The organism is Sinorhizobium sojae CCBAU 05684 (assembly GCF_002288525.1).
In the GTDB taxonomy this organism is placed as follows: domain Bacteria; phylum Pseudomonadota; class Alphaproteobacteria; order Rhizobiales; family Rhizobiaceae; genus Sinorhizobium; species Sinorhizobium sojae.
Genome location: NZ_CP023067.1, coordinates 3,290,101 through 3,347,771, shown reverse-complemented (window position 1 = coordinate 3,347,771; position 57,671 = coordinate 3,290,101). Strand labels below are relative to the sequence as shown.

47 protein-coding genes (2 of these 47 only partly in view) are annotated in these 57,671 nt (G+C 62.9%); 22 read left to right on the top strand and 25 right to left on the bottom strand.

Annotated features, from left to right (window positions below):
- Positions 1–260: the final stretch of a GntR family transcriptional regulator gene (locus SJ05684_RS16210; protein ID WP_034852612.1), read on the top strand. It extends 619 nt beyond the left edge of the window; the window shows 260 of its 879 coding nt (coding positions 620–879); its start codon lies off the left edge, out of view; the stop codon is at positions 258–260.
- Positions 261–274: 14 nt separating this feature from the next.
- On the opposite strand, the gene hpaI is transcribed toward SJ05684_RS16210, so the two are convergent.
- Entirely contained in the window at positions 275–1,075 is an 801-nt protein-coding gene (hpaI, locus tag SJ05684_RS16205; RefSeq protein WP_034852613.1) for a 4-hydroxy-2-oxoheptanedioate aldolase, read from the bottom strand.
- Between the two features lie 236 nt (positions 1,076–1,311).
- Complete coding sequence (gene gabD / locus SJ05684_RS16200) at positions 1,312–2,766, bottom strand: NADP-dependent succinate-semialdehyde dehydrogenase (protein ID WP_034852614.1); 1,455 nt, start codon at positions 2,764–2,766, stop codon at positions 1,312–1,314.
- A gap of 295 nt (positions 2,767–3,061) precedes the next feature.
- On the opposite strand from gabD, the gene SJ05684_RS16195 reads away from it, so the two are divergent.
- On the top strand, positions 3,062–3,658 hold the full coding sequence (locus SJ05684_RS16195) for a nitroreductase family protein (protein ID WP_034852619.1): 597 nt from the start codon (positions 3,062–3,064) through the stop codon (positions 3,656–3,658).
- Between the two features lie 176 nt (positions 3,659–3,834).
- Here SJ05684_RS16195 and gyrB read toward each other — a convergent pair whose 3' ends face one another.
- From gyrB to SJ05684_RS16170, 5 genes are all read right to left on the bottom strand, one after another.
- Positions 3,835–6,270 carry a DNA topoisomerase (ATP-hydrolyzing) subunit B gene (gyrB, locus tag SJ05684_RS16190; RefSeq protein ID WP_034852620.1) on the bottom strand — a complete coding sequence of 812 codons (2,436 nt, stop codon included), beginning with the start codon at positions 6,268–6,270 and terminating at the stop codon, positions 3,835–3,837.
- Positions 6,271–6,406: 136 nt separating this feature from the next.
- Positions 6,407–6,784, bottom strand: coding sequence for a helix-turn-helix domain-containing protein (locus SJ05684_RS16185; RefSeq protein ID WP_034852621.1), 378 nt, complete (start codon positions 6,782–6,784; stop codon positions 6,407–6,409).
- Entirely contained in the window at positions 6,781–7,344 is a 564-nt protein-coding gene (locus SJ05684_RS16180) for a Smr/MutS family protein (protein ID WP_034852622.1), read from the bottom strand. The genes SJ05684_RS16185 and SJ05684_RS16180 overlap by 4 nt, the downstream gene beginning before the upstream one ends.
- Entirely contained in the window at positions 7,337–8,455 is a 1,119-nt protein-coding gene (gene mltA, locus SJ05684_RS16175) for a murein transglycosylase A (protein WP_034852623.1), read from the bottom strand. Before mltA ends, SJ05684_RS16180 begins: the two co-directional genes overlap by 8 nt.
- A gap of 15 nt (positions 8,456–8,470) precedes the next feature.
- Positions 8,471–9,175 carry a Tim44/TimA family putative adaptor protein gene (locus tag SJ05684_RS16170; protein ID WP_034852624.1) on the bottom strand — a complete coding sequence of 235 codons (705 nt, stop codon included), beginning with the start codon at positions 9,173–9,175 and terminating at the stop codon, positions 8,471–8,473.
- Between the two features lie 128 nt (positions 9,176–9,303).
- Between SJ05684_RS16170 and SJ05684_RS16165 the strand changes: the two genes are divergently transcribed.
- A complete protein-coding gene (locus SJ05684_RS16165) occupies positions 9,304–9,810 on the top strand; it encodes an FxsA family protein (protein WP_034852625.1) in 507 nt (168 codons plus the stop codon).
- 168 nt (positions 9,811–9,978) lie between these two features.
- On the top strand, positions 9,979–10,479 hold the full coding sequence (gene secB, locus SJ05684_RS16160) for a protein-export chaperone SecB (protein WP_034852667.1): 501 nt from the start codon (positions 9,979–9,981) through the stop codon (positions 10,477–10,479).
- An 81-nt stretch (positions 10,480–10,560) separates the two neighbouring features.
- Here secB and dnaQ read toward each other — a convergent pair whose 3' ends face one another.
- The 5 genes from dnaQ to SJ05684_RS16135 form a co-directional block, all read right to left on the bottom strand.
- Positions 10,561–11,259, bottom strand: a complete 699-nt coding sequence (gene dnaQ, locus SJ05684_RS16155; protein WP_034852626.1) for a DNA polymerase III subunit epsilon — start codon at positions 11,257–11,259, stop codon at positions 10,561–10,563.
- A gap of 200 nt (positions 11,260–11,459) precedes the next feature.
- Positions 11,460–12,047, bottom strand: coding sequence for a dephospho-CoA kinase (gene coaE / locus SJ05684_RS16150; protein ID WP_034852628.1), 588 nt, complete (start codon positions 12,045–12,047; stop codon positions 11,460–11,462).
- Positions 12,044–12,904: a shikimate dehydrogenase gene (locus SJ05684_RS16145; RefSeq protein WP_034852630.1), complete on the bottom strand. Its 861-nt coding sequence runs from the start codon at positions 12,902–12,904 to the stop codon at positions 12,044–12,046. Before SJ05684_RS16145 ends, coaE begins: the two co-directional genes overlap by 4 nt.
- On the bottom strand, positions 12,897–13,496 hold the full coding sequence (locus SJ05684_RS16140) for a Maf-like protein (RefSeq protein ID WP_034852631.1): 600 nt from the start codon (positions 13,494–13,496) through the stop codon (positions 12,897–12,899). Before SJ05684_RS16140 ends, SJ05684_RS16145 begins: the two co-directional genes overlap by 8 nt.
- Positions 13,497–13,613: 117 nt before the next feature.
- On the bottom strand, positions 13,614–14,435 hold the full coding sequence (locus SJ05684_RS16135) for a pyruvate, water dikinase regulatory protein (RefSeq protein WP_034852632.1): 822 nt from the start codon (positions 14,433–14,435) through the stop codon (positions 13,614–13,616).
- Between the two features lie 406 nt (positions 14,436–14,841).
- Here SJ05684_RS16135 and hemE point away from each other — a divergent pair, with 406 nt between their 5' ends.
- The 8 genes from hemE to SJ05684_RS16095 all read left to right on the top strand — a co-directional run bounded on the left by hemE (position 14,842) and on the right by SJ05684_RS16095 (position 24,134).
- Positions 14,842–15,873 carry a uroporphyrinogen decarboxylase gene (hemE, locus tag SJ05684_RS16130; RefSeq protein ID WP_034852633.1) on the top strand — a complete coding sequence of 344 codons (1,032 nt, stop codon included), beginning with the start codon at positions 14,842–14,844 and terminating at the stop codon, positions 15,871–15,873.
- Complete coding sequence (gene hemJ, locus SJ05684_RS16125) at positions 15,870–16,412, top strand: protoporphyrinogen oxidase HemJ (RefSeq protein ID WP_034852634.1); 543 nt, start codon at positions 15,870–15,872, stop codon at positions 16,410–16,412. The genes hemE and hemJ overlap by 4 nt, the downstream gene beginning before the upstream one ends.
- A 191-nt stretch (positions 16,413–16,603) precedes the next feature.
- Positions 16,604–17,869, top strand: a complete 1,266-nt coding sequence (rho, locus tag SJ05684_RS16120; RefSeq protein WP_085939006.1) for a transcription termination factor Rho — start codon at positions 16,604–16,606, stop codon at positions 17,867–17,869.
- A gap of 425 nt (positions 17,870–18,294) precedes the next feature.
- Positions 18,295–19,614, top strand: coding sequence for a tRNA uridine-5-carboxymethylaminomethyl(34) synthesis GTPase MnmE (gene mnmE / locus SJ05684_RS16115; RefSeq protein WP_034852636.1), 1,320 nt, complete (start codon positions 18,295–18,297; stop codon positions 19,612–19,614).
- A 263-nt stretch (positions 19,615–19,877) separates the two neighbouring features.
- Positions 19,878–21,761 carry a tRNA uridine-5-carboxymethylaminomethyl(34) synthesis enzyme MnmG gene (mnmG, locus tag SJ05684_RS16110; protein WP_083846075.1) on the top strand — a complete coding sequence of 628 codons (1,884 nt, stop codon included), beginning with the start codon at positions 19,878–19,880 and terminating at the stop codon, positions 21,759–21,761.
- Positions 21,758–22,399 (top strand): 16S rRNA (guanine(527)-N(7))-methyltransferase RsmG, encoded by a 642-nt coding sequence (gene rsmG / locus SJ05684_RS16105; RefSeq protein WP_034852640.1) that lies wholly within the window; start codon positions 21,758–21,760, stop codon positions 22,397–22,399. The genes mnmG and rsmG overlap by 4 nt, the downstream gene beginning before the upstream one ends.
- A 16-nt stretch (positions 22,400–22,415) precedes the next feature.
- The gene (locus SJ05684_RS16100) at positions 22,416–23,210 is read left to right on the top strand and encodes a ParA family protein (protein WP_034852642.1); all 795 of its coding nucleotides are present in this window, start codon (positions 22,416–22,418) and stop codon (positions 23,208–23,210) included.
- Positions 23,211–23,243: 33 nt separating this feature from the next.
- Positions 23,244–24,134: a ParB/RepB/Spo0J family partition protein gene (locus SJ05684_RS16095; RefSeq protein ID WP_034852644.1), complete on the top strand. Its 891-nt coding sequence runs from the start codon at positions 23,244–23,246 to the stop codon at positions 24,132–24,134.
- 154 nt (positions 24,135–24,288) lie between these two features.
- Here the strand turns inward: SJ05684_RS16095 and holA are convergent, their stop codons facing one another.
- From holA to leuS, 3 genes are read right to left on the bottom strand one after another with little or no spacing between them, the layout of a single operon-like run.
- Complete coding sequence (gene holA / locus SJ05684_RS16090; protein WP_034852645.1) at positions 24,289–25,323, bottom strand: DNA polymerase III subunit delta; 1,035 nt, start codon at positions 25,321–25,323, stop codon at positions 24,289–24,291.
- Positions 25,324–25,335: 12 nt separating this feature from the next.
- Entirely contained in the window at positions 25,336–25,866 is a 531-nt protein-coding gene (locus SJ05684_RS16085; protein ID WP_034852648.1) for an LPS assembly lipoprotein LptE, read from the bottom strand.
- Positions 25,853–28,483, bottom strand: a complete 2,631-nt coding sequence (leuS, locus tag SJ05684_RS16080; protein ID WP_034852650.1) for a leucine--tRNA ligase — start codon at positions 28,481–28,483, stop codon at positions 25,853–25,855. The genes SJ05684_RS16085 and leuS overlap by 14 nt, the downstream gene beginning before the upstream one ends.
- A 204-nt stretch (positions 28,484–28,687) precedes the next feature.
- On the opposite strand from leuS, the gene SJ05684_RS16075 reads away from it, so the two are divergent.
- Both SJ05684_RS16075 and SJ05684_RS16070 read left to right on the top strand, forming a co-directional pair.
- Positions 28,688–29,347, top strand: a complete 660-nt coding sequence (locus SJ05684_RS16075; protein WP_034852651.1) for a YggS family pyridoxal phosphate-dependent enzyme — start codon at positions 28,688–28,690, stop codon at positions 29,345–29,347.
- Positions 29,348–29,513: 166 nt separating this feature from the next.
- Positions 29,514–31,421, top strand: a complete 1,908-nt coding sequence (locus SJ05684_RS16070; RefSeq protein WP_034852653.1) for an AMP-binding protein — start codon at positions 29,514–29,516, stop codon at positions 31,419–31,421.
- Positions 31,422–31,525: 104 nt separating this feature from the next.
- Here SJ05684_RS16070 and SJ05684_RS16065 read toward each other — a convergent pair whose 3' ends face one another.
- Complete coding sequence (locus SJ05684_RS16065; RefSeq protein WP_034852655.1) at positions 31,526–32,224, bottom strand: DUF1013 domain-containing protein; 699 nt, start codon at positions 32,222–32,224, stop codon at positions 31,526–31,528.
- A gap of 266 nt (positions 32,225–32,490) precedes the next feature.
- Between SJ05684_RS16065 and acs the strand changes: the two genes are divergently transcribed.
- Complete coding sequence (acs, locus tag SJ05684_RS16060) at positions 32,491–34,440, top strand: acetate--CoA ligase (protein ID WP_034852657.1); 1,950 nt, start codon at positions 32,491–32,493, stop codon at positions 34,438–34,440.
- Between the two features lie 112 nt (positions 34,441–34,552).
- On the opposite strand, the gene SJ05684_RS16055 is transcribed toward acs, so the two are convergent.
- Positions 34,553–34,753 (bottom strand): DUF1674 domain-containing protein, encoded by a 201-nt coding sequence (locus SJ05684_RS16055; RefSeq protein ID WP_034852659.1) that lies wholly within the window; start codon positions 34,751–34,753, stop codon positions 34,553–34,555.
- A gap of 180 nt (positions 34,754–34,933) precedes the next feature.
- On the opposite strand from SJ05684_RS16055, the gene htpX reads away from it, so the two are divergent.
- The 4 genes from htpX (at position 34,934) to purH (ending at position 41,035) form a co-directional block, all read left to right on the top strand.
- Positions 34,934–35,893, top strand: a complete 960-nt coding sequence (htpX, locus tag SJ05684_RS16050; RefSeq protein WP_034852661.1) for a zinc metalloprotease HtpX — start codon at positions 34,934–34,936, stop codon at positions 35,891–35,893.
- A complete protein-coding gene (locus SJ05684_RS16045) occupies positions 35,893–37,305 on the top strand; it encodes an RsmB/NOP family class I SAM-dependent RNA methyltransferase (protein WP_095694289.1) in 1,413 nt (470 codons plus the stop codon). Before htpX ends, SJ05684_RS16045 begins: the two co-directional genes overlap by 1 nt.
- Before the next feature lie 296 nt (positions 37,306–37,601).
- Positions 37,602–39,287, top strand: coding sequence for a heparinase II/III family protein (locus tag SJ05684_RS16040; protein WP_034852694.1), 1,686 nt, complete (start codon positions 37,602–37,604; stop codon positions 39,285–39,287).
- A 137-nt stretch (positions 39,288–39,424) separates the two neighbouring features.
- A complete protein-coding gene (purH, locus tag SJ05684_RS16035; protein ID WP_034852696.1) occupies positions 39,425–41,035 on the top strand; it encodes a bifunctional phosphoribosylaminoimidazolecarboxamide formyltransferase/IMP cyclohydrolase in 1,611 nt (536 codons plus the stop codon).
- A gap of 225 nt (positions 41,036–41,260) precedes the next feature.
- On the opposite strand, the gene SJ05684_RS16030 is transcribed toward purH, so the two are convergent.
- Positions 41,261–42,652 carry an MFS transporter gene (locus SJ05684_RS16030; protein ID WP_034852697.1) on the bottom strand — a complete coding sequence of 464 codons (1,392 nt, stop codon included), beginning with the start codon at positions 42,650–42,652 and terminating at the stop codon, positions 41,261–41,263.
- Between the two features lie 198 nt (positions 42,653–42,850).
- Positions 42,851–47,638, bottom strand: a complete 4,788-nt coding sequence (locus tag SJ05684_RS16025) for an NAD-glutamate dehydrogenase (protein ID WP_034852698.1) — start codon at positions 47,636–47,638, stop codon at positions 42,851–42,853.
- A 377-nt stretch (positions 47,639–48,015) separates the two neighbouring features.
- On the opposite strand from SJ05684_RS16025, the gene pdxY reads away from it, so the two are divergent.
- Together pdxY and SJ05684_RS16015 are read left to right on the top strand one after the other, a co-directional pair.
- A complete protein-coding gene (gene pdxY / locus SJ05684_RS16020) occupies positions 48,016–48,897 on the top strand; it encodes a pyridoxal kinase PdxY (RefSeq protein WP_095694288.1) in 882 nt (293 codons plus the stop codon).
- 142 nt (positions 48,898–49,039) lie between these two features.
- Complete coding sequence (locus tag SJ05684_RS16015; protein ID WP_034852703.1) at positions 49,040–49,687, top strand: carbonic anhydrase; 648 nt, start codon at positions 49,040–49,042, stop codon at positions 49,685–49,687.
- A gap of 220 nt (positions 49,688–49,907) precedes the next feature.
- On the opposite strand, the gene SJ05684_RS16010 is transcribed toward SJ05684_RS16015, so the two are convergent.
- From SJ05684_RS16010 to leuB, 5 genes are all read right to left on the bottom strand, one after another.
- The gene (locus SJ05684_RS16010; RefSeq protein ID WP_034852852.1) at positions 49,908–50,729 is read right to left on the bottom strand and encodes a lytic murein transglycosylase; all 822 of its coding nucleotides are present in this window, start codon (positions 50,727–50,729) and stop codon (positions 49,908–49,910) included.
- A gap of 325 nt (positions 50,730–51,054) precedes the next feature.
- The gene (locus SJ05684_RS16005; protein ID WP_034852704.1) at positions 51,055–52,089 is read right to left on the bottom strand and encodes an aspartate-semialdehyde dehydrogenase; all 1,035 of its coding nucleotides are present in this window, start codon (positions 52,087–52,089) and stop codon (positions 51,055–51,057) included.
- A 112-nt stretch (positions 52,090–52,201) separates the two neighbouring features.
- Entirely contained in the window at positions 52,202–52,393 is a 192-nt protein-coding gene (locus tag SJ05684_RS16000; RefSeq protein ID WP_034852705.1) for a hypothetical protein, read from the bottom strand.
- Between the two features lie 208 nt (positions 52,394–52,601).
- Entirely contained in the window at positions 52,602–53,306 is a 705-nt protein-coding gene (locus tag SJ05684_RS15995; RefSeq protein ID WP_034852706.1) for a phosphatase PAP2 family protein, read from the bottom strand.
- A gap of 125 nt (positions 53,307–53,431) precedes the next feature.
- Complete coding sequence (gene leuB, locus SJ05684_RS15990; RefSeq protein ID WP_034852707.1) at positions 53,432–54,544, bottom strand: 3-isopropylmalate dehydrogenase; 1,113 nt, start codon at positions 54,542–54,544, stop codon at positions 53,432–53,434.
- Between the two features lie 482 nt (positions 54,545–55,026).
- Here leuB and SJ05684_RS15985 point away from each other — a divergent pair, with 482 nt between their 5' ends.
- Positions 55,027–57,099, top strand: a complete 2,073-nt coding sequence (locus SJ05684_RS15985; RefSeq protein ID WP_034852708.1) for a M3 family metallopeptidase — start codon at positions 55,027–55,029, stop codon at positions 57,097–57,099.
- 88 nt (positions 57,100–57,187) lie between these two features.
- On the opposite strand, the gene SJ05684_RS15980 is transcribed toward SJ05684_RS15985, so the two are convergent.
- A protein-coding gene (locus tag SJ05684_RS15980) for a dihydrodipicolinate synthase family protein (RefSeq protein WP_034852709.1) crosses the window boundary here: on the bottom strand, positions 57,188–57,671 show its final stretch. Its footprint extends 704 nt past the window's final position; 484 of the gene's 1,188 nt are visible here — the last part of the coding sequence; the start codon falls outside the window, past its right edge — the gene reads right to left on this strand; the stop codon is at positions 57,188–57,190.

The window sequence follows — 57,671 nt, the reverse complement described above, 5'->3', positions numbered from 1 at the left end:
TCGACGAGCGCTTCCACCTGCTGGTTCACAAATCGTCCAGCAACCGCTTCATCGTCGATTTCTACGACATCATCGCGATCATCTTCCACTACCATTACCAGTGGAACAAGGCGAATGCGCGCGGACGCAATGCCCGCGCGCTCGAAGAGCATCTCGCCTATATCGCGGCGCTTCAGTCGCGCGACCCGAAACAGGTGGAACAGGCTTGCCGCAGGCATCTGAAGTCCGCGCGGGAAACGCTACTCCAGTCAATACCGTAGTCCTGTTTCAATGATCAGTAGCCGGATTCAACGCCGTCCGGCGCGGTCTGGCCAAGAAATTCCCGGCGCAGACGCTCGCTGGCGCTGACGAGCAGCGTCACATCGGTGCCGATCGCCATGTAGTCGGCACCGAGTTCGCGATAATCGCGCGCCTGGGCAGGATCAAGGGTCAGGATGCCGCGCGCCCTGCCGGCACTCCTGATTCGGCTGAAGCCGTCGATGATCGCCGCGCGCACCTCGGGATGGCCTGGATTTCCAAGATGACCCATATCGGCCGCCAGGTCCGCCGGGCCGATGAACAGGCCGTCGACGCCGTCGAGCGCCGCGATCTCGTCGATCGCTGCGAGGCCTGCCCGGCTCTCTATTTGCAGCAGCAGGCAGATCTCCTCGTTCGCGTTCTCGAGATAGTCGGTGATCCGGCTGAAATTTGTGGCTCGACCCAAAGCCGCACCGACACCGCGGACGCCCTGCGGCGGATAGCGCACGGCGCGTACGAGCTGCCGTGCCTGCTCGACGCTGTCGACCATGGGGATGAGCAGCGTTTGGACGCCGGTGTCGAGGACCTGCTTGATGAGCGCCGTGTCGCCGACGGGAAGGCGAACGATCGGATGGCTGCCCCGCCCCGCGATCGCGCGATATTGCGCGGCAAGCAGCGGCAGGTCGTTCGGCGCATGCTCGCCGTCGATCAGCAGCCAGTCGTAACCGCTGCCGGCGACCACTTCGGCGGCATAGGGGCTGGCAAGCGCTACCCAGAGACCGAGCTGGAAGCGCCTTTCGCGTAGTGCCGCTTTAAAGGGGTTCTTCGGGGCCGGCATAGGCACACTCCTTTAACATCCGTCCATGCGGACACCTCAGATCGCCAGTCGAACGTCCCTCATCCGCCTGCCGGCATCTCCACGCTTGCGGGGGAGAAGGGCAAGCGGCGCCGCTTGTTTAAAAACCCGCTCTGCCTGCAAACGGAGAGGGGATGTGTCGAGGAATACCGGCATTCACCAAGCTTCTTACCGGCAAAAGAAAAAACCGGCCAGAGCTTTCCGGCCGGTCCAGGACATCAGGCGATGCCGCCGAGGCAGACATATTTGACCTCGGTGAATTCCTCGATCCCGTATTTCGAACCCTCACGGCCGAGACCGGAGAGCTTGACGCCGCCGAAAGGCGCTTCGGCGGTGGAAATCAGCCCCGTATTGACACCGACCATGCCGTATTCCAGCGCTTCGGCCACGCGGAACACGCGCGCGAGATCCTTCGCATAGAAATAGGAAGCAAGGCCGAATTCCGTGTCGTTGGCCTGCCTGATGACATCCGCCTCGTCCTTGAAGCGAAAGAGAGGCGCCACCGGGCCGAAGGTTTCCTCCCGCGCGACAGCCATCGCCTGTGTGACCTCGGCGAGCACTGTCGCCTCGTAGAAGGTGCCGCCGAGTGCATGGCGCCTGCCGCCCTGGACGACGCGGGCGCCCTTCGAAAGGGCGTCGGCAACATGTTCCTCGACCTTCTCCAGCGCCGACTTATCGATCAGCGGCCCGAGGATGACCCCGTCTTCCATGCCGTTACCGGTCTTGAGCTTGGCGACGGCGGCGGCGAGCTTCTCCGAAAAGGCCTCGTAGACGCCGTCCTGGACATAGAGCCGATTGGCGCAGACGCAGGTCTGGCCATTGTTGCGGAACTTGGCGATCAGCGCGCCTTCGACCGCCGCGTCGAGATCGGCGTCGTCGAAGACGATGAAGGGCGCGTTGCCGCCGAGTTCGAGGCCGAGCTTCTTGATCGTCGCGGCACTCTGCCGGTAGAGCTCGGCGCCGACCTCCGTCGAACCGGTAAAGGTCAGCTTGCGCACGGTCGGGTTCGAAGTCATCTCGGCGCCGATCTCTCGGGCCGAACCGGTGATCACCGAAAAGAGGCCCTGCGGCATGCCGGCGCGCTCGGCGAGCACGGCAATGGCGATCGCCGAAAACGGCGTCTGCGCGGCCGGCTTCAGCACCATTGCGCAGCCGGCGGCAAAGGCGGGACCCGCCTTTCGGGTGATCATTGCGTTCGGGAAGTTCCAGGGCGTGATCGCGGCGACGACACCGATCGGCTGCTTCATCACCAGGATGCGCTTGTCCTTCTGGTGACCGGGCACGATGTCACCGTAGACGCGCCGCGCTTCTTCCGCGAACCACTCGATGAAGCTTGCGCCGTAGACGATCTCGCCGGTCGCCTCGGCGAGCGGCTTGCCCTGCTCAGTCGTCAGGATTCGCCCGAGATCGTCCTTGTTTTCGATCATCAGCTCGAACCAGCGGCGCAGCACCGCAGAGCGCTCCTTGGCGGTCCTTGCCGCCCACTCCTTCTGCACCCGCGCCGCGGTTTCGATGGCGGACCTGGTCTCGGCGGCACCGAGCTTCGGAACGCGGCCGATCACCTTGCCCGTCGCCGGGTTCGTCACCTCGATCGAATTGTTCTGGTCGGCTTCGATCCAGTTCTCGCCCACGAGTGCGGCCTGGCGAAACAGCGATGGGTCATTCAGATTCATGGCGCGTCCTTCCTCCGGTAACTTTACAGAACTTATACAAGTTTTTTCCGGCCAGACAATCACTCCGGCCGCAAGTCGCGAAATTTCCTAACCGGACCTTTGCCAAGGGACCAATCGGTATGCCGAGCGCAGCGTCCCTCCAAAGAGTGGTTCGCCCGCGCGCCGCGGGTCATCACTTTCGAGCGAGCACATTTCAAAGCCGCACCATCTTCTGTAGCGTCGCTCCGCGAATCCGCCCACTCCTTTGTAAATAGGGCCTCCCAAGGGATTCGGAAGCAAAACAAGGACGTTTTTCGTGACAGAAATCAACCACAGAAAAGCCGACCACCCGATCCACTCGATCTTTCTGGAACGCTGGTCGCCGCGTGCCTTCACCGGAGAGGACATCGGCAAAGAGGAACTGCTAGCGCTCTTCGAAGCCGCACGCTGGGCGCCTTCGGCGAGCAATCTCCAACCCTGGCGCTTCATCTATGCCCGGCGCGGCACCGACTCCTTCGCCCGCCTGCTGAGCACGCTCGACGAGGGCAACCAGCGCTGGGCGAAGAACGCCTCGGCGCTCGTCGTCATCCTTTCGAAGACCCACCGGGTGACCTCGAGCGGTGAGGTCCGCCCCGCCTCGACGCATGCCTTCGACACCGGCGCCGCCTGGTTCGCGCTGGCGCTGCAGACGCAGTTGGCCGGTTGGCATGCGCATGCGATGGCGGGGATCGATCGCGACAAGGCAATAAAGGCGCTCGAAGTGCCGGAACACCATCGGGTCGAGGCCGCCGTGGCGATCGGAAAGCTCGCCGAACCCTCTACCCTGCCGGACGATCTGCGTGAACGCGAAAAGCCGAGTCAGCGCAAACCGATCGGCGAATTCGTCTTCGAAGGCCGCTTCAGGGCCGATTGAAAAGTTCAAATCAAAAGTGCGCGGAGCGCGCCGCTGCTCCGCGCTGTCCTTGCAGCAAGCCAGTCCGGCCGAGAACTTAGCGCCCCGCGTCTTTTCAGAAGCGCAAAGGTCGCTGTAACTCTTTAAATCTGGGCATCGTGCTTTCCGAAATCGGGCACGATTTTCAGTCCGATGCGTCAGATGTCGAGATTGGCGACGCTCAGGGCATTTTCCTGGATGAAGTCGCGGCGCGGCTCCACCTCGTCGCCCATCAAGCGTGAGAACAGACCGTCCGCGTCGGTCGCGTCGGCGATCTTGACCTGCAGCAAGGAGCGAACGTTCGGATCGAGCGTCGTTTCCCACAATTGCTCGGCATTCATCTCGCCAAGACCTTTGTAGCGCTGCATCGTCAGTCCCTTGCGGCCGGCGGCGAAGATCGCATCCAAAAGCGCGCGCGGGCCGCTGATCTCCTGGGCGCCGTCGCGGCGGCGCAATGCAGGCGGCGCCGAATAGATTTCCTTCAACTTTCCTGTCAGCTGGTCGATGTGGCGGGCATCGGACGAGCCGATCAGCGCCATGTCGAGAACGGCCACTTCCTTGACGCCGCGCACCATGCGCTCGAGCTTCAACCCGCCTTCCGCCGTCACCGTTCCGATCCAACCGCGCTCGGTCTCCTCGGCAACGACGTCCAGCCGCCGCGCGACCTCTGCCGCGACCTTCTCGAATTCGTCGCGATTGGCGTTGAGTTCGATGTTGAGTGCGCCGGCGATCGCCGCCTGTTCAACAATCGACCGGCTATAGCGGGAGTGCAGCCCGTCCATCAGCGAACGAAGGCGCAATGCGTCATTGATGACCTCGCGGAGATCCTGTCCGGCACGCACCTCTCCAGAGGCAAGTTCCAGCGAGGCCTCCTCCAGCCCCATGCTGATCAGGTAATCTTCAAGCGCCTTCTCGTCCTTCAGATATTGCACCGACTTGCCGCGCGTAACCTTATAAAGCGGCGGCTGGGCGATATAGAGGTGGCCCCGCTCGATCAACTCCGGCATCTGCCGGAAGAAGAAGGTTAGCAGCAACGTACGGATATGGGCGCCGTCGACGTCGGCATCCGTCATGATGATGATCTTGTGGTAGCGCAGCTTGTCGGCGTTGAACTCGTCCTTGCCGATCGAGGTGCCGAGCGCGGTGATCAGCGTGCCGATTTCCTGGCTCGACAGCATCTTGTCGAAGCGGGCGCGCTCGACGTTCAGGATCTTGCCCCGGAGCGGCAGGATCGCCTGGTTCTCGCGCGAGCGCCCCTGCTTGGCCGAGCCGCCCGCCGAATCGCCCTCCACCAGGAAGAGTTCGGATTTTGCCGGATCGCGTTCGGAGCAGTCGGCGAGCTTGCCTGGCAGTGACGAGATGTCGAGCGCACCCTTGCGCCGCGTCAATTCGCGTGCCTTGCGGGCCGCCTCGCGGGCGGCGGCCGCCTCGACCACCTTGCCGACGAGAACCTTGGCCTCCGCCGGGTTTTCCTCAAGCCAGACGCTCAAAGCCTCGTTGACGAGGCTCTCCACCACGGGGCGCACCTCGGACGAGACGAGCTTGTCCTTGGTCTGTGAAGAGAATTTCGGATCCGGGACCTTGACCGACAGCACCGCGGTCAGCCCCTCGCGGCAATCGTCACCGGTCAGTGACACCTTCTCCTTCTTGGTAATGCCGGACGTGTCGGCATAGGAGGTGATCTGGCGGGTCAGCGCGCCGCGGAAACCTGCCATATGCGTGCCGCCGTCGCGTTGCGGAATGTTGTTGGTGAAGCAGAGCACGTTCTCGTGGTAGCTGTCGTTCCACCACATCGCCACTTCGACGGTGATGCCGTCCTTCTCGCCTCGGATGGAGACCGGCTTGTGCACGAGCGGCTTCTTGGCGCGATCGAGATAGGCGACGAAGGCCTCGAGGCCGCCGTCATACATCATCTCCTCGCTGCGAATGTCGGAATGGCGCTTGTCGGTCAGCACGATGCGGACGCCGGAATTCAGGAAGGCGAGCTCGCGCAGGCGATGCTCAAGCGTCGCATAGTCGAATTCGACGTTCGAGAAGGTGTTCTCGCTCGGCAGGAAGGTGACCTCGGTGCCGGTCTCGCCGCCGGCGTCGCCGGTCACGGTCAGCGGCCTGTCGGCCACGCCATGGGTGAAGCTCATCTCATGGATCTTGCCGCCGCGGCGGATCTTGAGCTTGAGCGAGGTGGAAAGCGCATTGACGACCGAGACGCCGACGCCGTGCAGACCGCCGGAAACCTTGTAGGAATTCTGGTCGAATTTGCCGCCGGCATGCAGTTGGGTCATGATGACTTCCGCCGCCGAGACGCCCTCTTCCCGATGGATGTCGGTTGGAATGCCGCGGCCGTTATCCGTCACCGTGACCGAGCCGTCGGGATTGAGCGTGACCGTGACAATATCCGCATGGCCGGCGAGCGCCTCGTCGATCGCGTTGTCGACGACCTCATAGACCATGTGATGCAGACCGGAGCCGTCATCGGTGTCGCCGATATACATGCCCGGGCGCTTGCGGACGGCATCGAGGCCCTTCAGCACCTTGATGGAATCGGCACCATATTCGGCGGTCGCGCCGGCTTCGGTCTGAGAGATATCGGTCATTCGGCTTCAGGTCTTTCCAGGTTTTCGAACGTTCTGATTCGGTGCGAATCACAACGCGGGATGCCTCGCGGACTATAGAAAATTTGTCCAAGGGTTCCAAATCCCGACCCGTAGGATCACGGGGTCGGGGCGGGCTTCATCCCCTGTCATTATCAGGAAACGTGGCTTTTTCCAAAATATCTTCCATGGCCTCGATGGCCTCAGCCGACAGGTTGCGAATTCGCTCGCTCAAGCGGTTGGCAAAGGCCGTGTGGCCGGGCGGCAGGCCGGAGGTGTCGAGCACCACCCGAGGATCGGAAATCCGGGCAATCTGGAAGAGCTCTTCCGCCTCGTCCCAGATCACGTTGAAGTAACCGGCGACGCGCTGCAGGAAGTCGAAGCTCGGCGAGCCCCTCTTGCCATGTTCGAGCGCCGAAAGATAGGCCGGGGAAACCCCTATGGCCGCCGCCATCTCCTTTTGCGAGACGCCCTTGCGGCGGCGCAGTTCACGCATCGCCTCGCCGAAGGGCGTCATGACGCATGACTTTTGAAACGGGCGAGGCGCACATAAAGGGCGCCCTCGCCGCCATGATTCCTCGCAGCCGGCTCGTAGGACGAAATCAGCGGCCGGAATTCCGGCAGCGAAAACCAGAGCGGCACCGCCCGTTTCAAGGCGCCGTCGCTGCCGAGCGAGGTGCCCTTGCCGGTGATGACAAGCACATGCCTGAGCCCCCGCTCATGCGCCTTGATGAGAAACTGCAAGAGCAGCCCATGCGCCTCGCTCTGGATCATTCCATGCAGGTCGATCCGTGCTTCAAGCGTCAGCCTTCCCGTGGAGAGCTTACGCTTGACCGGCCGTTCGAGCGGGTGGTGGCGGTGTTCGGGCCTGCCGCTCGGCCTGAAGCCAGGCTCGGCCTTTGCCGACGCGGACGGTGACAGGCTCGTCTGCTTGGGCGCCGGAGCGGCTGGCGGCTGCTCTTCCTCTTTGAGCAAGTCCGTGAGTTCCTCCAGCCGGCCGGGCATCGGCCGCGTCGAGCGCGCGACCTTGCCCCACAGGATGCGGTCCTCCGGCGAGAGCTTCCTGTCCCTAGCCATGGCGATACCCGCGGCGATACCTGGCCGCCGCCGCGCGCGGTATGAAGATGAAGAAGTCCGCATCGTTGCGCACCGAGCCGGCAAGAGCGCCGGCGGCCTCGCCGGAACCGGTGAAGATGTCGCCGCGTGCCGGGCCGACAATGGCCGAGCCTGTGTCGAGCGCCAGCATCAGCCGGGCGAAAGGTCGTCCCGCGCCGAGATGGGTCAGGCTCTCGCTTGCGATATAGAACGGCACGCCGAAAGTGTGGATGAGGCGGTCGACCGCGAGAGAACGCCCCGGCTCGAGCGGGACCTTGGCGGCGGCAATCGGGCCGAGATCTTCATTTTCTACGGGTGCCTCGCGGAAGAAGATGAACGAGCGGTTATGCCACAGGACCTCGTCGACCCGGTCCGGGTTGGCGGCAAGCCAGCCCCGTATGCTCGCCATCGACACCGTCGCCGCTGCGATCTCGCCGCGCTCGATGAGCAGCTTGCCGATCGCGGAAAAACGATGCCCCGTCTTCGCCGCATAGGTGATGCGACGGCGCGTGCCGTCCGGATAGATGAGCCGGGCAGCCCCCTGCACATGGGCGAAGAACACATCGACCTTCGAGCGGGCATAGGCGATTTCGAGCCCGCCGCCGGCAAGGAACCCCTCCTCGATCGCTTGGCGGTCCGGATATTCTTCGATCGAGCCATCGGACAGCCGGCCGAAGGCGAAACAGGGGTCCATGCCGTCAGGCCGGTTATCGGCGTCGATGTCGACAAGGTCAGCCGGACGGCGGTAGAAAGGAAAGCGGAAATCATCGACCGCAGTCGCGCGCACCTCGATCTCCGGCTCGTAGAAAGCCGTCACGAAGCCCGCTTGTCTCCCGTCGGGCCGAATTCGGAAGGGCGCGAAATGCTCTTCAAAGAAGGCGCGCGCCCGCTTCGCGTCCGAACTATCCGCACCGGCCGCCTCGAGGGCAGGCAGGAGATCGTCGACTGAAATGCCGAGAGAGCCGGTTCTGTACGGCTTAACCATCGTCACGTGATGGTGGCAGCGGCGAAGCGCGGCGATCACCGGTGCGGGATCGTCCTCCTGCCAACCGGGCAGGTCGGAAAATGCGACCGGCTCGAGATCAAAGGCCATCGTCGCCCCGTGCGGTCAGTTTTCGGACTCGGTGGCGATCAGCTTCCAGTTCGGATCACGCGAGCGCACGTCGCGCGCGAAGGTCCAAAGATCATTGACCTCGGCCACGGAGTCGGCATCGCCGTCGATGAGCTTTCCCTGCTTGTCATAGGTGGCAGAGATGAGCTGGCTGATGATCCGCACCGTGATATTGGCCTCACTGCCTTTCTGTTCCGCATGGACGATGTCGGCCTTCTCGATACCGACGAAGGTCGATTTGACCACTTCCCCCTTCGCCTCGCGCTCGGCGATGGCGGCTTCGAAGCCCTCGTAGACCTCGCGGGAGAGAAGGCCTTTCAGCGTCTTGCGGTCGCCATCGGCGAACGCCATGACGATCATCTCGTAAGCCATCTTCGCGCCATTGAGGAATTCACCGGGTTCGAATTCTGGGTCGGCTTCGTTCATCGCTCTCAGCTGGCCGTTCAAAGGCGTGCCGGGTTTGGCATAGGAATCGATGGCCGCATAGCGGTTTTCGTCTTCCTCGCTCATCTCACGGCGGGGCAGTTGAACCACCTTGCCGCCGTCCTTGGCATCGGGGCCCTGGGCCATATCGCGCGGCGAATAGGGATCGAACGGCGGGCGCTCGCTTCCTGTCCTGCGACCGAGAACGCTCCGCAATTGAAGGAAGATGATCACAGCCGCGATCAGGAAAAAAAACGTGATGAAGTCAAAAGAGCCCATTTCCACCCGGAACCGCTGTTAGAATTGGCATTACTGTTCCATATAGTCCCCAAGGATAAACCATTCAAATGGCGATGTCGCACCCATAAACCGTCGCTTGGCCAATTCCATTCTCGTGAGCACCCCCGATGCGTTCCCTGATCATTCCTCTCACAATTCTCGGACTTCCGCTTGCGGAGATCGCCGGCTTCGTCGTGGTCGGACGCGCGGTCGGCGTCGCGGCAACGCTACTGCTCGTGCTGCTCAGTGCCGTCGCCGGCGTCGCGCTCCTGCGCATTCAAGGCTTCGGCGTGCTCCGCCGCGTGCAGGAATCGGCACGGAAGGGCATCGATCCGGGTCTTGACGTCGTTGGCGGTGCGCTGGTTTTCATCGCCGCGATCCTGCTCATCATTCCCGGCTTCATCAGCGATGCGGTGGGAATATTCCTGTTCCTGCCCCCGATAAGGCGCGCCCTCGCCCGTTTCCTTCAGTCGCGGATGACGATTCTGACCACCGGGACGGGCTTTTATAATGCGCGCGGCGCAAGGAGCGAGCGGTCGCAGGGCCAGGTTATCGATCTCGATGCGGACGAATTCTCGAGGGACGATGACGACGATAACGGGTCCGCGCCACCATCAAACCGCCTTTCCCGATGAGGCATGTCGTCAGAGTGGCTCAACCGGCCGCCCCGGCGCTGCCGATGCCGATCGCCGTGCGCGAGCGCGCCTGAAAATCTCCAAGGAACCAGTCCCGGCGCCGAGGGTTGTAAGCCCAGGTCCGAAATGCTAGATGGCCTCAGCAATTCGAAGTCCGAGGAAATTCTCATGACGACTGACACCGCATCCACCGGCAATGGCGGCGCCCAGCAGACCCCGTCGCTCAACATCCTGGCCCAGTACGTCAAGGACCTCTCCTTCGAGAACCCCGGCGCACCGCGTTCCCTGCAGGCGCGCGAACGGGCTCCGTCGATCAACATCAATGTCAACGTCAATGCCAATCCACTCGCAGAGAACGATTACGACGTCGTTCTGTCGCTGAATGCCGAGGCAAAGGACGGCGACAAGGTACTCTTCAACGTCGAACTGGCCTATGGCGGCGTGTTCCGCGTCAGCGGCTTCCCGCAAGAGCACATGCTGCCGCTGCTCTTCATCGAGTGCCCGCGCCTTCTCTTCCCGTTCGCCCGCCAGATCGTCTCCGACGCGACCCGCAATGGCGGCTTCCCGCCGCTGATGATCGACCCGATCGATTTCGCGCAGATGTTCGCGCAGCGCATGGCCGAGGAAAAGGTCCGCTCGCAGGTCGCGAATACCAACAGCACCAATTAAAAGTCTTTCAGGCTTTAATCCCGAACCCGGCTCGGTGAGCCGGGTTTTTGCTTGGCCGGATGCGCAGGCAGCCTTCCAACCTCAGCCGCCATATTTCGCCCAGATGGCCTTTGCGCCGATTTTGGAAATGAGGGCTGCATGAGCGGCAAGATCGGCTTCGGTCAAGCGGACCTGCAGGCGCCGCTCCCGCTGGATCACGAGGATCGGCGCATCATCGGCATCGGCCGCCACGCCGCCGACCTGGCTCGTCACGAGGCCAAGCGCCGCCTGCCGGCCGCCGATCATCTCGATGTAGACTTCGGCAAGCAGCTCGGAATCGAGGAGCGCGCCGTGCCTCGTGCGGTGGGAATTGTCGATGCCGTAGCGTCGGCAAAGCGCATCGAGCGAATTGGGGCCCATCGGGTGTTTGCGGCGGGCTAGCGCCAGCGTGTCGGTCACCCGGTCGCCGGCAACCGGGGGCAATCCGAGCCGTTCGAACTCGGCATTGACGAAGCCCATGTCGAAGGTGGCATTGTGCGCGACCCAGCGGGCATCGCCAAAGAATTCGAGGATCTCCTCGGCGACATCGGCAAAGGATGGCTTGTCCTTCAGGAACTCGTCGGTGATGCCATGCACCGCCAGCGCGTCGGGATGGACCTTTCGGTCTCCGGGATTGATATAGATATGGATGCTCCGCCCCGTCGGAAACTGATTTTCAAGCTCGACGCCGCCAATCTCGATCACCCGGTCCTCGCGGTTGTCGAGACCGGTCGTTTCCGTATCGAAGATGATTTCACGCATGCGGACTTCCCCGAGGCACTGGATAACGCGAATCGCTCGCGAACCGGTCTTCGTTTCTAATGTGCTTCGCTTCTCATTTGAAGCGGGAAGGCCAAGGCTGAGAGGCAATTCACCGCAGCGCCGCGTGTCCTGTAGCTTTCAACCTACACATCGTGCTTTCGGGGGATCGGGTCCGATTTTGGCCGATGCGCTGGCGAGCTTCATCCATCCGCCCGCAACTGGTCGACGACCGAGCGAACCTGCTTCCGGGTCATCTCGAAGCTATCGCTCGTGTCGATGACGTAGTCGGCACGGGCGCGCTTTTCGCTGTCGGGAACCTGGCGAGCGAGAATCATCGCAAACTTTTCTGCCGTCATCCCCGGTCGCTTCATGACACGCTCGCGCTGCGTCTCGAGGTCGCAGCTGACGACGACGACCCGATCGACGCGCGTTTCCGCCTTGGTCTCGTAAAGCAGCGGGATGTCGAGAATCACGAAGGGGGTACCGGCCGCCCGATGCCGCGCGATGAACTCCTGCTCGCGCGCGCGCACGAGCGGGTGCACGATCCGCTCCAGCTCGCTGAGCCGGTCGGGCCGGGCGACCAGTTGTCTCGAGAGTTCGGCCCGATCGATGACGCCGTCCCTGGCAACGCCCGGGAAGGCCGCTTCGACCGGCGCCACCGCTTCTCCGCGGTAGAGGTCGTGCACGACCTCGTCCGCATCGTTCACCGGCACGCCGAGCTCGCGAAACATCTGGGCCGTGGTCGATTTTCCCATCCCGATGGAGCCCGTGAGGCCGACAATGATCATGCGTGAGCGTCCATATCGTCTATGATGATCCGTCGGAGCCTCTCATCCACAGCGGGCCGCCGTCCGAACCACTTTTCGAAACCGGGCACCGCCTGGTGCAACAGCATGCCAAGTCCGTCGACGATACGGAAGCCCTGTGCTTCCGCCTGCCTCAGGAGCGGCGTCTTCAGCGGCACATAGACAATGTCGGTGATGACGGCATCCGTGGCCATCGGCGAGAAGTCGATTTCCGGCGCCGGCTCGCCATCCATGCCGAGTGAAGTCGTATTCACGAACAATCCGGCACCAGCCATGACTTCGGAAAGCGCCGCCATCGGCTGCGCACGGACGGCGGCGCCGAAGCGGTGGGCAAGCTCTCGCGCCCGGGCCTCGGTGCGGTTCACGACGTGGATCGTTGCAACGCCGCGGTCGCGCACCGCCTGGATGACGGCCCGGCTGGCGCCACCGGCGCCCAGAATGACGGCGCTGGCGATCCGGTCCCAGCCGCCCGCGCGCTCGTCGAGATTGGCGACGAAACCGAGGCCATCAGTATTGGTGGCGCAGATCGCCCCATCCTCCAGCCAGAGCGTATTGGCTGCACCGAGCTCGGCGGCACGTTCGTCCGGGCGGTCGGCAAGCCGAAACGCCGCCTCCTTGTGCGGGATGGTGACATTGCCGCCGCAGAAGCCGGCGGTTCCGTCCTTCAAGGCCTTCATGAAGCGAGGGAAATCGTTCGGCGTCACTTCGTGCGCCACATAGCTCCCCGGAATTCCAAACGTCTTCAGCCAATAGCCGTGGATCAGCGGCGAGCGCGAATGCTTGACGGGGTAGCCGGTGACGAAGGCATGGTTAACAAATGTTTCACGTGAATCACGCATCGATCGAACCCAGTTCACGAAGTTTGGAAAGAAGCGGCAGCATCGGCAGGCCGAGTATCGTGAAATAGTCGCCCTCGATCTTTTCGAAGAGCTGGATGCCCTCGCCCTCGAGCTGATAGGCACCGACGCTCGCCAGGGCCTTCGCGCCGACGCGATTCAGGTGCCGCCCGACAAAATCCCGGCTCAAGGGCCGGACGGTCATATGGGCGGTCGAGACGTGGCGCCAGAGCACCTCGCCGGCGTGGACGAGGACGATCGCGCTGTTCAGGCTATGCGTCTTGCCGGACAGGGACAGCAGATGGTCGGCTGCTTCGGCCATGTCCCTAGGCTTATGATAGACCCGCGGCCCTAGCGACATCGTCTGGTCGCTGCCGATCACGATCGCTCCCGGGAAGTGGCGAGCCACATCCCGCGCCTTCGCCTCCGCCAGCGCCAGCGCCACATCGGCGGGCGAAGCACCCGATTGCTCGAGCGGCCGCTCCAGGGCCCGCTCGTCGACCTCGGCGGCACGGGCATCGAATGTCAGCCCGGCATTTTCGAGAAGGGCCCGACGAAATGGACTGGCCGATGCCAGCACGAGCGAAGATGTCATTCTTCCAGTCCCGCATAGGTTCACGGCGATCGAGCGGATCGGACCATCGTGACGGCTTACGCTTACGCTTTGACGGGCGGCTCACCTGCGTGCTACCCGTCCCGCCTTTCGTTTCGCTTATCTGAGCCGCGGACGAAGGGCAACGATTGCGGCAGCGGTTTCTTCGATCGAGCGGCGGGTGACGTCGATCACTGGCCAATTGTTGCGAGCGCAAAGCATGCGCGCATACTTCAGCTCTTCGGCGATCGCCGCCCTGTCCGTATAATCCTCGCCATGAAAACCGTGCGTCGTGCCGAGCAGGCGGTGCTGCCGGACCTGCGACAGCCGGTCGGCGCTGGCAATGAGCCCGACGATCAGCGGGTTCGTCGCCTGCAGCAGGGAGTCGGGCAGGGGCACACCCGGGACGATCGGAATATTGGCCGTCTTGATGCCGCGATTGGCGAGATAGATACTCGTCGGGGTTTTCGACGTACGGCTGACGCCGACAAGCACGACATCGGCCGCGTTGAAATCGGCGGGCATCTGGCCGTCATCATGGTCCATCGTGAAATTCAGCGCTTCGATGCGGGCGAAGTATTCGGCGTCCATCACGTGTTGCGCACCCGAGCGGCGGCGCGACGGCGAGCCGAGATAGGACTGGAACAATTCGATGATCGGGTCCAGCACGGAGACGCAGGGGACGCCCATCTCGCGGCAGCGGTGGTCGATGATGCCGGCGAGTTCCCGGTCGACAATGGTATAGAGCACGATCCCCGGCGCGCCGTCGATCGCATCCAGAACCTGCATCAGCTGCTTCTTGTTGCGGATCAGCGGGTAGACATGTTCGAGCGCATGCGACGTCTGAAACTGCGCCGCAGCCGCACGGCCGGCGGCGATCAGCGTCTCGCCGGTCGAATCGGAGACAAGGTGAAGGTGGAAATAGTTTTTTCGATTCTCCACGCAATTCTCCGGGGGCTGTTGATAGGTCGGGACGAAGGACAGCTAAAATCGCGAGCGGCGATCAGGCAAGTGGAAAAGCGCCCGGTTGTTCACATCTCATGCTCGGGCGGATGGCTTCGATATACCGCTGTGGACAAGACTCATTCCGAAGACAAATTGTCACGCGGATCGACTCCTTATCCACAGGAAGCGCCATTCCGAGGTGCCTCCCAAGGAACTGATCGAACTCAGCTTTTTGGCCTTTCCGTATTTCACGGTTCGATCTGGCGATCTTCCTCCCGCGCAAGGCGCCTCTGCCTCGCCCAGTTGGACGAAGTGAGGATTGATTTTAATCCTTGATAGTCACCGACTCTAAGAAATAGAAACCTATTCAATTAGATTTGTTTTTAGATTGGGGAATGAGGGCGTGGCCGAAAAACATCGAAAAGTGATGGAGGTGTTGAACGGGAAATGCGTCACCCCGCCTCCCCTCTGGCTGATGCGCCAGGCCGGTCGATATCTTCCCGAGTATCGTCAGACGCGGGTGAAAGCCGGGAGCTTTCTCGATCTCTGCTATTCGCCCGATCTCGCCGTCGAAGTGACGCTGCAGCCGATCCGGCGCTACGGCTTTGATGCGGCGATCCTCTTCTCCGACATTCTCGTCATCCCCGATGCGCTTCATCGAAACGTCCGCTTCGAGGAAGGGCATGGGCCGCGCATGGAGCCGATCGATGCCGACGGGATTGCCCGGCTCACCACCGATGGTGTCTCCAGCCATCTCGCGCCGGTTATCGAGACGGTGTCGCGACTACGACGCGAATTGCCGGCAGAGACGACGCTCCTCGGCTTCTGCGGCGCTCCCTGGACGGTCGCGACCTACATGATTGCCGGGCATGGGACGCCCGACCAGGCGCCCGCCCGGCTCTTCGCCTATCGCCATCCCGAGGCTTTCGAACGGCTGCTGGCCTTGCTGGCCGATGTGTCGGCCGACTATCTCGTGGCGCAGATCGATGCCGGTGCGGATGCCGTGCAGATCTTCGACTCCTGGGCCGGCGTGCTCGGTGAAGAGGAATTTGCGCGGTTTGCCGTCGAGCCCGTCCGGCGGATGATCGCATCCGTTCGCGCCCGGCGGCCGTCTGCCAAGGTGATCGCCTTTGCCAAGGGTGCCGGGCTGCAGCTGAGGAACTACCGGCAAGCGACGGGAGCCGATGCCATCGGCCTCGACTGGACGGTACCCCTCTCCTTTGCGGCGGAGCTGCAGAAGGAGGGGCCGGTTCAGGGCAATCTGGACCCGATGCGCGTGGTCGCCGGCGGAGCGGCAATGGAGAGCGGTATCGACCGGATCCTCGACGTGCTCGGCAACGGACCGCTGATCTTCAATCTCGGCCACGGCATCACCCCCGATGCGAAGCCGGACCATGTCTCGGCCCTCGTGGCCCGCGTGCGCGGGAAGCGATGATGGGCGAAAGGCAGACCGACAGCGCTCCAGGCAATCGGGCGCGGCTTCGGGCAATGATCGCCCTTGCAGCCTTTGCGGCCCTGTTGGGCGTACTCTTTGCCTCAAGGCCCGATAATCTCTATTTGTGGATCAAGGCGGTCCATATCATCGCGGTGATATCCTGGATGGCAGCCCTTCTCTACATGCCGCGGCTCTTCATCTATCACACGGACGCACCACTCGGATCTCCGCAATCCGAGACCTTCAAGGTCATGGAACTGCGGCTTTTGAGGGTCATCATGAATCCGGCGATGATGATCTCCTGGGGGCTCGGCCTCTATCTTGCCTGGGACATATACGGGTTTCGCGGTGGCTGGCTTCACGCGAAGTTGTTTTTCGTGCTGCTCCTGACCGTCGTACACGTCCATTTCAGCCGGGCGGTCGCGGCCTTCGGGCGAGACGAGAATCGCCGGAATGCACGCTACTGGAGGCTGATGAACGAGGCCCCGACGCTGCTGATGATCCTCATCGTCATCATGGTCGTCGTGAAACCGTTTTGAACTCAATCGATTCGCAGTTGCGATAGTTGTCGCTAATTTGCGACGACCCCTTGCGGCGTTTCACGTGAATCGCTATTTTCGGCCATCTCCTGCATGGCCCGTGACCAAGTTTAGAGCCTGCCTCTCCCCCCTCGCAGCTCCCTTACGAAGATCACGCCGACCTCCATTCCCCTACCAAACATGGACTCTTCATGGCTGAAATGAAGCTACAAGAACTCAAGAACAAAACGCCGACCGATCTCCTTGCCTTTGCCGAAGAACTCGAGGTTGAAAATGCCAGCACCATGCGCAAGCAGGAGCTGATGTTTGCGATCCTCAAGGCGCTGGCGACGCAGGACATCGAGATCATCGGAGAAGGCGTCGTGGAAGTCCTTCAGGACGGCTTCGGCTTCCTGCGGTCTGCGAACGCAAATTATTTGCCGGGTCCGGACGACATCTACATCTCGCCCTCGCAGATCCGCCGCTTTTCGCTGAAGACCGGCGATACGGTGGAAGGGCCCATCCGCGGTCCGAAGGAAGGTGAGCGCTACTTCGCGCTTCTCAAGGTCAACACGATCAATTTCGACGATCCGGAGAAGATCCGCCACAAGGTTCACTTCGACAACCTGACGCCGCTTTACCCGAACGAGCGGTTCAAGATGGAACTCGAAGTCCCGACCTCGAAGGATCTTTCGGCTCGCGTCATCGATCTGGTGGCGCCGCTCGGCAAGGGACAGCGCGGGCTGATCGTGGCGCCGCCGCGCACCGGTAAGACGGTGCTCTTGCAGAACATCGCTCATTCGATCACCGCCAATCATCCGGAATGCTATCTGATCGTGTTGCTGATCGACGAGCGACCGGAGGAAGTTACGGACATGCAGCGCTCGGTCAAGGGCGAGGTGGTGTCTTCGACTTTCGATGAGCCGGCAACGCGCCACGTGCAGGTCGCGGAAATGGTCATCGAGAAGGCCAAACGCCTTGTCGAGCATGGTCGAGACGTCGTCATCCTTCTCGACTCAATTACCCGCCTCGGCCGGGCGTACAACACGGTCGTGCCCTCTTCGGGAAAGGTTCTGACCGGCGGTGTCGACGCCAATGCATTGCAGCGCCCGAAGCGATTCTTCGGCGCCGCTCGCAATATTGAGGAGGGCGGTTCTCTCACCATCATCGCCACCGCGCTGATCGATACCGGCAGCCGCATGGACGAAGTCATCTTCGAAGAGTTCAAGGGTACCGGTAACTCCGAAATCGTGCTCGACCGAAAGGTCGCCGACAAGCGCATCTTCCCGGCAATGGATATTCTCAAGTCGGGAACCCGCAAGGAAGACCTGCTGGTGCCGCGACACGAACTGCAGAAGATCTTCGTGCTGCGCCGGATCCTTGCTCCCATGGGCACGACGGATGCGATCGAGTTCCTCATCGACAAGCTCAAGCAGACGAAGAACAATGGGGATTTCTTCGACTCGATGAATGCCTAATCGACAGGCATTTTGAGATACTTGGTCGGGGTCTCGCGACCCCGGCCGTGACTGTTGCGGGCCGATGACTGTTTAGCCAAGTGGTTCCGTAGCCTCGCGTTGCCGCTACGGCGCCGCGTGTCTTTTCAGACGCGCAGATTGCAACGCTTCGAGCTCTGCGGATCGAACTCTCCGAAAATCGGGTACGATTTTCGGGCCGATGCGTCAGGCCGGTGTCGATGATTCACGTGAAACGCGTTGCCCTGAGACATGCAGAGGCGCTCTCCATGCCGCTTGATTTCTAACAGAGACATGTGCATAAGGCTCGCGCCGTCTAAGTATACGGATGCAAGGGGCGCTCGGCGCCCCTCAATGGTCGCAGCAGGCGACCCACACTCAGAATCTCGCGCGGACCTGCCGTCGCGCGCGGCGCGCCCAACAGATCGATGCAGTTTACCGACACGATATATGCGCTTTCCAGCGGCGCCCTGCCCGCCGGCGTTGCGGTCATCCGCGTCAGCGGTCCTGGAGCGGCCGATGCGCTGGTGCGGCTTTGCGGGGCACTGCCTAAAGCCCGCACCGCCACACTCAGAACGATTCGGACTCGAAACGGTGAAGCATTGGACAGCGGTCTTGTGCTTTATTTTCCGGGCCCGTCGTCTTTCACCGGGGAGGATTGTTGCGAGTTGCAGGTTCATGGCGGGCGCGCGGTGGTGCACGCGATTCTTGATGAGCTGTCGCAGATCGACGGGTTTCGACATGCGGAAGCCGGGGAGTTTTCCCGGCGCGCCTTTCAGCACGGCAGAATGGACCTCGTCGAGGTCGAAGGCCTCGCCGATCTGATTGCTGCCGAGACCGAGATGCAGCGCCGACTGGCGCTCGAACAGGCGGGCGGCGGCAACTCGGCTCTTTACCACGCATGGGCACGGCGCCTGACCCATGCCAGGGCGTTGATCGAGGCCGAACTCGACTTCGCCGATGAGGACGACATTCCCGGTTCGGTCAGCGCGTCAATCTGGACCGACATCGCGGCCCTATGGAACGAGATTGACGCGCATGTCGATGAGGCAAGTCTTGCCGAGATTATCCGCGATGGCTTGAAGATCGTTATTGCTGGAGAACCGAATGCCGGCAAATCGAGCCTGCTCAATGCACTCGCAAAAAGAGACATTGCGATCGTTACCGAGATTGCCGGAACGACCCGCGACGTGCTCTCTGTTGACCTTTCTTTAGCCGGATTCTCAGTCAAGCTGTACGATACGGCAGGACTGCGGGAGACGGCGGAAGTGGTCGAGCGCGAAGGGATCCGCCGGGCACGCGAGATTATCGGCCATGCCGATTTGATCCTCTTGTTGTCGGAAAAGCCCGGCGTCTTTCATCTGGATGAGCCGGTCGCTGGCAATGTGCCGGTCATCCGGGTGGCCACGAAAACCGACCGGCCGGATACGGCCTGGGCGCCGGCGGACGCCGATGTTTTCCTGTCAACCAAGACGGGTGCAGGCGTTCCGGATCTGTTGCAGAAGTTGACGGCCCATCTGCCGGATTTAGCCGGGCGGACGTCCTTTGCCATGCCGTCGCGGAAACGACACGTTGATTGCTTGCGGCAAGCCAGTGCTGCGCTGGAGCGCAGCTTGGCCACGGAAGGACTCGATCTCCAGGCGGAGCAGTTGCGGCTGGCGAGCGACGCGCTCGGCCGGATCACCGGCCGGGTGGATGTCGAGAATCTGCTCGATGTGATATTTTCCGAATTCTGCATCGGGAAATGACGATTGCGCCGGCCAAGGCCGGTGATATGCGCGTCCGGTACAACGAGAACGAGTCAGGCAACACGTTTCACGTGAAACGTCCTTGACAGAGAGTGGCAAATTGAGAATCAACAGCAGAGCCGCGGCGCGCTCTTGAACGGACCCGATTTTGCGCATCGGAGCGAATGTCGTAAACGAGTTTCGCTCGACGCGCAGATCCAGAAGAGTTACAGCGACCTTGCGCAGCCAATACGCGGCATGGTGCTGTAGGCAGGAGCATGTGTATGGCAAGCTTTGATGTCATTGTGGTCGGTGGCGGCCATGCGGGCTGTGAGGCCGCTGCGGCGTCGGCGCGGCTTGGCGCCCGTACCGCTCTCATCACTCATAAGAAAGAAACGATCGGCGTCATGTCCTGCAACCCGGCGATCGGCGGTCTGGGCAAGGGACATTTGGTGCGCGAGATCGACGCCTTGGACGGGCTGATGGGGCGCGTTGCCGACGCGGCTGGCATCCAGTTCCGTCTGCTTAACCGTCGCAAGGGTCCGGCCGTACGCGGCCCGCGAACCCAGGCGGATCGAAAGCTCTATCGTGAAGCGATGCAGCGCCAGATCGATGCCGTTGAAAATCTTTCGGTGATCGAAGGCGATGCGTACGACCTCCTCACCGAGAACGGGATGGTCCGCGGCGTGGTCACCAAAGACGGGCGAAGCTTTCATGCGAAGGCCGTGGTGCTGACCACCGGAACCTTCCTGAAGGGCCTGATCCACATCGGCGATCGCAAGATCCCGGCTGGCCGGGTCGGAGAGGAGCCGTCCCTCGGTCTCTCCGCCACCCTGGCGAGCTTCGGTCTGGTGCTTGGCCGGTTGAAGACCGGGACGCCGGCGCGCCTCAATGGGCGGACGATCGATTGGGATCGCGTCGGCCGTCAGGGCCCGGACGAGGACCCGGTTCCCTTCTCCTTCATGACCGATGGCATCACCAACCGGCAGATCGAGTGCGGCGTCACCCGCACGACGGAAGCGACGCACAAGATTATTGCGGAGAATATTCACCGATCGGCGATATATTCCGGCCAAATCGAAAGCGTCGGCCCCCGCTATTGTCCGTCGATCGAGGACAAGATCGTCCGCTTCGGCGAACGGGATGGCCACCAGATCTTCCTGGAGCCGGAGGGATTGGACGACGATACCGTCTACCCGAACGGGATCTCTACCTCCCTCCCGGAGGAGGTGCAGTCGTCTTTCATTCGCACCATTCCCGGTCTGGAAGAGGTGGAGATTCTCCAGCCGGGCTATGCAATCGAGTATGACCACGTCGATCCGCGAGAGCTTCAACTCACATTGGCGGTTCGGAAGATTCCTGGCCTGTACTTGGCGGGGCAGATCAACGGCACGACGGGTTATGAGGAGGCCGGCGCCCAGGGCCTGGTCGCGGGACTGAATGCGGCGCTGGCGGCCGCAGAGCGCGAGGCCTTCGTCTTCAGCCGAACGGATTCCTATATCGGGGTGATGATCGACGATCTGACCTCGCGCGGTATTTCGGAGCCCTACCGGATGTTTACCTCCCGGGCGGAATATAGATTGTCGCTGCGGGCGGACAATGCCGATATGCGCCTGACACCGGTGGGCGTCGCACTGGGCTGCGTCGGTCCACCGCGCCGCACCCGTTTTGACTCCTGGCGAAGCGCCTATGACGCCGGCCGGGTGCTGCTGCAGTCGCTGTCGATCACGCCCTCGGAAGGCAGGCGGCACGGCCTGAAACTCAATCAGGACGGTCAGCGCCGTTCGGCCTTTGACATTCTCTCCTACCCGGATCAAACAATCGCCGGTCTGAAATCGCTCTGGCCCGAACTCGCAAGCATCGATGGCAGAGTTGTGGAAGCGCTGGAGATCGATGCGGGCTATGCGGTATACCTGGATCGCCAGGCGGCGGACATCGCCGGAGTCCGCCGGGAGGAGAGCGCCACAATTCCGAATGACTTCGATTACAGCGAACTGCCCGGTCTGTCCAACGAACTGAAGCAGAAGCTCACGCAGCATCGACCGCGCAACCTGGCACAGGCGATGAAGGTTGATGGGATGACGCCGGCGGCGGTGTCGCTGATCCTTTCCTGGCTCCGGCGCCAAGAGAGCGGCACGAAGCGTGTGGCGGGGCGGGGCCTACAATGAAAACGAGTCCCGGCGACAGCCTGAACGGTCCGCGTGTTTCACGTGAAACGTGGGCAAAGTTGGAGCACTTTTGCCGTCTTTTCCAGAAATGGGCCAAGTCGATCAACCTCGTCGCGCCTTCGACTCTCGATGACCTCTGGCAGCGCCATCTGTTGGACAGCTTGCAGATCTTTCACCTTTCCCCATCCCCCAAGACCTGGGTGGATCTTGGCAGCGGTGGCGGCTTCCCGGGTGTCATTACCGCGATCTGCCTCTCCGAACTGTCGGATGGTTGGGTGCATCTGGTCGAGAGCAACAACAAGAAGGCCGCGTTTCTGCGTGTGGCTCTGCAGGAGACCGGGGCGCGCGGGTCGGTGCACCCGATTCGCATTGAGTCGGCCCCGCAGATGATTCCCCGCTGCGACGCCATTTCCGCCCGGGCCCTGGCGGACCTCACTCAACTCCTTGACTATTCCGCGCCCTGGATGTTGCAGGAGAACTCGAAAACCGTCGCTTTCCTTCACAAAGGACGGGATTATCAGCGGGAAGTCGACAAAGCCGTTAGCCGCTTTCAATTCGATCTGTTAAAACATGCGGGTATTGTCGAGCCGGATTCGGTTGTGCTCGAGATTTCAAATCTCTCACGTCGGATGAAGTGATAGGCGAGCGGAAAACATGTTTGGCCCTAAGAATCGGATTATCACCATTGCCAATCAGAAGGGCGGCGTCGGGAAGACGACGACGGCCATCAATCTTGCAACCGCTCTTGCGGCCATCGGCGAAAAGGTGCTGATCGTCGATCTCGACCCGCAAGGCAATGCCAGCACCGGCCTAGGCATCCAGCGCCGCGATCGGAACCTATCCTCCTATGAGTTGATCATGGGCACGCACTCGACTGGCGAGATCGCTCGGGACACCGCGGTTCCGAACCTTGCGATCGTCCCCTCGACAATGGATCTGCTCGGAATCGAATTGGAGATTGCGCAACATTCGGATAGGGTCTTTCGTCTTCGCAACGCACTGGCCTCCGCGGATGCGCATGCCTATTCCTACATTCTCGTGGATTGCCCGCCATCCTTCAATCTCCTGACGATGAACGCGATGACGGCGGCGCATTCTGTGCTCGTGCCACTGCAATGCGAGTTCTTCGCACTTGAGGGGCTGAGCCAGCTTCTCGAGACGGTCGACCAGGTGCGGCGCACGGTCAATCCCGGCCTGGACATACAGGGCATCGTCCTCACCATGTTCGATTCGCGCAACAATCTGGCGCAACAGGTGGTCAGTGACGTTCGTACCCATCTGGGCGACAAGGTCTATCACACCTTGATCCCCCGAAACGTACGGGTTTCCGAAGCGCCTTCCTACGGTAAACCGGCCATCCTCTATGACCTGAAGTGCGCCGGAAGCCAGGCCTATCTGCAGCTGGCCTCGGAAGTAATTCAGCGCGAGCGGCAGCGTCCGGCTGCCTGATCGTTTCGGTATCGAAATCTAATTGGGTGACGTATGAACGACGACAGCTCTAAAAGGCGGCTTGGCCGCGGTCTGGCCGCCTTGATCGGCGAAATGGATCAGCCCTTGCAGAGCAGCGCCGCACCGGCTAGCCCCGTCAGTGCCGATCGTCGCGTGCCGATCGAGTTCGTCTCGCGCAATCCCCGCAACCCGCGCCGTCAGTTCGACGAAGCCGAATTGCAGGATCTGGCGAGTTCGGTGCGCCAACACGGCATCGTCCAGCCGGTCGTGGTTCGTACCCTCGGCGAGGATCGCTACGAGATCATCGCCGGCGAACGGCGCTGGCGCGCCGCCCAACTGGCTGGCTTCACTGAAATCCCCGTGATCGTGCGTGATGTCGACGACCGTACGGCGCTGGAAATCGCCATCGTCGAAAACGTCCAGCGCTCCGACCTCAATCCGCTCGAAGAGGCGCTCGGATACGAGCAGCTAATCGCGGAACATGGCTACACGCAAAACGATCTCGGCGACATTATCGGCAAGAGCCGCAGTCACGTGGCCAATAGCCTGCGGCTGCTGAAGCTGCCGGAGCCGGTGCGGGACATGCTCGCCGATGGCAGCCTGTCGGCGGGTCACGCCCGCGCACTGATCCCCACCTCCGATCCGTTGGGGCTGGCACGCGCCGTCGTCGGCAAGGGATTGTCCGTGCGTGAAGCGGAGCGCCTTGCCCAGAACGACATCAAGGCGCAGAACGATCCCAGTTTCGCCAAGGGCCGGCGCCGGGAGGAAAAGGACGCCGACACGTTGGCGCTGGAGCGTACGCTTTCGGACAGTCTCGGCCTCGAAGTCACCGTCAATCACAAGGCATCCGGCGGCCATCTCCGGATCGCCTATAAGACGCTCGACCAGCTCGAAGAAATCTGCCGCCTGCTCGAACGGCGCTGACAAGGGCAGGAGTCGAACGAGACACCCGTTCCCCCTCGCCTTACGCGCTTGGAAGGGCTGGACTGACAGCGATGGCGGAGGAACGCATTGTCTGTCGACCGCCTTGCGCTTCCTTGAAGCGAAGCCGCGGAGCAAAACGCAGCCGTTGCCGTCATCAGCGCTTTGCCGACTGAATCGCAATTGCCAGCAGGTTTTGCAGCACGAGGCTCTCTTCGAGACTTTGGCGGCTGCGGCTCTGGTAGATTGTTGCCTGAAGTCGGTTCAATTCGCGTCGGATAGCCGGAGCGGTCCAGTGCCGGAGCGCCGCCTCGACGATCGGCTTGCGCCGGAAATGCAGACCGCGGCCGAGGCTGGCAATCACCTGGCTCGCCGACTGGCGGTTTGCGTCCATTTCGGCCCGCATGACGTCCAACTGCTGAAACTGTCTGAGGCAGCCCTGGAGCACGAGGAAGGCCGGCGTCTTCGATGTCGTGATCTTCTTCATCGCATGCATCAGAGCATCGACGTCGCCCTGCAGCACCGCGTCGACGGCATCGTCGACAGAGATGGCGCTGGCGTCGCCGACGATGGCCAGCACGTCCTCTTCATTGATGATGTCCCTGCCGAGGCAATAGAGTGCGAGCTTTCTCACCTCGTTGCGCGAGGCGATGCGATCGCCGCCAAGAGCCTCGAGGAGGCGCTCGCGGGCGGCCGGGCTGATACGCAAGCCGGCTTCCGATAGCTCCTTGTCGACAAGTGCATGCAGGGCGCGGGCATCGTCACTGTAGCAGGCGATGGAGGCGACGGCGCGGGATGGCTCCGCCGCTTTCCTGAGTGCGGCGCCCTTCTTGAGGTCACCAGCCTCGATGATCAGATAGCTGTTTGGCGGCGGCTCGGCGGCAAGAACCTGCAAGGCTTCGCTGAGGCCCTTTTCCGCCGCAGCGCCCCGTACCCAGACCACCTTCTCGCCCCCGAAGAGGCCGATGGCGTTGACCTCGTCGAGAAGGCGGCCGGCCCCCTGCTGCAACTCCACTGCATCAAGCTTGACGACGGCGAATGGGTCGTCGAGGGGAATGCCGAAGGAACCGGCAAGTTGGGCCGCCCTTTCGGAAACGAGGCCGCGATCGGGACCATAGACGAGGAAAAGCCGATAATGCGCCGCAGATTTCTGCAGGAAACTATCGAATTCGTGCGTCTTGACCTCGCTCATCCAACTACCGGATCAGCGCCCGAGGGCGGCAGCGATGTCGGCGCTGATGAGTTCCGCCAGTTCCCTGGCAGCGCGGTTCTCGCCGTCGCGCACCGCGCGGATCTTGGCGAATTCCTGATCGGGGAAGTCGACCAGCGCGACGGCCGATCGGTTGCCTGATTTCACGGTCTCGCCCGTCGCGGTCCTGGTCAGGTTGTAATCCGCCTTGACGACGATGCGTCCGGCACCTGCCCGGTCGCGGGCCTGGTCGTAGAGTACGCCCATCGTCCGGTGCGAAACGTTGAGGGCGAGGTGATATTGCGGGTTGACCGGCTCGCCCTTGCCGCCGGAGGTCAGAAAGATCAGGGCGTTGCGCACCTCCTGCTCGACCCGGTCGCCGGCTTCGGAAATCTCGATCGACTGAAGCGAGGTCGCCGTCGCACCCGCCGGACCGTCCGAATAGAGCGGGCGCACCTGGCAGCCGGCGAGCGCCGTCATCAGCAGCGCTCCGGTCAGCAAACCAAAGGACCGAAAACGGTAGCCAGATTCATCAGACAACGACATTGACGATCCTTTGCGGCACGACGATGATCTTTTTCGGACTGCCGCCGTTCAACGCCGACTTGACGGCGTCGAGGGCGAGTACGGCGCTTTCGATCGCACTCTGATCTGCGTCGCGCGCGATTGTCAAATCGGCCCGCTTCTTGCCGTTGATCTGCACAGGCAGGGTGATTTCGTTCTCGACGACCAAGGCCGGATCGAAGCTTGGCCAGGATTTCTCGGCAATCAGCCCCTCGCCGCCGATCTCCCGCCAGCATTCTTCCGCAAGATGCGGCATCATCGGTGCGATCAGGTCGACCAGGATCGCGGTGGCGTCTTTGGCCGCTGCAATCACCGCGGTCTCGGCCTTGCCGCCGGCGACTTGGGTCAGCGGGGCGGCGAGCACGTTCACGAGCTCGTAGATCCGTGCGACGGCCTTGTTGAAGGCGAGCTTGTCGTAGTCCGCCTCGACGGCCTTGAGCGTGCGGTGTGCGGCCTGCGAGATGGCGAGCCCCTCACCTTCCTTCGCCGGCGAAGCATCGACGCCGCGCAGCTTGTCCCCTGCCTCGCTCACCAGCCTCCAGACGCGCTGGACAAAACGGTGGGCGCCTTCGACGCCCGCCTCTGACCAGATGACGTCACGGTCCGGCGGCGAATCGGACAGCACGAAGAAGCGCGCCGTATCGGCACCATAGGATCCGATGATATCGTCCGGGTCGACGACGTTCTTCTTTGACTTCGACATCTTCTCGATCGAGCCGATGGCGATCTCCTCGCCGGTCTCGATCAGCACCGCACGCCGCCGCCCGTCGATCTCTTCGATGCGGATCTCGGCCGGGGTGATCCATTCGCGTTGCGCGCCCTCGCCGCGGCTATAGGTCTCGTGCACCACCATGCCCTGCGTGAACAGGCCCTTGAAGGGTTCGTCCAGCGCCACATGGCCGGTTGCCTTCATCGCGCGGGTGAAGAAGCGTGAATAGAGCAGGTGCAGGATCGCATGCTCGATACCGCCGATATATTGGTCGACCGGCAGCCAATGATTGGCGGCCTTGGGATCGGTCGGCTTGTCCTCCCAGGGGGCGGTGAAACGGGCGAAATACCAGGAGGAGTCGACGAAGGTGTCCATCGTGTCGGTTTCCCGGCGCGCGTCCTTGCCGCATTGCGGGCAGGCGACGTGGCGCCAGGTCGGATGGCGGTCCAGCGGGTTGCCGGGCTTGTCGAAAGTGACGTCCGGCGGCAGCGTAACCGGCAGGTCCGCCTTCGGCACCGGCACGACGCCGCAATCCTCGCAGTGGATGACCGGGATCGGGCAACCCCAATAGCGCTGGCGGGAGATGCCCCAGTCGCGCAGGCGGAAATTGACCTTGCGCTCGGCCCGCGGTTCACCTTTGAGCATCTCCTTCTCGAGCCTCGAGGCAATCGCGTCGAAAGCCGCGTCCGTCGAGAGCCCGTCGAGAAAGCGGGAATTGATCATTACGCCGTCGCCGACATAGGCTTCGTCGCCGATCGTGAAGGTCGCGGCATCGGCATCCCCCGGCATCACCACAGGCACGACCGGCAGCCCGTATTTGCGGGCGAAGTCGAGGTCGCGCTGGTCGCCTGAGGGGCAGCCGAATATCGCGCCCGTGCCGTAGTCCATCAGAACGAAATTGGCGACATAGACCGGCAACTCCCAGTTCGGATCCAGCGGATGCTTGGCGCGGATGCCGGTGTCGATGCCTTTCTTCTCGGCCGTCTCGAGGGCGGCAAGCGAGGTCCCGGCGCGGCGGCACTCCTCGCAGAAGGCGTCGATGTCGGCATTCTTGGCCGCCGCTTCCCTGGCGAGCGGATGGTCGGCGGAGATGGCGAGGAATGAGGCGCCGAAAAGCGTGTCGGGGCGCGTCGTATAGACAGTCAGCTCCGTCGTGTCGCCGGGAACGGTCGCGGGGTCGAGCTCCCATCTGAGCGACAGGCCCTCGGAGCGGCCGATCCAGTTTTTCTGCATCAGGCGCACCTTCTCCGGCCACTGGTCGAGCGTGTCAAGCGCGTCGAGCAGTTCCTGGCTGAAGTCGGTGATGCGGAAGAACCATTGCGTCAGCTCGCGTTGTTCGACCAGCGCACCCGAGCGCCAGCCGCGGCCGTCGATCACCTGCTCATTGGCGAGCACCGTGTTGTCGACCGGGTCCCAATTGACCTTCGACTGCTTGCGATAGACGAGGCCCTTATCCAGGAAATCAAGGAAAAGGTGCTGCTGGCGTTGGTAATAGGCGGGATCGCAGGTCGCGAATTCGCGGCTCCAGTCGAGCGACAGGCCCATGACCTTCAGCTGCGCCTTCATCGAGGCGATGTTCTGGTAGGTCCAGCCGGCCGGGTGCACGCCGCGCTCCATGGCGGCGTTTTCCGCCGGCATGCCGAAGGCGTCCCAGCCCATGGGATGCAGTACGTTGAATCCGCGGGCGCGCTTGTAGCGGGCGACGACGTCGCCCATGGTGTAGTTGCGCACATGCCCCATGTGGATCCGCCCGGACGGATAGGGGAACATCTCCAGCACGTAGTACTTCTCGCGCGGATCGTCGTTCGCGGTCTCGAAGACCTTGCCTGCTTCCCATTCCTGCTGCCAGCGTGGCTCGGCATCACGCGGATTGTATCGTTCGGTCGCCATGTTTCGTCGATGTTCCGGAAGTCTGTGGGGGCTCAAAGCGCCCTCATGAAAGCTGGCGTGACCTTCATCACGAAACAGCTCTACCGTCAAGTTTCGAAGGGGTTTTCGGGGACGGTTTCCCGGTCGGCGGGCTTGGCAAGCGCGGTAAGTTTCACTAATCCGCTCAGTTGGTAAGCGACACCTCTTTAGCGGAAGGAGCCAGGGATGGAAGTGCAGGAACGGTTGGATGATGTCCTGAGCCGGATTCGCGCGGGCGAAGAGGCGGCGAACCGGCCCGCCCACTCCGTGAGCCTGGTGGCGGTCTCCAAGACCTTCGATGCGGAGGCGATCCGGCCCGTTATCGAAGCCGGACAGCGGGTGTTCGGGGAAAACCGCGTGCAGGAAGCGCAGGGCAAATGGCCCGCGTTGCGTGCGGAAAACCCGGGCATCGAACTGCATCTGATCGGTCCGCTGCAGTCCAACAAGGCCGCTGAGGCCGTTGCGCTCTTCGACGTCATCGAAACGATCGACCGGGAGAAAATCGCGCGTGCCGTCGCCGCCGAAATGGAGCGCCAGGGCCGAAAGCCTCGGCTCTATGTGCAGGTCAACACCGGTCTGGAGCCGCAGAAAACGGGGATTGCGCCGGAGGAGACCGTGGCCTTCGTCGATTTCTGCCGCACCGGGCTCGATCTTGAGGTCGAGGGGCTGATGTGCATTCCGCCGGTCGATGAAAATCCCGGTCCGCACTTCGCTCTGCTTGCGAAGATCGCCGGCCGATGCGGGCTCGAAAGGCTCTCCATGGGGATGTCCGGGGATTTCGAAGCGGCGATCGCCTTCGGCGCCACCAGCGTGCGCGTCGGTTCGGCGATCTTCGGCGCGCGCTGAACAATTCCGGTGTGAAGCAGGAGGCGGGCGGAAAAACCGCAGACACTTTCCTCGCCCTGCTCCGGCCATTCCCCTTTCGTCGGGGTTCACCTTTCCTTCCGCAGGCCTATCCTTCGCGGCGAGGAGCCGGATCCCCGGTCCGGAAGGCGAGTGGAGGAGAACGGATATGGCGAGCCGCTATTCCGAAGTGTATGCCGCATGGAAAGCCGACCCCGAGGGCTTCTGGGCCGAGGCGGCGCAAGCGATCGACTGGTTTGAAGAGCCGCGGCTGATCTTCGATCCCGAGCGCGGGACCTATGGCCGCTGGTTTGCCGACGGTCTCACCAATACCTGCTACAATTGCCTCGATCGCCATATTGCGGCCGGCCGCGGCCAGCAGGCGGCCTTCATCTATGACAGTCCCCTCACCGGCCGGACCGAGACGATCACCTATGAGGGGCTGCTTTCCGACGTGAAAGCGATGGCGGCGGTGTACCGCAAACTCGGCGTCGGAAAGGGCGACCGCATCGTCATCTACATGCCGATGATCCCCGAGGCGGCCGTCGCTATGCTTGCCGCGGCGCGTATCGGCGCCGTCCATTCGGTGGTCTTCGGCGGCTTTGCCGCCAATGAACTCGCAGTGCGCATCGATGATTGCGAAGCCAAGCTCGTCATCTCGGCGAGTTGCGGCCTCGAGCCAGGCCGCACCGTCGCCTACAAGCCGCTGCTCGACCAGGCGATTGAGACCGCTCGGCACAAGCCCGCCCACTGCCTGGTCTTCCAGCGCGAGGTGCTTGCCGCGGAAATGGTGCCGGGCCGCGACATCGACTTTGCAGAGGCGCTCGCGGCGGCAAAGCGGGCCGGCGAAGAGGCGCCCTGTGCTCCCCTCGCCGCCACCGATCCGCTCTACGTGCTTTACACGTCGGGAACGACCGGCCAACCGAAAGGCGTCGTGCGCGACACCGGCGGCCATATGGTTGCGCTCAAATGGTCGATGGAGAACTTTTTCGGCGTTCGGCCGGGCGAGGTCTTCTGGGCGGCTTCGGATATCGGCTGGGTGGTCGGTCACTCCTACATCGTCTATGGGCCGCTTCTCAACGGCAGCACCTCGATCCTATTCGAAGGCAAGCCGGTCGGCACGCCCGATCCGGGCACCTATTGGCGTGTCATCGCCCAACATGGCGTCGCCGTGATGTTCACCGCACCGACGGCACTGCGCGCAATCCGCAAGGATGATCCTGCGGCGTCCCATGTGGCGCGCTATGATCTGTCGCGTTTTCGTGCCTTGTATCTGGCCGGCGAGCGGGCCGATCCCGATACGATCCGCTGGGCCGAGCAGGCGCTCGGTGTCCCGGCCATCGACCACTGGTGGCAGACGGAGACCGGCTGGCCCGTCGCGGGGAATGCCGTCGGACTTGGACTCCTGCCGGTGAAATACGGCTCCCCGGCCGTGCCTTTGCCCGGCTATGACGTGCAGATCCTCGACGACGCCGGCCATCCGGTTGCGGCCGGCACGCTCGGCAACGTCGTGATCAAGCTGCCGCTGCCGCCCGGTTGCCTGCCGACGCTCTGGAACGCCGACGGGCGCTTCCGAGCCGCCTATCTCGATGAATTTCCCGGCTATTACAAGACGGCGGATGCAGGCTATGTCGACGAGGACGGCTATGTCTTCATCATGGCTCGCACCGATGACATCATCAATGTCGCCGGCCATCGTCTGTCGACGGGCGCGATGGAAGAGGTCTGCGCCAGTCATCCGGATGTCGCCGAATGCGCGGTCATAGGCATTGCGGACGCGTTGAAGGGGCAGGTGCCGGCAGGCTTCCTGGTGATCAACTCCAATGTTTCCCGAGAACCGGCGGAGATCGAGAAGGAGGTCATTGGCCTCGTGCGCGAGCGCATCGGACCGGTCGCCGTCTTCCGCACAGCCATATGCGTCAAGCGGTTGCCGAAGACACGGTCGGGCAAGATTCTGCGCGCGACGATCCAGAAGATCGCCGATCGCCAACCCTGGAAAATGCCGGCGACGATCGACGATCCGGCAATCCTCGACGAGATCGCGGAAGTGCTTCACGCCAAGGGGATTGGCATTTAGCGCATTTCAGGTGGCCCGCTGGCGCTAGCCACCTTCTCCCTTCTGCAACAAAAAAACCCGGACGCTTCGATCCGGGGTTTTGCATCTCAGCGACGACGAAGCGATCAATACTCGTCGTCTTCCTCGTCCTTGCGGTCGGATTTCAGCGACTTCAGCTTGGCGAAGACGGCATCGGCGTCGATTTCCTTTTCCTCTTCGCGGTCGAAATCGTAGCCGAGCTTCTCCGTTTCCTGTGCGGCTTCGAGCGTAGCACCCGCCTCGGCGGCCGTTGGCAGCGGCCGGCCCTTGGCGGCGCGCTCGACTTCCAGATCGAGGTCGATCTGTGAGCAGAGGCCGAGCGTCACCGGATCCATCGGTGTCAGGTTGGCCGAATTCCAGTGGGTGCGCTCGCGAATTTGCTCAATCGTCGATTTCGTGGTGCCGACGAGCCGCGAAATCTGGGCGTCCTTCAATTCGGGATGATTGCGCACCAGCCACAGGATGGCGTTCGGCCGATCCTGGCGCTTCGACACCGGCGTGTAGCGCGGGCCCTTGCGCTTCGAATCCGGAACGCGGACCTTGGGCTCGGAGAGCTTGAGTTTGTGGTTCGGATTTGCCTCGCCGCGAGCGATCTCATCGCGCGAAAGTTGACCGGTCGCAATTGGATCAAGCCCCTTGATACCCTGTGCCGATTCGCCGTCGGCAATCGCCTTGACTTCGAGCGGGTGCAGCTTGCAGAGCTGCGCGATCTGGTCGAACGACAGGGCGGTATTGTCAACGAGCCAGACGGCTGTTGCCTTGGGCATAAGCAGTTGCTGAGCCATGGATATAGTCCTTTTGTCCGTCCGCGCCGGTGTCGCGGGCCGTGGAGTCTACCACTGATTTCCGGGAATTCAGCGTTCTATATCGTTCTTGTTTCGAAATTGCAATTCTTCACTTCCAAATGTGCTTTTGTCTAATTGCGGCAGAGCATCGAACTGCTATGAATCGTCGCCAGCGGGCGGCAAAGAACGCCGGCCGGAGCGGAATGCCGGGTTTTCAGCATGCATTCCGCCTCGTAACAGCACCCGAAATGCGCAGGGAGGAAATTATGTCCGTCAAGACCTATCCGGTCCTGGAATCGGCCAAGAGCCGGACACTGCTCGACAACGAGACCTATCTGAAGTGGTACCAGGAGAGCGTCGCGGATCCCGTCGGTTTCTGGGGCAAGCACGGAAAGCGGATCGACTGGTTCGAGCCCTACACCAAGGTCAAGAACACCTCTTTCGAGGGCAATGTCCCGATCAAATGGTTCGAGGACGGGCTCACCAACATTTCCTACAACTGCATCGACCGCCACCTCGAGGAGCACGGTGACAGGACGGCTATCATTTGGGAGGGAGACAACCCCTACCTCGACAAGAAGATCACTTACAACGAGCTCTACGACAAGGTCTGCCGTCTTGCGAACGTGCTCAAGAAGCACGGCGTCAAGAAGGGCGACCGCGTCACCATCTACATGCCGATGATTCCGGAAGCGGCTTATGCGATGCTCGCCTGCGCTCGCATCGGCGCCATCCACTCGGTCGTTTTCGGCGGCTTCTCGCCGGAGGCTCTGGCCGGCCGCATCGTCGATTGCGAATCCACTTTCGTAATCACTTGCGACGAGGGTGTGCGCGGCGGCAAGCCGGTGCCGCTCAAGGAGAACACGGAAAAGGCGATCGACATCGCCGCCAAGCAACACGTCATGGTCGACAAGGTGCTGGTGGTGCGCCGCACCGGCGGAAAGGTTCCGTGGGCATCGGGCCGTGACCTTTGGTTCCACCAGGAGATCGCCACGGTCGAGCCGGACTGCCCGCCGGAGAAGATGAGCGCGGAGGATCCGCTGTTCATTCTCTACACCTCCGGCTCGACGGGCAAGCCGAAGGGCGTGCTGCACACGACGGGCGGTTACCTCGTTTATGCCTCGATGACGCATCAATATGTCTTCGACTACCAGGACGGCGACATCTACTGGTGCACGGCGGATGTGGGCTGGGTGACCGGCCATTCCTACATCGTCTACGGCCCGCTCGCCAACGCCGCGACGACGCTGATGTTCGAAGGCGTGCCGAACTTTCCGGATGCCGGCCGCTTCTGGGAGGTCATCGACAAGCACAAAGTGAATATCTTTTACACCGCGCCGACGGCGATCCGTTCGCTGATGGGCGCCGGAGACGACTTCGTCAAGCGCTCGTCGCGCTCGTCGCTGCGCCTGCTCGGCACGGTCGGCGAGCCGATCAATCCGGAAGCCTGGGAGTGGTACTACCACGTGGTCGGCGATGAACGCTGCCCGATCGTCGATACCTGGTGGCAGACCGAAACCGGAGGCATCCTGATCACGCCGCTGCCGGGTGCGACGGATCTCAAACCCGGTTCGGCGACGCGGCCGTTCTTCGGCGTCCAGCCGCAGCTCGTCGACAACGAAGGCAACGTGCTCGACGGCCCGGCGGACGGCAATCTCTGCATCATTGACAGCTGGCCTGGGCAGATGCGCACGGTCTATGGCGACCACGAGCGCTTCGTGCAGACCTATTTCTCCACCTACAAGGGCAAGTACTTTACCGGCGATGGCTGCCGCCGCGACGAGGACGGCTATTACTGGATCACCGGCCGCGTCGACGATGTTCTCAATGTTTCCGGCCACCGCCTCGGCACGGCCGAGGTGGAGTCGGCGCTTGTGTCCCATCCTCTCGTTTCGGAGGCGGCGGTGGTCGGCTACCCGCATCCGATCAAGGGACAGGGCATTTATTGCTATGTCTCGCTGATGGCGGGGGAAACCGGCAGTGACGAGCTGCGCCAGGAACTCGTCAAGCATGTGCGCTCGGAGATCGGTCCGATCGCCACGCCGGACAAGATCCAGTTCGCCCCGGGCCTGCCGAAGACCCGCTCGGGCAAGATCATGCGGCGCATCCTGCGCAAGATCGCCGAGGACGATTTCGGTTCGCTCGGCGACACCTCGACGCTTGCCGATCCGACGGTGGTGGACGACCTGGTCGCCAATCGCCAGAACCGCGCGTGATCAAAATGTCCGGGCCCTCGTGGGGCCCGGACATTACAGATCAGAAGTTTAGACGGATTCTTCTCCGGCTCCGCGGCAGGCCCGGCGATTGATTCGGGTCCGCAACGATACGTCAGAAATCGATCGCCCTGCCTTTGATTTCCCAGTCGCCGAAGCGCGCCGGGTCCAGTCCGCCGCGGCCGCCGAGTTCCGTCGGCATCGCCTTCGGTTCTGCAGCCAGCCGCCTCTCCTCCGCCTCATTCAGGGCGCGAAGCGCGGCCGGCGGTAGCGGCCGCTTCGGACGATCGGGCGAATTGTCGTTGCTGTTCTGCATGTGACGGCCGGATTTCCCTGACAATATTGAAGAGCCGGTGTTTCATCCCCATCATATAATGGGCTTCCGCTCGCGCGGGAACCCTGATTCACGTGAAACGTTCGTAGCGTATCGGGAAGCGCCGGCCTGCAGCCGCGCTCCCTATCTGCCCGAAGAGAAAAGAACACCTGGAGCCCTTCCATGAACCTCGTGCGCACCGCCATGCTGATTGCTTTCATGACCGTCCTGTTCATGGCCGTCGGCTTCGTCATCGGCGGCAGAGGCGGCATGATGATCGCCCTTGTGATCGCCGCGGCTATGAACTTCTTCTCCTACTGGAATTCCGACCGCATGGTCCTGCGCATGTATCGCGCCCAGGAGGTCGACGAGCGCAGCGCCCCGGAATATTACCGCATCGTCCGTGACCTCGCGAAGAATTCCGGCCTGCCGATGCCGCGCGTCTATGTCATCGACAGTCCGCAGCCGAATGCCTTCGCCACCGGCCGCAATCCCGAGAATGCGGCGGTCGCCGCCTCCACCGGCCTATTGCGGTCCTTGTCCCACCAGGAAGTGGCCGGCGTCATGGCGCATGAGCTGGCGCATATTCAGTATCGCGATACGCTGACGATGACGCTGACGGCGACCCTTGCCGGCGCGATCTCCATGCTCGGCAATTTCGCCTTCTTCTTCGGCGGCAATCGGGACAACAACAATCCGCTGGGCTTCATCGGCGTGCTGATCGCGATGATCGTCGCGCCGCTTGCGGCCGCCCTGGTGCAGATGGCGATCAGCCGCACGCGCGAATATTCCGCCGACCGGCGGGGTGCGGAGATTTGCGGCAATCCGCTCTGGCTCTCCTCGGCACTCGGCAAGATCGCCCGCGCGGCCCATGTGGTCCACAATGACGATGCGGAACGCAATCCGGCGACGGCGCACATGTTCATCATCAACCCTCTCTCGGGCGAGCGGATGGACAATCTCTTTTCGACCCATCCGAACACCGAAAATCGTATCGCGGCGCTCGAGAGAATGGCGCGGGAGATGTCGACGGGCTCGACGGGCACGGGCGGTCCTGATATTGCAGTGCGCAAATCGCGCTCTGTCCCGAGAACCGGCTGGGGTCGCGGTGGTTCCGAACCGCCGAGAGGCCCCTGGTCCTGATGCCTGAAGACAAAAAGAACGATTCACGTCCGAAACGAACCCGATCAAGCAAGCCTTTCGAAAAGGGCGGATCGCGACCAGGTTCTGTCGCGGCGGGCAAGCCCGGGCTGCAGAGCCGCCAGGCGGCCGCCAAGATCCTGGCGGCCGTTGTCGACCGCAAGACGCCGCTCGACGGCATGCTCGATCAGGAGCACGGCAATCCCGCCTATCGCGCCCTGAACGATGCCGACCGGGCGCTCGTGCGCGCCATCCTCAATTCCGCACTCAGGCACCTGCCTCGGATCCGGGCGGCAATTGGTTCGCTTCTGCAGACGTCCCTGCCGGAAGGGGCGCGCGCCCTTGAGCATGTGCTGACCGTTGCCGCCGCGCAAATTCTCTATCTCGATGTTCCCGATCATTCCGCCGTCGATCTGGCGGTCGAACAGGCGCAAGCGGATCCGCGCAACCGTCGCTTCGCGAGCCTCGTCAATGCGGTGCTCCGGCGGCTGTCGCGCGAAAAGGAGGACATTCTCGAGCGGGTGCAAAGCGTTCCGGCAATGCCGGAGTGGTTCCACGAACGGCTCGTCGCGCATTATGGTCGCGGAGAGGCGGACAGGATCGCGGAAGCGCAGCTCATTCCGGCCGCCATCGATCTCACGGTCAAGGCCGACCCCACGTCCTGGGCCGAGCGCCTCGGCGGCACGGTCCTGCCGACGGGCTCGGTCCGGCTCCCGGAGTTCTCCGGGTCGATCCCGTCCTTGGCGGGCTTTGACGAGGGCGCCTGGTGGGTGCAGGACGCAGCCGCTTCGATCCCGGCGCGTCTCTTCGCTGATCTTGCCGGCAAGGCCGTGCTCGATCTTTGCGCGGCCCCGGGCGGCAAGACGGCGCAGCTGATCCTTGCCGGGGCAAGCGTGACGGCGCTCGACCAGTCGTCCAGCCGGCTGCGGCGGCTCCAGGGCAATCTTGCACGGCTCGGCCTCGAAGCCCGGACGAAAGAGATCGACATGGCCGAGTTCCAGCCGGAAGAGCTGTTCGATGCGGCACTCCTCGATGCCCCCTGCTCCTCCACCGGCACGACCCGGCGCCACCCGGACGTGCTCTGGACCAAGGGGCCGGAGGACGTCGAAAAGCTTGCGCGACTGCAGGAAAAGCTGCTGCGCCACGCGCTGACCCTCATCGTGCCCGGCGGAACCGTGGTCTTTTCCAATTGCTCGCTCGATCCGCGCGAGGGCGAGGAAGTGGTCGCGCGCGTCGTCGCCGACGGTCTCTGCGAACGGCAGCCGATCGCCGCGGCCAACTGGCGGGGGCTCGAGGCGGCGATCACCGGGCTTGGCGAGTTCCGTACTACGCCGGCGATGCTGCCGCTGGCCCCTCCCTTTGTCGGCGGGCTCGATGGTTTCTATGCGGCGGTACTGCGTCGAAGCCTCGCCTGAGGCTGGACCTGGCCTCAGGCACGGAACTCGGGCCCGATTCTCAAAAGGCCCATGCGTAGATTCATAGCCTTTGGGCATTCAGAAGGCCGCATGGCGCTGTCACCCGTCAACAACCTGTTTCGCCGCGACGATTGACGCTTCCCGGCCATGCGCCTAACAATGGCACATAGATTGATAAAATTTTAATAATTTCCAAGCCGAATCAGACCCAGAAGGGGATTCTGGCTCAACGGGGCTAGTGCCGCTCGCGCGCCTGAAAGGGTCCGTTGCATCAACGAGGAAACCGACGGGCGCCGATGCTGTTTTCCAGTGAACGAAGGCTCCTCTACCTGTATCTGCGCGAAGGTTGGCGCCGCGTTTCGCGCGGGCTTTCGCTCGGGCGGATGTCGGCGCTCCGCTTTGCTGGCTCGACGCCCGATCGCCTGATCGTTGCTCCGACGGATCTGAGAGCCATCGATCCCTTCGTGGCCGAGGAGATTCTTCAGGGTCGCTACCCGCTTGGCGGCCGTGCGCTCGACACCGAGGGTGATTCGCCCTTCGAGATCGATCTGCCGTCACGCGCCTTCGCAACCAAGTTGCATTCCTTCGCCTGGCTGCGCCATCTTCGCGCCGTGCGGGACGAATCCGGATTCGTGAGGCTGCGGCAGATCATCGAGGACTGGATGGCCACCCACGGCCGAAACATCGGCGGAGTCTCGTGGGAAGCGGATGTGGTCGCGCAGCGCATCATCGCCTGGCTGTCGCACTCGCCGGTGGTGCTGCGCAACGCCGAGCGCGGTTTCTATCGCCGCTTCCTGAAATGCCTGGCCTTGCAGGTGCGGTATCTCCGGCATATCGCCGAGACCCTGCCCGACGGCGAGGCGCGGCTTCGGGTGCGCATCGCGCTTGCCGTGGCCTCCGTGTCCATGCCCGCCTCGGCTTCGGTGATTCGCAAGGCGTCGCAGCGCCTGGATATCGAGCTCGATCGTCAGGTCCTTCCAGACGGCGGCCATTTCTCCCGCAATCCGCGGGCCGGGCTCGAATTGTTGCTCGACCTGCTGCCGCTGCGACAGACCTATGTCAATCTCGGCCACGACGTGCCGTCACGGTTGATTCCCTGCATCGACCGGATGTATCCGGCGCTGCGGTTCTTTCGTCACCAGGGCGGCGAGCTGGCGCTGTTCAATGGTGCCACCTCGGCACTCGCCCACGAGCTCGCCTCGGTTCTGCGCTATGACGAAACGGCGGGCGAACCGTTCCGTTCGTTGCCGCACATGCATTTCGAGCGGCTTGCGCTTGGCGATACCGCCATCATCATGGATACGGGCCGTCCGCTTTCGGTCGACCTGTCGCGCACGGCCCACGCGGGCTGCCTCTCCTTCGAAATGTCCTCGGGGCGGAACCGTTTCATCATCAATTCCGGCGCACCGAAATTCGCCGGCGAACGATTCCGCCAGATGGCGCGTGCAACCGCCGCCCACTCGACGGTGACCGTCAATGACACCTCTTCGTTGCGCTTCTCGAAATCGAAATTCCTCGGACCCATTATGACGAGTGGGCTGCCACGGATCGTCGTCGAGCGAAAGGACGAGCCCGGTGTGATCGACGCCGTCAGGGCGAACCATGACGGCTATCTCGCGCCGTTCGGCCTGGTGCACGAGCGCGACATCGGGATCTTGAACGGCGGCCGGCTCATCCGCGGCCGCGACCGGCTTTCGCAGGAGGATGGGCACGAGCCGGATGCGGCCCATGCCGCGGTCGCTGTTGCCCGTTTTCATATCCATCCTTCGATCGGCCTGCGCCGGCACAGCGAGAGCGAGATCTATCTCAGCGCGCCCGACGGCGAGGGTTGGCTCTTTGCCTGCCGCGACGGCGAGCTGGCGATCGAGGAGGACGTCTTCTTCGCCGATCCCTCCGGCATTCGAACCTCGTCGCAGATCACCGTCACCTTCACCGTGGGATCACAGCCGGAAATCCAGTGGACGTTGACCCGCGAGGGGTAGGAAAGAGCGTGCACGCTATTTTCTCTTGCGTGCCGCGCGACGGTTTCTTCCCGTGGGAAGCTGTGCTAACGGGCAGCCATCCCAACCGCCGGAACCGTTCTCTGCAGGCGTCCGGCGCTGCCAAAGGAGCAAGGTTGATGGCTGTCGCCTCCAAGAAAATCCCCGCCCCGAACGAGGTTCTGATCAAAACCGCCCTGCTCTCGGTCTCCGACAAGACAGGCGTTGTCGAGCTCGCCAAGGCTCTGCACGAGAAGGGCATCCGGCTGGTTTCGACCGGCGGCACCCACAAGGCGATTTCCGCAGCCGGGCTTCCCGTCAGCGACGTTTCGGAACTGACCGGCTTTCCGGAGATTATGGACGGCCGGGTCAAGACGCTTCACCCGAATGTCCATGGCGGGCTGCTTGCCATTCGCGACGACGCCGAACACATGGCGGCCATGGGTGAGCACGGAATCGCGGCCATCGACCTTGCCGTCATCAACCTCTATCCCTTCGAAGAAGTGCGCGCAGTCGGCGGCGACTATCCGACGACGGTCGAGAATATCGACATCGGCGGCCCGGCCATGATCCGCGCTTCGGCCAAGAACCACGCCTATGTGACGATCGTCACCGACCCGGCCGATTACCCGCTGCTTCTCGAGGAGATTGCCGACGGCACCACGCGCTACGCCTTCCGCCAGAAGATGGCGGCCAAGGCCTATGCTCGCACCGCCGCTTACGATGCGGCGATCTCCAACTGGTTCGCAGAAGCGCTCGACACGCCCATGCCGCGCCACCGCGTGATCGGCGGCGTGCTCAAGGAGGAGATGCGCTACGGCGAAAACCCGCACCAGAAGGCTGGCTTCTACGTGACCGGCGACAAGCGCCCCGGTGTCGCGACCGCAAGCCTCCTGCAGGGCAAGCAGCTCTCCTACAACAATATCAACGACACGGACGCGGCCTTCGAGCTGGTCGCCGAATTCCTGCCGGACAAGTCGCCCGCCTGCGCGATCATCAAGCACGCCAATCCCTGCGGCGTCGCCACCGCGCCGACCCTTGTCGAGGCTTATCGGCGGGCGCTCGCCTGCGATTCGACCTCGGCCTTTGGCGGCATCATCGCCCTCAATCAGGAGCTTGATGCGGAAACGGCCGAGGAGATCGTCAAGCTCTTCACCGAGGTGATCATCGCACCATCCGTCAGCGACGATGCAAGGGCGATCATTGCCCGCAAGCCGAACCTCCGCCTGCTTGCGGCCGGCGGTCTGCCGGATCCGCGCGTGCCTGGCCTTTCCGCCAAGACGGTGGCCGGCGGTCTTCTCGTGCAGACACGCGACAACGGCATGGTCGAGGATCTGGAGCTGAAGGTGGTGACCGAGCGGGCGCCGACCGCGCAGGAGCTCGAGGACATGAAATTCGCCTTCAAGGTGGCTAAGCACGTGAAGTCGAACGCCGTCGTCTACGCCAAGGACGGCCAGACCGCCGGCATCGGCGCCGGACAGATGAGCCGCGTCGATTCCGCCCGCATCGCCGCCGTCAAGGCGGAGGAAGCGGCCAAGGCACTGGGTCTCGCCGCGCCGTTGACCCGCGGCTCCGCCGTCGCCTCCGAGGCCTTCCTGCCCTTCGCCGACGGACTGCTCTCGGCGATTGCCGCCGGCGCCACCGCCGTCATCCAGCCGGGCGGCTCGATGCGCGACGACGAGGTAATCGCCGCGGCAAACGAGCACGATGTGGCGATGGTGTTCACGGGGATGCGGCACTTCCGGCATTGAGCGGGCGGCTGATATCGTGAAGGTCGCGACGCTGGGCGTTGCGTTGGAATCGATCGGCGTCAAAGAGACGCACGGCCTACATGTGCCGACTGCCCTCTTCTCCCCGAGATCCTCGGGCTTGACTGGCTCGACCTGGCTCGAGGATGCCTGATGGAGGGAATGGGCGAGAAACCGCTCTATCCACTCGGGTATCCTCAAAAACCCGTCTGGCTCCCCGACGGCCTCTCACTCGGGGCGATGCGCCGGATAGGGCGTTCGCAGGAGGATGGCGAGGCCGACGGCGAGGAAGGCGACCAGCGCCATCATGCCGATCCGCGCCGAACCCGTCAGCACCGTGATCGTCGCCACGGAGGCCGGCGCCAGGAACGAGGTGGCCCGCCCGGAGAGCGCGTAGAGCCCGAAATAGCGCCCGGCCTCGTCGAGCGCGACGCTGCGGGCGAGATAGGAGCGCGACGAGGCCTGCACCGGGCCGAAGGCGATGCCGACGAGCACGCCGTAGAGGATATAGGCCTTCTCGGCGGCGGTGCCGAAGAGCCCGCCCGTATCCTCGGTCGGCAGCGTCATCAGTCCGAAGAGCGTGAAGCCGGGGCCGGTCGAGACGATACCGAGCGTGGCAAGGGTGAGGCAGACGAGGCTGGCGATGACGATCGCCTTCGAGCCAACCCGCATGTCGAGCCGGCTGGCATAGAAGCAGCCGAAGATCGCGATCACGTTCAGGATGATGCCGTAGAGGCCGAGTTCCATCGTCTGCCAGCCGAACATGCCGGCGGCAAAGGCGCCGCCAAGCGCGATCAGGCCGTTGACGCCGTCCTGATAGATCATACGCCCGACCAGGAAGCGCAATATACCTGCCCGCTTTCTGAGCTCCCCAAGCGTTCCCTTGAGCTCCCTGAGCCCCGTCACCGTCGCCTTTGCGAGCGAATTCGTCGCCCTGCCCGCATCCGGGGTGAACAGGAACATCGGCAGGATGAAAATCAGGTACCAGGCCGCCGCGATCGGGCCGGTAATGCGGGCATCCTCGCCCTTTGCCGGATCGAGGCCAAAGAGCGGGTCGAGGCCGAGTGCCGTCTTGCCCGTCTGCGGGTTGCCGGCAAGGAGCGCGACGACGGCGATCAGCACGATCATGCCGCCGAGATAGCCGAGCCCCCAGGCGATGTTGGAGATTCGCCCCACGTCTTTCTCGCTGACGAGACGCGGCATCATCGAATCGTTGAAGACGATGGAGAATTCGGCGGCGACGGTCGCCAGCGCGAGGAGGATGGCCGAATAGAGGAGCGGCGAGCCGGGCACGGCAAACCAGAGCATCGCCAGCGAGACGATTTTGATCGCGGCGAAGGCGCCGATCCACGGTTTGCGCGGCCCAGTCGCGTCGGCGAGGGCGCCAAGCACCGGCGAGAGCAAGGCGATGACGATCCCGGAAACGGCGAGGGTATAGCCCCAGATCGCCTGCCCCTCGGCGGGGTTGGCCGCAAGCCGGGAGACGAAATAGGGCGCGAAGATGAAGGTTGTGATAACGGTAAAGAAGGGCTGCGCAGCCCAGTCGAACAGCATCCAGCCGGCAATGCCGAGGCGCGAGGCCCTTCGCTGTTCCACTGCTTGTGCAGCCGCGATCTCCAACTTTCTTCTCCCACCCGTTCCAGCATGTTTCTGAGACCAAGACATGCGGCAATTCAAGAGCGCCACAGCGGCTTTGTGCGTCCGTAAAGACGCGCCGCTGCGAGGCCCGTTCACGCCTGCGGCGGATCGGGCCACGCGAATGCGCTTCAAGCCGGAACGGAATCAGTCCCCCGGGCAACGAAGCCCGGAGGGACTGTGTCATTTCGCCCTGCCGCGTGCAAGGTCGCTGAGAAGGCCGGCTGCCACCGCGATCTTAGCGAGCGTGGTCTCACCCTTTTCGGTTAGCAGCCTCAGTTGATCGCGGACGCTTAAGACGTGTTCGCGATCCTGCTCCTCCCATGCCAGAACAGGGTTCCGCTCCCCTTTGTGCTCGACAAGGGCGGTTATCGTGATGTCGCGGCGGGCGGTGGCGATGTCGGCAACGGCGCGCGATAGCGCCATCGCCTCGAATTGCTCGACGGCGGGTACACGGTCGGCGGCGGCCAGCAGGCGGTTGATCCGGAGATTTTCCGTGACGGCGAAATAGCCTTGGGCCGTTCGGTTCAGCGGTTCGCCCGTCTCAGTGGCGATCTGCATGATCTCCGGCACCAGTGTCATCAGCGATAGTTCGGCGATCTCTGTGGCGAGCTTGGCCGGCACGCCGCTCTCGATGAAGGCGGTCGTCTTCAGCTGTGCCTCCTCGGCGCTCTCGCTGGAAATCGCTGCGCGTGTCGTGGCACGGAGCTTTTGCAGGCCGTCCCTGAGGCGCTGAACCGCCTCGGTGACCAATCCCTCTGCGGCGCGCGTGCGCAGCGCTCGTTCGGTCACGAGCGCGAATACCCGTCCGACTTCCTGATACAGCCGGTTCTGGACGCCGCCGCTGATCTTGTTGTCGAGGGCATCGATCTCGCCGTAGATTCGCGGCAGGTCGAAGCCGTCGAGTGCCAATACGGCTGCCTTGACGACGTCGGCGGGCAGGAAGCCGGTCGCGTCCGTGAGCGTCGAGATGAAGGCCGGGCCGCCGCGGTTGATCGCCTCGTTTGCGAGCATCGTCGCGATGATCTCGCGGCGCAGTCGATGACCCCGGATCTCGCTGGCATAGGTCTTGCGCATCTTTACCGGGAAGTAGCGCTCGAGCGTCGCGGTGAAATAGACATCGTCCGGAAGATCGCTCTTGATCAGTTCATCGAACAGCACGAGCTTCGCATAGGAGAGCAGGACGCCGATCTCGGGCCGCGTCAGCGGCTTGCCCGCCTGGTAGCGCTCGAGCATGGTCTGATCCGTCGGCAGGGTCTCCACCTTTCGGTTGAGGTGACCGTCGGCCTCGAGTCGTTCCATCAGCCGCGCCAGCGGCGTGCGGTTTGAAAGGCCCTGCATCTCCGTCAGCGATATCGCGAGCGATTGCTGATAGTTGTTGCGGAGCACCAGGTGGGCCACCTCGCTGGTCATTGCGGCAAGCAGCGTGTTGCGCTTGGGCCGAGTGAGGCGTCCGTCGCGCATGGCCGAGGCGAGCGCAATCTTGATATTGACCTCGACGTCGGAGGAATTGACGCCCGCCGAATTGTCGATCGCGTCGGAATTGCAGCGCCCGCCATTCAGCGAATAGCCGATGCGGCCCTTTTGGGTGACGCCGAGATTGGCGCCTTCGCCGATCACCCGGGCGCGCACCTCTTCCGCCGAAATGCGGATCGGGTCGTTGGCGCGATCGCCGACCTCGGCATCCGTCTCGTTGCTGCCGCGCACATAGGTGCCGATGCCGCCGAACCAGAGAAGGTCGACCGAGCTCTTCAGAATGGCATTCATGATCTCGAAAGGTGTTGCCTTCTGTCTGTCGATGCCGATCGCCGCCATGGCCTCGGGCGTCAGCGTCACCAGCTTGTCGGCGCGGGAAATGATCATGCCTCCCGGCGAAAGCGCCCTGCGGTCGTAATCCTGCCAGCTTGAGCGCGGCAGGTCGAACATGCGCTTGCGCTCGGCGAAGGAGAGATCGGTATCCGGATTCGGATCGATGAAAATGTCGCGATGATCGAAGGCGGCGATCAGCCGGATTTTTTCCGAGAGCAGCATGCCGTTGCCGAAGACGTCGCCCGACATGTCGCCGACGCCGGCCACGGTGAAGGGCGTCGTCTGGATGTCGATGTCCATCTCGCGGAAGTGCCGCTTGACCGCCTCCCAGGCGCCGCGGGCGGTAATCCCCATCTTCTTGTGGTCGTAGCCGGCCGAACCGCCGGAGGCGAAGGCGTCGTCGAGCCAGAAGTCCGCCTCCTGCGCCAGCGCATTTGCGATGTCCGAGAAGGTAGCGGTTCCCTTGTCGGCCGCGACGACGAAATAGGGGTCGTCGCCATCGAGCCGCACCGTGTCCTCAGGCGGGACCACATCCGGGCCGACGATGTTGTCGGTCACCGACAGAAGGCTGCGAATGAAGGTCTTGTAGGCCTCCGTCCCGGTCCTGAAGATTTCGTCGCGGGTACCGCCGGCGGGAAGCTGTTTCGGGTAGAAACCACCTTTGGCGCCCACGGGGACGATGACCGCGTTCTTCACCTGCTGCGCCTTGACGAGGCCCAGCACCTCGGTGCGGTAGTCCTGCGCCCGATCGGACCAGCGAAGCCCGCCGCGCGCCACCTTGCCGAAGCGAAGGTGTACACCCTCGACTTCGGTGCCGTAGACGAAAATCTCTCGGAAGGGGCGGGGTTCCGGCAGGCCCTCGAGCGCCTTCGGATCGAGCTTGAAGGCGAGGACTGGCCGCGGCCTGCCTTCCGCATCCTTCTGAAAATAATTAGTCCTGAGCGTCGCCTGAATCGCATTGACGTAGCGGCGCAGGATGCGGTCCTCGTCGAGGCTCGGCACGGCCGAGAGCGCCTCCTCGATTGCGGCCAGCAGGGCGTTGGTCTTCTTCAGACGCGCCTTCACCTCGAGCTTCGGGTCGAGCCGCGTCGTAAACAGGCGGAAGATGTCGGCGGCAATCGCCGGGTACTTGTTCAGTGTGTCGGCTATGTAGCCTTGCGAATAGGTGATGCCCGCCTGGCGCAGATAGCGCGCATAGCTGCGCAGCACCGTTACTTCCCGGGCGGTCAGTCCCGCCAAAAGGACCAGCCGGTTAAAATTGTCGTCCTCGATCGTGCCGTCCCAGGCGGCGAGGAAAGCCTCCTCCAGCGCCACGCCGGCCTTGGCAAGGTTGACCGCATGTCCGTCGCGATGCAGGAGCTCCATATCGTGCAGCACCACATTGCACTGCTCCTGGCCATGGGCGCGCAGGCCGATATCGTAGGTCTGCTCGCTGATCACCCGGAAACCGAGATTTTCGAGCAGCGGCACGCGGCGGGAGAGCGAAACCGGGTGGTTTGCGTGGAAGATCTTCAATTCCAGCGCATCCGGCCTTTCGCCATGACGGTGGTAGAAGGAGATGCGGATCGGGTCGTCGCTCTTGCAGGCCGACATATCGCCAAGGTCGGCATAGGCTTCGGCGGGCGTGAAGGCGGCCTGATAGGCCTCCCCGGCGGAAAGCTCGATGCCTTCGTTGCGGGCGAGCAGGTTGAAGCGGTCGATCCAGCGCGTGACGATGGTGCGCACCGCATCTTCGAGCTTGGCCTGCGGGACGCGTGGCGTCTTGCCGCCCGAGCGGCCGATGATGAAGTGCACGCGCGCCAGCCCCCCTTCCGGGAAGGCGGGATAATAGGCGGACACCCGGCCGTCATAGACGGTTTTGAGGTAATCGCCGATCTTCTCGCGGACGCTGGAATCATATTGTTCGCGCGGGACGAATATGATGACAGAGACGAACCGATCGAAATGGTCGATGCGCGGCAGGACGCGCACCCGCGGCCGGTCGCCGAGCTCGTTCATCTGTTCGCAGAAGGCGGCCAGAAGCCCGACATCGATCTGGAAGAGATCGTCGCGCGGGTAGGATTCCAACGTATTCGCCAGGGTCTTGCCCGAGTGGCTCTGCGGGTCGTAACCGAAATGGTCGATGATCTTCTCGATCTTGTGTCGGAGGAGCGGAATCTCCGCCGCCTGGCGGGTGTAGGCGGTCGAGGTGAAGAGGCCGACGATGCGCAACTCGCCGATGACATTGCCGGACGCGTCGAAGCGCTTGACGCCGATGTAATCCATGTAGGCGCGGCGGTGCACGACCGACTTCATATTCGCCTTGGTAACGATCAGGAAGTCCGGACCTTCGAGAAAGGCGAGGATCTCCGGCGTGGTGAAGACGGCGTCGTTGCCCTGCCTGAGGACGCGTACCTCCGGATTGGAGAGGATGCCGAGGCCCCTGCCCTTGCCGCGCTCGACCGTCGCATTCTCGCCCTTGCCGGAATAGGTGTATTCGCGCATGCCGAGGAAGGTGAAGTTGTTGTCCCTTAGCCAGCGAAGGAAGGCGAGCGCCTCGTCACGATCGCTCTTCTTGCGCGAGGCGTTGTAGTCCTCGAGCTCGCGCATGACCTGGTCGAGCAGCGCCGTCATGGCCGGCCAGTCGTGCACGGCTTGATGCACCTGCTCCAGGACGTCGGTGATGCGCTTGCTGAGCGAGCGCTCCTCGATCGGTGTCAGCTTGCCGAGGTGGATCTGGATATGGCTGACGCGATGCGCCGGATCGCTTTCCTCTTCCGGATCGAAAAGTTTGACCGGCTTGCCCGGTTTCATGAGGAGGATCGGGTGGATGGCAAGGTGAATGTCGCGATGGGTGCTCGTCACCTCGCCCATGACCGAGTCATAGAGGAACGGCATGTTGCGCTCGGTGATCGCGATGATCGAAACCTCGCTGCCGCCCGGCGCGACTCCGGGCACCGTTTCCACCGAAACCTGCGGCTTGCCACCGTCCCAGCGGGCCAGTTCCTTGCGGGCATGCGCGGCGGTCAAGGCCAGCATATCTGGCGAATAAAGGTCCAGGTCGTCGTTGCTCGCGCCCCCGAAGAGGATCTCCGGCGGCAGTGTGTCGATTCCGATCTTGCCCACCGCTGCCCGGGCGGCATCGATATGCCGATCCCGCTTCGGATTGTATTTCACACCCATGAAGTCGCTCCCCAAATATGATAGACGAACCTATCAGAACCATGGCCGATGGCGATCGTTTTATGATGGATTTGGGCAAAATCGAGCCTATTTTTGGAGAATTTCACGCAGAATAGACCTAAATCCATTTAAATCGGGCGCGGTTTTGCAGATTTTTCTCCAAAAACAGCGCGAACGAGCGAAAACGCCGGGCATGACCGAACTCGGCTTCCGGCCCGATCAACATCCCGTTGACAGGGCCACGGCAGTCGGCGATCACAGCCACAACGTCACGCGTTCGCTCAGACGCGGAAAGGTCGCTGCAGCACTTTGAACTACGACCTGTCTATAATCGACGTCCGCAGACATGCAGTAGAACAGAGCCCAAGGATCGCCCGATGCCTGAAATTCCTGCCGCGCCTGGCGCCGTCATCGTCATATCCAGTCACGTGGTCCGCGGCACGGTCGGCAACCGCGCGGCGGTTTTCGCACTGGAGACGCTCGGGCACAGGGTCTGGGCGCTGCCTACGGTCATTCTGTCATGGCATCCCGGTCATGGCCGCGCGACGCGGGTGACGATGCCGGAGGCGGAATTCCAGTCGATCGTCGACGATATCATCGATGCGCCCTGGATCGGCGAAGTGCGGGCGGTTCTTTCCGGCTATCTCGGTACGGCTGGGCAGGCCGAGGGAGTCGCACGACTGGTGACGGCGCTCAAGCACCGCAATCCCGATCTTCTCTACGCTTGCGATCCGGTGATCGGCGATGCGAACGGGCTCTATATCCCGGCCGAGATCGCCGCCGCCGTTCGCGACCGGCTGCTGCCGCTTGCGTCATTGGCGACGCCGAACCGTTTCGAACTTTCCTGGCTGGCGGGTGCGGAACTCGACTCGAATGCGGCGATCCTCGAAGCGGCACTCGGGCTCGGGCCGCCGCGGGTGCTCGTCACATCGGCGGTCGCGATGATGAACGGCGGCACGGGCAATCTCTATCTGTCCGGTCGTCATGCCCTGCTTGCGGAGCATCGGCTGGTGGAAAATCCGCCGAACGGTGCGGGGGACCTGCTCGCGGCCGTCTTTCTTGCGCGGCTCCTGCAGGGTCTTTCCGAGGAGCGCGCCCTGCAGATGGCCACCGCCAGCGTATTCGAGGTCATTGCGCGCACCGCCAAGCGCGGCGCCGACGAGCTGACGCTCGAACAGGACGCCCCGAGCCTGGCGACGCCGATGGCGATGGTGCAGATGCGCCGCCTCATGCATCCGGGCCAAATGCGACGGAAATAGGCGGGGCGGGCACAAAAGAATTGGCTCATGAAGATTATTTACCCTTTCGGGCACGCAAAGCGCGCTGTAACACTTCGACGCTCCATGGTACCCGAGAGGCCATGGAACAATGATCGATGCAGTGGATGACACGGGGTAACTGATGGAGAAGCAGAGCTTTCCGGAACATCTCCTGACCGGCTACCGCAATTTCATGGGGGGCCGTTTCAGCGAACAGCAGCAACGCTATCGGACGCTCGCCGAGAGCGGACAGAAGCCGACGACGATGGTGATCGCCTGTTGCGATTCTCGCGCCGCGCCGGAGACAATCTTCGACAGCGGGCCGGGGGAGCTCTTCGTCGTCCGCAATGTTGCGAATATGATGCCGCCCTACGAGCCGGACGGGCACTATCACTCGACCTCCGCCGCTCTGGAATTTGCCGTCCAGTCCCTGCGCGTCAGCGACATCGTGATCATGGGCCACGGTCGTTGCGGCGGCATCAAGGCGGCGCTCGACCCGGATGCGGAGCCGCTCTCTCCCGGCGATTTCATCGGTCGCTGGATGCACCTGCTGAAGCCCGCTGCCGAACAGATCCAGAGCAACGAGTGCATGACCCCAGCGGAACGCCAGCGGTCGCTCGAGCGCGTGTCGATCCGCAATTCGGTGGCCAATCTGAGGACCTTTCCTTGCGTGCAGGTTCTCGAGGCCAAGGGCAAGCTGCGGCTCCATGGCGCGTGGTTCGATATCTCGACCGGCGAGCTTTGGGTCATGGATGCGAAGACCGGCGATTTCGCCCGGCCCGGATTGTGAGCAAGGAAGCCGTTCCATTCGAGCTTGGCGCATCGGCCCAAAATCGGATCCGATTTTGGAAAGCTCGATCGCGCAGGTTTGCGCGTCTGAAAAGACGTACGACGTTGTAGCGTCTCATCACGATAAGCGGCTATTTCCGCGGGCCTCCTCGCCCCGCTTGCGGGGAGAGGGTGGCCGGCAGGCCGGATGAGGGGAAAATCGCCCCCGGGATCGGTTCCTCTCAGTCGCCGTCGATCTCGGAGGCGATGATGGCGATCGCCTGCTGGTAGACGCTGGCGGCGTTCCAACCCTGGATGGCGACGAAGTTCGGCTCGCCGGGCCGGTAGCCGGCGCCCGGCTGCCATCCATGCCCGCGCAGGAAGTTCGCGGTCGAGGCCAGCGCGTCCGTCTTGGAGCGGACCATGTCGATATGTCCGTCGCCGTCGCCATCGACACCATATCTCAGCACGTTCAGCGGCAGGAACTGCGTCTGACCGATTTCGCCATGCGCGGCGCCGCGGGCAGAGGGGCTCAGGTCGCCGCGGCCGACAAGCTGCAGGGCAGCGTAGAGCTGTTCGGTGAAATAGGCGGAGCGGCGGCAGTCATAGGCCAGGGTGGCCACGGCGGACAGCGTGTGTTCCTTGCCGAGGAACGAGCCAAAGCCGGTCTCCATGCCCCAGATGGCGATCAGCGGACCGGCCGGGACACCGTAGCGCCGTTCGATCGAGTCGAAGAGCTTGGCATTCTGCGCGCGCATCTTCCTGCCGCGCGAAATGATCACCTGACCACCCCGCTTCTGCATGAACTGGTCGAGCGAGAGCTTGAAGCTCTTCTGCCCTCGGTCGGCGCGAATGGTTGCCCGGCTGTAGGAAACGCCGCTGAGCGCCTGGTCTAGCACCGATTGGCTGATGCCGTTGCCGGCGGCCTCGCGCTTGAACTCTTGCACCCAGGCCGAAAACCGGCCGCCGTCATTGCCGCATTGCGCCGCGAAAGCGGCCGCGGGAAGGACCGCCATTGAGATGAGGGCCGCGAGCCCCGCCGCTGTGCGCTTCATCCTGTACATAAGATACCCCGTGATTGCCCGTCTGTTGTGTCCAAGAAAATGCTGAAACCGGCCGGCCTGGCCGTCTTCCGGAACGGCCATGGTTTCACGTGAATCCATGGCCGGCCCAATTCTACGGCGCCGCCCGTCCTGTCAGACGCGCAAAAGTCGCCATAGGCTTTGAATTGCTGCATGTCTTTGCCTTCAAATCGAGGTCGATTTGAGGAGACATGCAGTGCAAGCTGGAGCGGGAGGCGCAAGGAGAATTGCCGGCCTTCCCCGCTCTGCCATATTTCGCACGCCCATCCGGTCCATGCGATCCGGGCGGGGGTCGTGACTCGTCGCCTCAGGCAGCTTTGCTGCGCGGCCTGATCAGGCCGCGATTGACCAAAAGCTCGGCAATCTGGACGGCATTGAGTGCCGCACCCTTGCGCAGGTTGTCGGAGACGATCCACATGTTGAGACCGTTCTCGACGGTTGCGTCCTCGCGGATGCGCGAGATGTAGGTCGCGTCTTCGCCGGCGCATTCATAGGGCGTCACGTAGCCGCCGTTCTCGCGCTTGTCGACGACCAGGCAACCCGGTGCCTCGCGCAAGATTTCGCGCGCCTCCTCTGCGGTGATTTCCTTTTCGAACTCGATATTGACCGATTCCGAATGGCCGATGAAGACCGGAACGCGCACGGCCGTGCAGGTCACCTTGATCTTCGGGTCGAGCATCTTCTTCGTTTCGGCGAGGACCTTCCACTCTTCCTTGGTGTAGCCGTCCTCCATGAAGACGTCGATATGCGGAATGACGTTGAAGGCGATGCGCTTGGTGAACTTCCTGCTCTCGATCGGATCGGCCACGAAGACAGCGCGCGTCTGATTGAAGAGTTCGTCCATGCCGTCCTTACCGGCACCGGAAACCGACTGATAGGTTGAGACCACCACGCGCTTGATCGTAGCGTGGTCGTGCAGCGGCTTCAGCGCGACGACGAGCTGGGCGGTCGAGCAATTCGGGTTGGCGATGATGTTCTTCTTGGTGAAGCCGGAGATCGCATCCGGATTGACCTCCGGCACGATCAGCGGCACCTCGGCGTCGTAGCGCCACGCGGAGGAGTTGTCGATCACGACGCAGCCCTGCTGACCGATCTTCGGCGAGTATTTCAGCGAAACCGCGCCGCCGGCCGACATCAGGCATATGTCCGTATCGGAGAAATCATAGGTTTCGAGATTGGAGACCTTCAGCGTCTTGTCGCCGTAGGAGACCTCGGTGCCGATGGAACGCGAGGAGGCGAGCGCCACAACCTCTGCTGCAGGAAACCCACGTTCTGAAAGGATGTTCAGCATTTCCCGGCCGACATTGCCGGTGGCGCCTGCGACTGCAATCTTGAAACCCATGATCAAAGCTCTCTTTCTGTCTCTCCTCGTCTGGTGGAGGGGAGCCGCGCGGTTCCGCCCGCGAGGTTCCTATCCCCGGCCTTACCGGGGAGAGAGCGGAGGGCCAGAGACGTCAGACGGTTTTCGTCGTCGTTTTGGCCGTTGTTTTGCTGGCGAGCGAGTAAAGGCGAACCCGCCCGGCGGCATGGGCCGGCAGGATCGGCTGAGCGATGGACGCAAGAATGGGTCCCATGGCGGCTTCCTCGTTCGCCGCTGCTCTTACCGGCTTTTCGGCAAGAGTCAAGCCGCAGACGGCGCCTGGCATCAATTCTCCGAGAGCCAAAGGACCGATTGGCACGTCCCGTTTCGACGATCGCCGCATTAGACTAAAGTCATAGAACGAAAGCATCCCTGCCTCCGCAGGCGCTTTTCTGACATCCTCTTCGTTCGAGACTACCGCGCCGCGCGTCTTATCAGGCGCGCGGCTGCTAGAGACCTCTCCCACTTCCGGCGCGGCCTTCCGCGCCGGCTTTTTATTGGGGCTTGTCCTGCGCAGCGGTTTGCGCGGTCTTGGACACCGGCCAGCCGTTGGCACCCCATCGGAAGTGCCAGCCCTGCCGGGCGAAGAGGAAGGCAACCATCACCGCTGTCCAGAGACCGAGCAGCAGGCCGGCGGCCACGTCGCTCGGGTAATGAGCGCCGACGATCACGCGCGAGGTGCCGATGGTCATAGCGAAGACGAAGAATAGCGGCCGGAACTGCGGCATCAGCATCGCAAAGGCCCCGAACAGGGCGCCGGCTGCGGTCGAGTGGCCGGAGGGGAAACTCTCGAACACGTGCTCGCCGGCGAAAGGCGTCAGACTATAGGCGCCATAGTCCTCCAGAAGCTCCGGACGGGCGCGGCCGATCAGGAACTTCAGCCCGTGAACGAGCACACTGGCGGTACCGATCGTCAGGAGGAAATAGGCGGAAAGACTTCGCACCGTTCGCGCTCGCTGCCGCACCGTCTCGCCCTGCGCGGTGCGTCTGGCAATGAAGGCAACGATCATCAGGAAGATGGACCCATAGATCATCCAGCCAAAGGTGCCGAAATCGGTGATCGCCTCATTGAAGTCGACGACGCCTTCGGGCAGGTCCTGCGCCCATTCCGCCAGATGCGGATCGAGCGGCATCAAAGCAAGCATCAGAACGATGGTCGTCAGCAGGATCCAGGCGGTGCTGGAAAGTGGTAAGCGCATTTCACTCCATCCATTGTGGCTATCATGGATTTGAAGGCGAATTGCACGAATTCAAGGGGCCACGGACGAAAACACCCCCGGTGGTGACCGGAGGTGTCCTTTCGCGGATTGGAACGGAAATACTCTCAGGCCGGGAGCGCCTTGAATTCGGCTAGGATCGCATCGCCCATCTCGGCGGTGCCGACCTGGCGGCAGCCTTCTGCCATGATGTCGCCGGTGCGGATGCCCTTATCGAGCACGTTGGCGATCGCCCTTTCCAGGTTGTCGGCTTCCTTCACGAGGTTGAACGAATAGCGCAGGCACATGGCGAAGGAGGCGATCATGGCGATCGGGTTGGCGATGCCCTTGCCCGCTATGTCAGGAGCCGAGCCGTGCACCGGCTCGTAGAGGGCCTTGCGCTTGCTGGTCTTTTCGTCCGGCGCGCCGAGCGAGGCCGACGGCAGCATGCCGAGCGAACCGGTGAGCATCGCGGCGACGTCGGAAAGCATGTCGCCGAAGAGGTTATCGGTGACGATCACGTCGAACTGCTTCGGCTGGCGCACGAGCTGCATGCCGCCGGCATCCGCCAGCATGTGCTCGAGCTCGACATCCGGGTATTTCGCCTTGTGCGTCTCGGTAACCACCTGGTTCCAGAGTACGCCCGACTTCATGACGTTGCGCTTTTCCATCGAGCAGACGCGGTTCTTGCGGGTGCGCGCCAGCTCGAAGGCGACGCCGGCGATGCGCTCGATCTCGTAGGTGTGATAGACTTGGGTGTCGATGCCCCGCTTCTGCCCGTTGCCGAGGTCGATGATCTCCTTCGGCTCGCCGAAATAGACGCCGCCGGTCAGTTCGCGCACGATGAGGATATCGAGACCCTCGACCAGTTCCGGCTTCAACGAGGACGCGTTGGCAAGCGCGGGATAGCAGATCGCCGGGCGCAGGTTGGCGAAGAGCTCGAGATCCTTGCGCAGGCGCAGGAGGCCCGCCTCCGGCCGCACCTCATAGGGCACCGCATCCCATTTCGGTCCGCCGACGGCGCCGAAGAGCACGGCATCGGCGGCAAGCGCCTTGGCCATGTCCCCTTCCGAGATCGCCGCGCCATGGGCGTCATAGGCGGAGCCACCCACAAGGCCCTCGTCCGTCACGAAGCCGGCACCAAGTTCGGCATTCATGTAGTCGATGATTTTGCGGACTTCCGCCATGGCTTCCGGGCCGATGCCGTCGCCGGGCAGAAGGAAGAGATTGCGCACAGTCATGGATCATCCTCTTGCGGGGAAACAACTGCATGTTCCCTTTCCCACCCGATTTAAGGATGAGAACATGCAGCACTTTAAGGGCTACAGCTACCGTCGTGCGTCCGAGAAGACCAAGCGGCGCTGCAGCGCTCTTAGCGCAACTTCGTATCGAGGGAAATCGCGCCGCCGAAAGAATTGTGCGCGGCGCCGGATGCCGGTGCATCGTCCTCTCCGCTTGACGGAGTGATGGTGTACCACTCGAATGGCCGATCGCAACCCGAGCGGCAGGCATCACGAGCCTTGACGGTTGCCCTACTGCATGTCTCCCTAAAGCGACCTCGATTTATGGACCAAGACATGCGCCAATTCGAAGTGCTACGGCGAGCTTTGCGCGTCCGATTGCGTCTGATAAGACGCGCGGCACTTTAGGCGGGACCTCTGACTCTCTGCGCCCGAGACGCCCTTTTCCGGCCCTGCCGGTCCTGCTAGCGAAAGGAACATCAATGACCGTCAACGTTTCGCTCAACCCTGCCCTCGTCCGCTGGACCGGACACGAAGGCCTGCCGCGCTTCGATGCCGTGAAAGACGAGGATTTCGCGCCCGCCTTCGATGCGGCGCTTGCTGCCCATGAAGCAGAGATCGAGGCGATCGCCAACAATCCGGAGCCGCCGACCTTCGAGAACACCATCGTCGCGCTGGAGATCGCCGGCGATGAACTTTCGCGCGTCTCGGCGCTCTTCTGGAACAAGGCGGGTGCCCACACCAACGACCTGATCCAGGCGCTCGAGCGCGAGATCGCGCCGAAGATGTCGCGGCACTACTCGAAGATCGGCACGAATCCCGTGCTCTTCGCCCGCATTGATGCGCTGTGGGAGAAGCGTGAGGACATGGGGCTCGACCTCGAGGCGATGCGAGTCCTCGAGCGTCACTGGAAGGGTTTCGTCAAGTCCGGGGCGAAGCTCGACAAGCCGGACCAGGAGCGCCTTGCAGAGATCAACGAGAGGCTTGCCGGCCTCGGAGCGAAGTTCGGCCAGAACGTGCTTGGTGACGAGAAGCTGTGGGCGCTGGTGCTTGCGAGCGAGGAGGAACTGGCGGGCCTGCCGGATTTCCTTCTCGACTCCATGGCGGCTGCGGCTCGCGACCGGGGCGAGGACGGCAAATATGCGGTGACGCTATCGCGCTCGATCATCGAGCCCTTCCTGACCTTCTCCGAAAACCGGGAACTGCGCGAGCAGGCGTTCAAGGCCTGGATCGCGCGCGGCGAAAACGGCGGCGACACCGACAATCGCGCCATCATCGCCGAGACGCTCTCGCTCCGGGCGGAAAAGGCGAGGCTGCTCGGCTACGAGAACTATGCGGCGTTGAAGCTGGACGACACCATGGCGAAGACAGCCGAGACGGTGAACGGTCTCCTGATGCAGGTCTGGGAAAAGGCGGCCGCACGCGCCCGCGAGGAAGAGGCGGAGCTTGCGAAACTGATCGCCGCCGAAGGCCGCAACCACGAGGTCATGCCCTGGGATTGGCGCCACTATGCCGAAAAGCTCAGGGCCGAGACGTTCAGCTTCTCGGAAAGCGAACTGAAGCCCTATCTCCAGCTCGAGAAGATCATCGACGCCTGTTTCGCCGTCGCCCATCGCCTGTTCGGCATCACGGCCACGGAGAAGAAAGGCATCGCCGCCTATCATCCGGATGTCCGCGTCTTCGAGATCCGCGATGCCCAGGGCAGGCTGGTGGCGCTATTCCTGGGCGACTATTTCGCCCGCTCGTCCAAACGTTCCGGCGCCTGGATGAGCTCGTTTCAGTCGCAGCATAAGCTTCCGCTCAAGAATGGCGCGACCGGCGAAATCCCGATCATCTACAATGTCTGCAACTTCGCGAAACCCGCCGAAGGCAAGCCGGCGCTGCTCTCGCTCGACGATGCCCGCACGCTGTTCCACGAGTTCGGGCATGCGCTGCACGGCATGCTCTCCAACGTCACCTATCCGTCAGTATCGGGCACCGGCGTTTCGCGCGATTTCGTCGAACTGCCGTCGCAGCTTTACGAGCACTGGCTGACCGTGCCGGAGATCCTCAAAACCTATGCCGTACACTACCGGACCGGCGCGCCGATGCCGGAGGCGCTGCTCGAAAAAGTGCTCGCCGCCCGGACTTTCAATTCCGGCTTCGCGACGGTGGAATTCACCTCGTCGGCGCTCGTCGACATGGCCTATCACACGGCGGAAGCGACATCCGACCCGAAGGCGCTGGAGGCGGCGACGCTCGAAAGCATCGGCATGCCGCAGTCGATCGTCATGCGCCACCGCAGCCCGCATTTCCTGCATGTCTTCTCGGGCGACGGCTATTCCGCCGGCTACTATTCCTACATGTGGTCGGAAGTGCTCGATGCCGACGCCTTCGCCGCTTTCGAGGAAACCGGCAATCCCTTCGACCCGGAAATGGCGGCGAGACTCAAGGCCCACATCTATTCCGTCGGCGGCGCCATCGACCCGGAAGACGCCTACAAGGCCTTCCGCGGCAAGCTGCCGAGCCCGGACGCGATGCTGGCGAAGAGAGGATTGGTGGCGCCGATTCTCTGAACTGTCGGCCTGGAAGTTTCCCCCACCCTAGCCTTCTCCCCGCCTGCGGGGAGAAGGTGCCGGCAGGCGGATGAGGGGGCCGAAAAGGCTAAAAATTGTAGTGCCTACCCCCCTGCTCCACCCCCAGCACGGCAAGCAAGTTCCGCATCCGCGTTGACGCAAGCTCCGGCTCGTCGAGCACATTTGCCTGGTCGGCCAGGCGGAAGATTTCTGCGTAGTGCAGAAGCCCACGGGCGGATTGCAGGCCGGCCGGAAGGGTGAAATGGCGCTGATGGCCGTTGAGCCAGGCCAGAAACACGACCCCGGCCTTGTAATATTGCGTCGGCGCCTCGAAGATCTTGCGCGACAGCGGCACGGTCGGCTCGATCACGCCGCGAAAGGTCGCGACATCGCCGGCCGCAAGCGCCGCAAGGGCCTTTGAAGCCGAGGGAGCAACGGCGTCGAAGATGCCGAGCAGGGCGTGGCTGTATTTCTCGCCGTCGCCCTCGATCAGTTCCGCATAGTTGAAGTCGTCGCCGGTGAAGCAGAGCACGCCCTCCGGCAGACCATCGCGAAGCCGCACTTCCTTGCCA

Excerpts from the sequence above, each read along its gene's own strand:
- rho (WP_085939006.1), top strand. The coding sequence starts at position 16,604 with ATGGCTGAAATGAAGCTACAAGAACTCAAGAACAAAACGCCGACCGAT.
- leuB (WP_034852707.1), bottom strand. The coding sequence starts at position 54,544 with ATGACTGTGCGCAATCTCTTCCTTCTGCCCGGCGACGGCATCGGCCCG.
- SJ05684_RS16005 (WP_034852704.1), bottom strand. The coding sequence starts at position 52,089 with ATGGGTTTCAAGATTGCAGTCGCAGGCGCCACCGGCAATGTCGGCCGG.
- SJ05684_RS16070 (WP_034852653.1), top strand. The coding sequence starts at position 29,514 with ATGGCGAGCCGCTATTCCGAAGTGTATGCCGCATGGAAAGCCGACCCC.
- SJ05684_RS16025 (WP_034852698.1), bottom strand. The coding sequence starts at position 47,638 with ATGGGTGTGAAATACAATCCGAAGCGGGATCGGCATATCGATGCCGCC.
- SJ05684_RS16045 (WP_095694289.1), top strand. The coding sequence starts at position 35,893 with ATGCCTGAAGACAAAAAGAACGATTCACGTCCGAAACGAACCCGATCA.
- mnmG (WP_083846075.1), top strand. The coding sequence starts at position 19,878 with ATGGCAAGCTTTGATGTCATTGTGGTCGGTGGCGGCCATGCGGGCTGT.
- coaE (WP_034852628.1), bottom strand. The coding sequence starts at position 12,047 with ATGATCATTGTCGGCCTCACGGGCTCCATCGGGATGGGAAAATCGACC.
- pdxY (WP_095694288.1), top strand. The coding sequence starts at position 48,016 with ATGCCTGAAATTCCTGCCGCGCCTGGCGCCGTCATCGTCATATCCAGT.
- gabD (WP_034852614.1), bottom strand. The coding sequence starts at position 2,766 with ATGAATCTGAATGACCCATCGCTGTTTCGCCAGGCCGCACTCGTGGGC.
- hpaI (WP_034852613.1), bottom strand. The coding sequence starts at position 1,075 with ATGCCGGCCCCGAAGAACCCCTTTAAAGCGGCACTACGCGAAAGGCGC.
- SJ05684_RS16185 (WP_034852621.1), bottom strand. The coding sequence starts at position 6,784 with ATGACGCCCTTCGGCGAGGCGATGCGTGAACTGCGCCGCCGCAAGGGC.
- SJ05684_RS16010 (WP_034852852.1), bottom strand. The coding sequence starts at position 50,729 with ATGTACAGGATGAAGCGCACAGCGGCGGGGCTCGCGGCCCTCATCTCA.
- SJ05684_RS16075 (WP_034852651.1), top strand. The coding sequence starts at position 28,688 with ATGGAAGTGCAGGAACGGTTGGATGATGTCCTGAGCCGGATTCGCGCG.
- SJ05684_RS16170 (WP_034852624.1), bottom strand. The coding sequence starts at position 9,175 with ATGGGCTCTTTTGACTTCATCACGTTTTTTTTCCTGATCGCGGCTGTG.
- SJ05684_RS16065 (WP_034852655.1), bottom strand. The coding sequence starts at position 32,224 with ATGGCTCAGCAACTGCTTATGCCCAAGGCAACAGCCGTCTGGCTCGTT.
- rsmG (WP_034852640.1), top strand. The coding sequence starts at position 21,758 with ATGAAAACGAGTCCCGGCGACAGCCTGAACGGTCCGCGTGTTTCACGT.
- hemJ (WP_034852634.1), top strand. The coding sequence starts at position 15,870 with ATGATGGGCGAAAGGCAGACCGACAGCGCTCCAGGCAATCGGGCGCGG.
- SJ05684_RS16145 (WP_034852630.1), bottom strand. The coding sequence starts at position 12,904 with ATGCGTGATTCACGTGAAACATTTGTTAACCATGCCTTCGTCACCGGC.
- SJ05684_RS16180 (WP_034852622.1), bottom strand. The coding sequence starts at position 7,344 with ATGGCTAGGGACAGGAAGCTCTCGCCGGAGGACCGCATCCTGTGGGGC.
- SJ05684_RS15995 (WP_034852706.1), bottom strand. The coding sequence starts at position 53,306 with ATGCGCTTACCACTTTCCAGCACCGCCTGGATCCTGCTGACGACCATC.
- gyrB (WP_034852620.1), bottom strand. The coding sequence starts at position 6,270 with ATGACCGATATCTCTCAGACCGAAGCCGGCGCGACCGCCGAATATGGT.
- SJ05684_RS16055 (WP_034852659.1), bottom strand. The coding sequence starts at position 34,753 with ATGCAGAACAGCAACGACAATTCGCCCGATCGTCCGAAGCGGCCGCTA.
- SJ05684_RS16085 (WP_034852648.1), bottom strand. The coding sequence starts at position 25,866 with ATGTCGTTGTCTGATGAATCTGGCTACCGTTTTCGGTCCTTTGGTTTG.
- mltA (WP_034852623.1), bottom strand. The coding sequence starts at position 8,455 with ATGGCCTTTGATCTCGAGCCGGTCGCATTTTCCGACCTGCCCGGTTGG.
- SJ05684_RS16040 (WP_034852694.1), top strand. The coding sequence starts at position 37,602 with ATGCTGTTTTCCAGTGAACGAAGGCTCCTCTACCTGTATCTGCGCGAA.
- SJ05684_RS16015 (WP_034852703.1), top strand. The coding sequence starts at position 49,040 with ATGGAGAAGCAGAGCTTTCCGGAACATCTCCTGACCGGCTACCGCAAT.
- secB (WP_034852667.1), top strand. The coding sequence starts at position 9,979 with ATGACGACTGACACCGCATCCACCGGCAATGGCGGCGCCCAGCAGACC.
- SJ05684_RS16000 (WP_034852705.1), bottom strand. The coding sequence starts at position 52,393 with ATGCCAGGCGCCGTCTGCGGCTTGACTCTTGCCGAAAAGCCGGTAAGA.
- SJ05684_RS16095 (WP_034852644.1), top strand. The coding sequence starts at position 23,244 with ATGAACGACGACAGCTCTAAAAGGCGGCTTGGCCGCGGTCTGGCCGCC.
- holA (WP_034852645.1), bottom strand. The coding sequence starts at position 25,323 with ATGAGCGAGGTCAAGACGCACGAATTCGATAGTTTCCTGCAGAAATCT.
- SJ05684_RS16140 (WP_034852631.1), bottom strand. The coding sequence starts at position 13,496 with ATGACATCTTCGCTCGTGCTGGCATCGGCCAGTCCATTTCGTCGGGCC.
- purH (WP_034852696.1), top strand. The coding sequence starts at position 39,425 with ATGGCTGTCGCCTCCAAGAAAATCCCCGCCCCGAACGAGGTTCTGATC.
- leuS (WP_034852650.1), bottom strand. The coding sequence starts at position 28,483 with ATGGCGACCGAACGATACAATCCGCGTGATGCCGAGCCACGCTGGCAG.
- SJ05684_RS16100 (WP_034852642.1), top strand. The coding sequence starts at position 22,416 with ATGTTTGGCCCTAAGAATCGGATTATCACCATTGCCAATCAGAAGGGC.
- dnaQ (WP_034852626.1), bottom strand. The coding sequence starts at position 11,259 with ATGCGTGAAATCATCTTCGATACGGAAACGACCGGTCTCGACAACCGC.
- SJ05684_RS16165 (WP_034852625.1), top strand. The coding sequence starts at position 9,304 with ATGCGTTCCCTGATCATTCCTCTCACAATTCTCGGACTTCCGCTTGCG.
- acs (WP_034852657.1), top strand. The coding sequence starts at position 32,491 with ATGTCCGTCAAGACCTATCCGGTCCTGGAATCGGCCAAGAGCCGGACA.
- mnmE (WP_034852636.1), top strand. The coding sequence starts at position 18,295 with ATGCAGTTTACCGACACGATATATGCGCTTTCCAGCGGCGCCCTGCCC.
- SJ05684_RS15985 (WP_034852708.1), top strand. The coding sequence starts at position 55,027 with ATGACCGTCAACGTTTCGCTCAACCCTGCCCTCGTCCGCTGGACCGGA.
- htpX (WP_034852661.1), top strand. The coding sequence starts at position 34,934 with ATGAACCTCGTGCGCACCGCCATGCTGATTGCTTTCATGACCGTCCTG.